The following is a 54,868-nucleotide window of genomic DNA, read 5'->3' as shown; positions in this document are numbered from 1 at the left end:
TGGCCGCATTTTTCTGAGCCACGGCACGCCCACGAGTGACACGACTTACTGGCTCGAAACTGTGACTGCTACTGGCGATGTCGTGCTGAGGCCGAAAAAGCAGATTGAAGCGGAAGCCGAAGGCATTGCCGCATCACTGATCCTCTGCGGTCATACGCATACGCCGCGCGTTGTGCGGTTGAGCGATGGTCGCCAGATCGTCAATCCCGGCAGCGTTGGCTGTCCCGGCTATGATGACGATCAGCCCGTGCCACATATTGTGCAGACCGGAACGCCGAATGCGTCTTATGCCGTAATCGATGATGATGCAGGGAATTGGCGTGTTACATTCCGCAGTATCCCATATGACCCATCTCGAATGGTTTTGCTTGCTGAGAAGGCAGGCAGGGAAGAGTGGGCAAATGTTATTCGCACTGGATGGCTTCGCGCCGAATAAGCGCGTGAATTTCCGACTTCTTGCCATTTGGCAAAATTATGCTATCTTTCCGCCATAAGGAAGGTATGCCATGGAGCTTCAGCCAATCAGCATAACGCCTGCGGGCAATCTGTCGAAGGTAATCACCGACGAAGAAGCGGGCGCATTGGCGCGCACCACGGTCAATTTGTTCAAGGCGTGGAAACTGTCAGATACGGAAGCCAGTACGCTTTTGGGTGATATGTCCCCGCGCACATGGGCGCGCTGGAAAGAAGGGAGCATAGGTCGCATCGACCGTGACTTGCGGATGCGTATGGCGCATCTTATGGGCATTCACCAAGGCCTGCGCTACATGTTCCGCGATGCTACGCGTGGCTACACCTGGATCAGAAAGCCTAATGCCGCATTCGGCGGTTTGTCGGCGCTCGATCTCATGTTGCGTGGTGAAATTTCAGATCTTGCTGCACTGCGAGAATGGCTCAATGCGGAGCGCGGCGCATGGTAAGCGGACTGGCTCAAAAGCAACATGTTCACTGGCCACAGACTTTCCGCATCATCCGCTCCATTCATCCGCCAATCGACCTGTTTGAAGATATCGCTGATCCGCGCGATTGGGAGGCCCTTGCTTCGGTCGAGGAAAAGACAAACCCGCGCATTCGATTTGAAATAGGCGATCTTGGCAAGGTGCCTGCTGATCGGCGCGTTGCCGGGCAGGGTGCAACCTATGTGATGGCGCCTTTCGTACATTGCTCGACAACCCGTCCGGGGCGTTTCAGCGATGGCAGCTACGGTATTTATTATGCCGCTGATCGTGAAGATGTGGCGGTGGCGGAAACCATCCATCACCATGAAAAATTCATGCGGGCAACCAATGAAGAACCCGGCTGGACTTCCGATTTTCGGGTGCTGATTGGCAGCGTCGAACGGGAACTGGACGATGTGAGGAAAGTACCGGGCGTGCTTGATCCGGTTGACTATGGGGCTTCACATACTGAGGGAAAAGATCTGCGCGCAGCGGGAAGTAACGGACTTCTCTGGCCAAGTGTGCGGATGCGCGGTGGCTCTTGTATCGGGATTTTCTGGCCGAATGTTATAACGATTCCGGTTCAGGGTCGGCATTACAGCTATCACTGGAATGGAACCCGCGTCGATTTCGTTCGCCAATACGACACGGGTCTAGTGCTTGCGGTAAGCTGATCTTATGGCGCTTCCTGGATATCAGTTACGAACCGGGTGTTGTCGGCTTCATCATAAAGAATGATGACCTTCATGCCTTTGTTAATAGCGGAATAATCAAACTCTCCCGGCAACTTATAGGTCTTGCCGTCATCCAGTGTAATTGTTTCCTTATCCTGATTGATGCCGGTGATCTTGCCTTCGACATCATCCGCCATGGCAACGGTCGAAAAGAGCGAGGCAATAATGAAGAGCAGTCCCACAATATACTGCATGGGTGTCATCCTCCTTTTGAGTGCCCGACCGTCAACTGACTGATTCGACACGAATTGCATTTTGCGCAATTGCTTCCCTCAAAGTTTGTATGAGCCGACAGTATGGGCTGAAACTAAAGGGCGCAACTTGATTGTGGGCGCATTTTAGCCGACGGAATGTGTCAAAAAGAATGCGGTATGTGGATGATCCGATGGAAATTTTGCGAACGGTATGTGGCTAATCCCAGCTATAATTTGACCGTTGCTCAAAAGGCCAATAAAACCGGCCCATATCTTGCCGGCAAAGGCGCTCCGTAATCAGGCTTAGCTCATGTCTCATAACAGTTTCGGTCATCTGTTTCGCGTAACCACCTGGGGCGAAAGCCATGGGATTGCGCTAGGTTGTGTCGTGGATGGTTGCCCTCCCGGCATCACCTTTACCGAAGCCGAAATTCAGTCCTATCTCGATAAGCGCAAGCCGGGTCAGTCGAAATATACGACCCAGCGTCGCGAGCCGGATCAGGTTCGTGTGCTTTCCGGTGTGCTTCTGGGCGACGATGGTGTCACCATGACCACCACTGGCACGCCGATTTCGATGATGATCGAAAACACCGATCAGCGCTCCAAGGATTATGGTGATATTGCAAAGCAGTATCGTCCTGGCCATGCCGATTATGCTTACGACGTCAAATACGGCATTCGCGATTATCGCGGCGGTGGTCGTTCCTCGGCACGCGAAACCGCAGCCCGCGTTGCGGCTGGCGCAATTGCTCGTAAGGTTGTTCCGGGTTTGCAGGTGCGTGGTGCGCTCGTCTCGATGGGCGTGCACGACATTGATCGTTCGCGCTGGGACTGGAACGAAGTCGATAACAATCCATTCTTCACGCCGGATGCTGGTTCTGTGGAGGTTTTCGCCGACTATCTGGATGGCATCCGTAAAAATGGCTCTTCCATCGGCGCGATTATTGAAATCGTCGCAGATGGCGTGCCTGCCGGTATTGGTGCGCCGATCTATGGTAAGCTTGATCAGGATATTGCCAGCCTGCTGATGTCGATCAACGCCGTGAAAGGCGTCGAAATTGGCAACGGCTTTGAGGCTGCACGCCTGACAGGCGAAGAAAACGCCGACGAAATGCGTATCGGCAATGACGGTCAGCCGATGTTCCTGTCAAATCAGGCGGGCGGCGTGCTTGGTGGTATTGCAACCGGTGCGCCCGTGGTGGCACGCTTTGCAGTGAAGCCGACGTCATCGATCCTGACGCCGCGGAAGTCCATTGATAAGGACGGCAAGGAAGTGGATGTGATGACCAAAGGACGCCACGATCCTTGCGTGGGCATTCGCGCTGTGCCGATTGGCGAAGCGATGGTCGCTTGCGCAATTGCCGATCACTATCTGCGCCATCGTGGACAGACGGGACGTATCTAAAAAATAGAAAGTTCAGTTTCAGGAACTGAGGGCCGGTTTTCAACTGAAGCTGTGGTACAACCATTGAGGCTGAAATGAGCTATAATCAGAAACAGGTCGTTGATGCGCTGCGCGCTTTTGAGCGTGGCGAAATTGTTGTGGTCATGGATGATGATGGGCGCGAGAACGAAGGCGATCTGATCGTTGCAGCCGTTCACTGCACGCCGGAAAAGATGGCCTTCATCGTTCGTTACACGTCGGGCATCGTCTGCACGCCAATGACGCGTGATGAAGCCAAGCGTCTTAATCTGGCGCCGATGGTAGCGGAAAATGAGTCCGCTCACACAACGGCTTTCACGGTCACTGTTGATTATCGCCACGGCACCACCACTGGCATTTCGGCTGAAGACCGCACGCTCACTGTACGCAATCTCGCAAACCCGAATGCCGGTGCTTCGGATTTTGTGCGTCCTGGCCATATTTTTCCGCTGATCGCCCGCGAAGGCGGTGTGTTGATGCGCTCCGGCCATACGGAAGCAGCTGTTGACCTCTGCAAGCTCGCAAATCTCCCGCCAATTGGCGTGATCTGCGAATTGATCAATGATGATGGCACAGTCATGCGTGGCCCTGATGTGACGGCATTTGCTGAAAAGCACACGCTGCATCGCGTTACGGTAGCTGATCTCATCGCCTATCGTCAGCGCAAGGAAACGCTGGTCAAGCGCATCAGCGACGCGCCAGTGAAAACCTGTGCAGGCCCAGCCCATGCCTATACCTACGAATTGCCTTGGGAACCGATGCAGCATGTCGCTGTTGTCTTTGGCGATATTCGTGATGGCGAAGAAGTGCCTGTCCGTCTGCACCGCGAAGACGTGATCAATGATGTTTTCGGCAGCAGTGGCAACAATCTCGACGCGATTATGAAGCGTATGGGCAAGGAAGGTCGTGGCGTTCTGGTTTATCTGCGCGAAGGTTCTGTCGGGGTTCGTGCAGATCACCGCGATGCGCGTGCGCGTGAAGCGCTGCTTGGCGAACACGAAGCCCATGCGGAAGCTGTTGCTCGCGAAGAAGAATGGCGCCAGATCGGTCTAGGTGCGCAGATTCTCAAGGATCTCGGGATTACGTCAATTGTGTTGCTGGCTTCGCGTGAGCGCCATTATGTTGGTCTTGAAGGTTTCGGCATCAATATCGCCCGCACCGAAATCATCTGACACAGTGTTGTCGGCTAAAGATGCTACAGGATCGCAATGACAACACGGCTTTACTGGCATCCTACCTATCTTGAACATATCGTGCCGCCCGGACATCCCGAGCGGCCCGACCGCATTCGTGCGCTGATGAGCGAGCTGGAAGGACCGGATTTCTACCGTCTCGACCGTGTGGAAGCGCGGATGGCATCAGAAGATGCCATCCTGCTCGTGCATCCTGAAAGCTATGTCGACGAAATCCGTAAGCAAATTCCCGATGGCATAGACGATGAGGAAGCGCCGCAACCGATCAACAAGCTTGGCGTCGATACCTATGTGAGCCCGAAAAGCTGGGAAGCAGCATTGCTAGCCATTGGTGGCGCAAATGCTGCTGTCGATGATGTGTTTTCCGGGAAAGCTGATAACGTCTTTGTCGCTTCACGCCCGCCCGGTCATCATGCCGAGCTGTCAACGGCAATGGGCTTCTGCCTGTTTAACAATGTTGCTATCGCAGCGCGTCATGCGCAGCGCAATCATGGTGCGGAGCGTATCGCAATCGTCGATTGGGATGTGCATCACGGCAACGGCACGCAGGATATCTTCAAAGATGATCCGAGCGTTCTTTACTGTTCGACGCACCAGTTTCCGCTTTTTCCGGGCACAGGCCGGAAAGATGAGGTGGGTGTCGGTAACATCGTCAATGCTCCGCTTTCGCCCAATACCGGCAGCCGGGAATTTCGCGAGGCATTTAATAGTCGTGTATTGCCTGCTTTGGACAACTTCCGGCCAGATTTGATCCTTATTTCGGCTGGCTTCGACGCGCATTTCCGCGATCCTCTTGCCGAGATCAATCTCGATGAATCGGATTTCGATTGGGCGACGGGCAAGCTCATGGAACGTGCTGAACGGTTCTGCAATCACCGACTGGTGAGTGTGCTTGAAGGTGGATATGATCTTGAGGGCTTGTCGCAGTCCGCGTCTTCTCATATTACGCGGCTGTTGAAAGGATAAACCATGGTAACCGAACCGTCCAACACCGACATTGCAGTTATGAGCTTTGAGGATGCCTTGAAGCAGCTTGAGAAGATCGTCGATGATCTGGAGCGGGGCGATGTGCCGCTGGAAGAATCCATCCGCATCTATGAGCGTGGCGAAGCGCTGAAGAAGCATTGCGATACGCTGCTCAAATCTGCAGAAGACAAGGTCGAGAAAATTCGCATTGGCCGTGACGGTCAGCCAGCGGGTACAGAACCGCTCGACGCTGAATAAATCTCAGACTTAAAACATCGCCTTGAGCTGGGCGGCGTAGGGCGCAAGCACGCCGCTCAGGAGATAGGGCCCTAGTCCCCAGACAAGTGTCCAACCTGCAGCGCCAATCACATTGGCAGCCAAAAAATGCATAGGGTTCATTTTCATGGAACCTGCGACAATGCCGTTTAATTGTCTAAGCAGGACGACAAAGCGCGCTGTCGCGACCACATAGATACCCTTGCTCTCAAACATTTTCTCGAATTTATCGAGACGCTCCGGCGTCAGTTTCACGTAGTGCCCGTATCGCAGAATGAGCGCGCGCCCGCCAAAGCGTCCAATCGCATAGCCGGTGCAATCACCTAAAACCGCACCAACAAACACCGCCAGAATGACCATCTCGATATTGAGTGTGCCATGCAGCGCTAAGAGCGAACTTGCAATCAATGCGCTTTCACCGGGAAGCGGTGCGCCAAAAGACTCGAAATAGACGATGACGAAAAGGGCCAGCGCGCCATAGGCGGCGATATAAGGCTCAATAAAGCTCATTCGGAAACCACGCTAAACATAAAAAGGCTCCGGCGCGAACCGGAGCCTAAGCACTATAGTTGGTTTTGTTAGCCGATGGAACGCTTGCCGGTGATCTTGTGGTAAGCCCACAAGACGATAATGGAACCGATAATTGCAATGATCAGGCTCATTGGATCAAATGCGCCTGTGACGCCTCGACCGAAAAGAGCGGAAGAAAGAACGCCGCCAACGATTGCTCCGACAATGCCCAAAGCAATGTCGAAAAACACTCCCTGACCGCTTTTATTGACGATTTTGCTGCCGATGAAGCCGGCAATCAAGCCTAATATAATCCAGCTTATTACAGACATCTAATATCTCCGATTGCGAAAATAAGGTTTTGCATCAGACAGTTAGAAAATTTTCACAATAGTTTCGATTTGGCAAGGTATAATGCTTGTCAAAGGCGGAAACTTATTTCACCTTAACTTATCGCGTGTGAGAAAACCACAGCGACCAACAGGGAGTATCGTGTGATGGGAAGTTATGACGACAATTCCAACAATTCGCCGATCCCCGGCGGCAGCCTTGCCAAGCCGGTTCTGATCGCGCTCGGTGCGCTTCTGGTCGGCAAGATGCTGAAAGGGCATAGTGAGGAGCCTGAACAGCCAGCTTCCATTCCAGACCAGTCTGCTCCTCAGCAGGCGGATAACGGTGGCGGTCTGCTTGGCGGTATTCTGGGTGGCCTCGGTGGTTTGCTGGGTGGTGCGCTCGCAAGTGGCGGTGCAGCTTCCGCACCGACTGCTCCCGGTCCACTTGGCGGCGGCTTAGGCGGTCTTCTCGATCAGCTCAAACAGGCAGGTCTTGGCGATAAGGTGGATTCCTGGGTTGGGCAGGGCAGCAATCATCAGATTGAACCGGGTCAGCTCGGAGACGCACTCGGCCAGAAGACGTTGAGTGAAATCGCTGCTCATGCAGGGATTGATCAGCAGGAATTGCTTAATCAGCTATCGCAGGTTCTTCCGGGGCTGGTGGATAAGCTCACGACCAACGGACAGGTGCCAGACACAAACGAATTGTCGCGCCTGTTGCACAATCGCTAATACGGTCTTATTTTTCTACATCACGCACCGGCAAACGGCTTGCCGGTGCGCTTTTATTTGGTGGCAGTCCGATGAGTTTTTTCCCTTGTCCTGATCCGGTTCTTGGCGACAAGACTTCCGTAGATGCAATCGAAACTCTGGTCATTCCGCGTACGAGCGATATTGGAGGGCTGGAAGTGCGTCGAGCTTTGCCGACCGTACGCAGGCGTCTGGTTGGGCCTTTCATTTTCTTTGATCGCATGGGACCTGCAGTTTTAAAGGATGGCGATGCGCTTGATGTCCGCCCGCATCCGCATATCGGCCTATCTACCGTGACCTATCTTTTCGATGGTCATATCCGCCATCGTGACAGCCTCGGCACGGAAATGGTGATCAAGCCGGGCGATGTGAACCTCATGACGGCAGGTCGTGGCATTGTCCATTCCGAGCGTTCGCCTGAAGAAGAACGCAATGGTCCGCTGTCGATTTCCGGCGTGCAGACATGGCTTGCGCTGCCGGAACAATTTGAAGAAGCCGATCCGCATTTTTATCATACCAATTCGCCCGATCTGCCACTGATGGAAGATCGCGAGTTTAACGGGCGTTTGATTATCGGCTCGCTGCATGGCGTTTCATCGCCGGTGATCCAGCACGCAGAGACACTTTATGCCGATATTGAAGTGTTGCCTGGAGGGCGCTTTCATATCCCGCCGACTACGGAAGAGCGTGCTATCTATACGCTGCGCGGCAATGTCGGCATTGGCGGCGATGTGTTTCCAGCGGACCGCCTGCTGGCTTTCCGTCCGGGTGATGATATCGTGGTGCAGGCTGGCCCTGACGGCGCGCACTTTATGCTATTTGGTGGAGCCGCACTTGGTTCCAAGCGATATGTCTGGTGGAATTTCGTTTCGTCTTCCAAAGAGCGTATTGAACAGGCCAAAGAGGAATGGCGCACTGGACGCTTTGATATTGTGCCGGGCGATGAAGAAGAATTCATACCTTTGCCGGAATGATGGAGCATGTCCAGTAAAAGTGCGAAGCGGTTTTGCGTTGGATAATGCGACAAAACAAAAAGCCGCCGCATAGGACAACATGTCTCGCTGGGCACAATGTGATCTTTGGTCCGCTTGATCTGCGTATAATGCTGCTATACCGACAAACCAAAATCTTACCAGAAACAGGTTGTTTCAATGTCCCGACCCATTACCCCGCTGCTCGACAAGGTGCCAACGCCTGATGCCTTGCGCGAATTGCCGGAACAGGATTTGCCAAAGCTTGCGGAAGAACTGCGCGCCGAACTGGTCGATGCGGTCTCCACCACTGGTGGACATCTGGGGGCGGGGCTTGGCGTGGTGGAACTGACCATTGCGCTGCATCACGTCTTTAACACGCCGCATGATCGCATCATCTGGGATGTCGGCCATCAGGCCTATCCGCATAAAATCCTGACCGGACGCCGCGACCGCATCCGCACGCTGCGTCAGGAAAACGGTCTGTCTGGTTTCACCAAGCGCGCTGAAAGCGAATACGATCCATTCGGTGCCGCGCATTCCTCGACCTCCATTTCGGCAGGTCTTGGCATGGCTGTTGCCGCGGATCTTTCTGGCGAAAAGCGCAATGTGATTGCGGTCATCGGCGATGGCTCCATGTCGGCTGGCATGGCCTATGAAGCGATGAATAATGCCGGTGCACTTGATGCGCGCCTCATCGTCATTCTCAATGACAATGACATGTCGATTGCCCCGCCGACAGGTGCCATGAGCGCCTATCTGGCGCGTCTGGTTTCTGGCAAGACCTATCGCAGTGTGCGTGAGGCCGCAAAGCAGGTTGCCAAGAAACTGCCGAAGTTTTTGCAGGACAAGGCGCGCAAGTCGGAAGAGTTTACGCGTGCGTTCTTCACCGGCGGCACGATGTTTGAAGAGCTTGGCTTTTACTATGTCGGGCCAATTGATGGTCACAACCTCGACCATATGCTGCCGATCCTGAAAAACGTGCGTGACACGCAGGACGGCCCCGTGTTGATCCATATGGTAACGCAAAAGGGCAAGGGCTACGCGCCTGCCGAAGCTGCTGCCGACAAATATCATGGCGTGAACAAATTCGACGTCATCACTGGCAAGCAGTCGAAGCCACCGGCAAATGCGCCAAGCTATACCAAGATTTTCGGCACAAGCCTTATTGAAGAAGCGCGTCACGACGACAAGATCGTCGCTGTTACGGCAGCCATGCCGACCGGAACCGGCCTTGATCTCTTTGGCGAAGTCTTCCCGAAACGCGTCTTTGACGTGGGCATTGCCGAGCAACATGCGGTGACATTTGCTGCGGGCTTGGCATCTGAGGGCTATAAGCCATTCTGTGCGATTTATTCGACCTTCCTTCAGCGCGGCTATGATCAGGTCGTGCATGATGTGTCGATCCAGAACCTGCCCGTGCGTTTCCCCATCGACCGTGCTGGTCTGGTGGGTGCCGATGGCCCAACCCATGCAGGTTCGTTTGACACTGGCTTCCTTGCGGCGCTTCCGGGCTTTGTGGTGATGGCGGCGTCTGACGAAGCCGAACTGCGCCATATGGTGCGCACGGCGGCGGAATATGATGAAGGCCCGATTTCTTTCCGCTATCCGCGTGGCGATGGTGTCGGCGTGGAACTGCCGGAACGTGGCTCTGTGCTCGAAATCGGCAAAGGCCGCATCGTGCGCGAAGGCACCAAGGTGGCGCTTTTGTCATTTGGCACGCGCTTGCAGGAATGCTTGGGCGCCGCTGATGAACTGGCCGCTGCTGGCCTTTCTACCACGGTTGCCGATGCACGTTTTGCCAAGCCGCTTGATCATGATCTCATCCGCCGTTTGGCGCGTGAGCATGAAGTGCTCGTCACGATTGAAGAAGGCGCTGCGGGCGGCTTTGCTGCCCATGTGCTGCAATTCCTGGCGACCGATGGTCTGCTGGACCGTGGCCTCAAGGTGCGCGTACTGACCCTGCCAGATACCTATCAGGATCACGCCAAGCCGGAAGTCATGTATGCCAATGCCGGTCTTGACCGCGCTGGCATCGTGCATACGGTCTTTGCAGCATTGGGCCGCGAAGAAATCGCGACACCTTTCCGCGCCTGATTGATGAGCGAAGCATCATTGGATAATCGCCCGCGTCTTGACCAGTTGCTGGTTGACCGCGGGTTGTTCGCCACGCGCTCGCGTGCGCGTGACGCCATTCAGCGCGGCACGGTGAAGGTTGACGGCAAGCCCGTCACCAAGCCGGGGCAAAATGTTCTGCGCTCAGCAGAACTGAGCGTCGATGATCCCGCAAGCGCCTATGTCTCGCGCGGCGCACTGAAACTGCTCGCGGCACTCGATCATTTCCATCTCGATGTGAAGGGCGTGACCGCGCTGGATATTGGCGCATCGACCGGCGGCTTTACACAAGTGCTTCTGGAGCGCGGCAGCAATCATGTCATCGCCATTGATGTTGGGCATGATCAGTTGCACGAAAGCCTCCGCAATGACCCGCGTGTGACCAACAAGGAGGGCGTCAATGCCCGTGCGCTGGATTTCAGCCACCTTGATGGCCGCGATATTGGCTGCGTTGTTTCGGATGTGAGCTTCATTTCGTTGAAACTCGCTTTGCCACCGGCATTGGCCTTGGCGCAAAAAGATGCTATCTGCGCGCTTCTCGTAAAGCCGCAGTTTGAAGCCGGGCGCGAAGCCATCGGCAAAGGTGGCATTTTGCGTGACCCGAAAGACGGCGAACGCATTGCGGAAGAATTGAAATCATGGCTTGAGACGCAGCCCGGTTGGCGCGCGCTCGGCCTTTGCCCGTCACCCATCCAGGGCGGTGACGGCAATCGTGAATATCTCTTGGCAGGAAAGAAAGATCTATGACGACGCCAGCAACTGGGCAAGTAACAATCCGCTCGATGGGTGCGGGCGGCGATGGCGTCGCCAATCTTCCCGATGGTCAGCTCTTTGTGCCTTTCACACTGCCCGGCGAAGTGGCCAATGTGGCGCGCGATAAGAACCGCGCGACAGTGATGGCACTGCTTGAAGCCTCCGCTGAGCGTAAGGACCCAGCCTGCCAGCATTTTGAAGATTGCGGTGGCTGTGCGCTTCAGCATTGGCAGGATGAACCTTACCGCGCATGGAAGCGCGAGCTGGTGGTTTCAGCCTTAAAGGGCAGGGGCCTTGAGGTTGAAGTCGATGAGCTGGTCGCTTGCCAGCCACAGTCGCGCCGCCGCGCAACCTTTGCCGCGCGCAAGACGGAAAAGGGCGTGCTGCTCGGCTTTAATCGCCATCAGAGCCACGAGATCATCGATATTGTCGAATGCGCCGTCACGGTGCCGGAAATCATCTCGCGGCTTGATGATCTGCGCGAAGTGGGCGCGCTGATTGCGCCCGGTTCCAAGCCGTTCAAACTAGCGGCAACCGTAACCGCATCGGGCCTTGATCTGGCAGCAAGCGGCTGCGGTACGCTGAGCGACGAGCAGCGCCGCGCACTGACCGCGCTTATGATGAAAAAGAATTTTGCGCGCCTGTCGCATGAAGGCGAAATCATCGTCGAACCAAAGAAGCCTGTCATTCATTTTGGCAAAGTGCCGGTTCCTGTTCCGCCGGGTTGCTTCTTGCAGGCAACGGTCGATGCAGAAGAAGCGATGGTATCGCTCGTACAGGCGCATCTTGGCAAGGCCAAGCGCGTTGCAGACCTGTTCTGTGGCGTGGGCACATTCGCGCTGCGCATTGCAGAAAAGAGCGCGGTCCACGCGATCGAAAACGATGCAGCAGCTTTGGCGGCGCTTGATCGCGGTATCCGCCATGTGCAGGGCTTGAAGCCTGTCTCAGTCGAACGCCGCGACCTCTTCCGCCGTCCGCTGATGCCAAAAGAACTGCTGCCTTACAATGCGGTGGTTTTTGATCCGCCGCGCGCGGGTGCAGAAGAACAGGCGCTGGAACTGGCTAAATCCAAGGTGGAGAAGGTTGTCGCGATCTCGTGCAACCCGGTGACGCTGGCGCGTGACCTCGCCATTCTGGTGAAGGGCGGCTACCGCATCACCCGCGTCACGCCGATTGACCAGTTCCTCTGGTCGCCACACGTCGAAGCCGTGGCGACGTTGGTGAAGAAGTAGTCGTCTTATGTAGGGTCTTGCTTTTGGGATTTTAGTAGATCATTGCCGTAACTCTCAAGGCACCAGTCACAGAATTCCTTCGCCAGAGGGAATTGTAGACGGCTTTTTAAGCTTCTCACCCAATGTGAGTATTCATCTTTGGGCAAGCAGCTTGCGCCGTATATGAACGATGGTTGTGCCCATGATTGAATTTCGTTGACACGCGACTTCTTTGATCGGAAGTAATTTACGTCTTTTATTCTCCACCTAAGGAGATGAATTTGGCGAATATCCAATGTTCCAGTTAAGCCGTCCAGTCTTCTGATGTCTGCAGGAGTGTACTGAACTATATCTCGGACACCGAGTTCTAAAAACCACGCGCGTCCACAGTCGAGTGGCCTCATGCTTTCTGATAGTATTAGCTGAACAAGTTCTCCAGATATATTTTCAAAACCAGCTATTCCATTCAGGGTAAAATGTTCCAACAGTAGACAGATATCTTTTGCAAAAGGAAGTAGTATATTTAAATTATCTCGAACATACTTGGCTATTGATTCATTGGCCGTTAATCGCATTGCGTGCAGAACGATTCTAATTGCTCCCATATCCCAATATTGTTCAGAAATGAGTGTCTCTAATTCTTTCACGAGATCTTTAGTTACTAAAAGATCTAATGCTTCTTCATCTAATTCGTCATTTGCATAAGCTGCCCAAAAAAGACGCTCTATCGCCCATTCCGACTTTTCTGTCGCTTCTGACTCTGGAGGAGATAAATTATCTAAGAAATTCTTCCAAGGAACAACGTTAGTTTTTTGGTTATTTAATGAAAGCCCTTCATTTTCGGTGAGGTGCTTGGCTAAGAAAGCAAGTGCAGCATAATGACTTTGATTTTCTCTAGTTAGTATGACCATATCATCAACATATCGAGAATGCCAATAACCTTCTGAAATTAACGCCATATCCATGTCATGTAGTGCTGCCTCCGCAAGTAGACGTGTTGCATCCATGCCGACGGGTATTCCAAAGGATTGTCCGCCTCGCCAAATACTTAGGAATTTTTCTATTTTTTTTACCGTAGCCGTCTTTCCAGAGAGGCTAACTAGGATGTTCTCTAATCTATGCCGATATATGCGCATGTAAAAATCAGAAATGTCCGTTCTGATGGCGTAATCAAAATCCTCAAGTAATAATAGGTTCGAGAAATTTGCTTGCCATTCTCGGAAGTTGCGATCTGGAATAAATAGAGGGCCGTCGGTTGCTGGATTTTTACGATAGGAAAAAGCGTGGCCATCCTCAACGGGTGTTCGGGCTTTTTCTACTTCGTCAAATATGCTGCACACTAAAGCAGTAAAAATAATGGTATCACTCGGGTAGGGTTGATGAGCTACACGAAAGCCATACCTAGTCTTCGGAATAAGAGATTCTATGAGGCTCAGCGGAGAATGATTACTAACATCTATATTTGCTAGCGCATCAATAATGCTTTCTCTTTTATTTTTATAAAACTTTAGTTCAAAAGGAAATGGAAATATATCTGTGTCGCCATTTTGGGTAATATGATCTAACGCAAAACCAATGGTATGTTTGTCTATTTTCAATTTATGGCCCCCAATATAAGAAAATCATTCTTTGAGAACCTTTATGGGCGGTTATTATAATTTCAATGTTTGATTATGAGTTTGTCTGAAAAATTGCATCATAAGCTCATGTTTTGAATATTTTGATGGTTATGAACGGTTCTTGCAGGAAGATACTAATCAAATCTATCCCAAAGCCCAATCAACCGCCGCTTCCGCATGCAGCCGTGTCGTGTCAAACACTGGCACGGGGCTGTCGTTTTGGCCAATCAGCAGCATGATTTCGGTGCAGCCGAGGATGATCGCTTCCGCGCCGCGCTCGACCAGACGCTGGATCACCGCGCGGTATTTTTCGCGTGAGGCATCGCGCACTTCGCCTACAACCAGTTCCTGATAGATGATGTCATGCACGGTTTTGCGGTCGGCATCGTCGGGCGTCAAAACTTCAAGCCCATGCCTGGAGGCGAGGCGGCCTTTGTAGAAATCCTGCTCCATCGTGAAAGCGGTGCCGAGAAGGCCTACTTTGGAGAGGCCTTGGGCTTTTATCTTTTCTGCAGTCGGGTCTGCAATGTGCACAAGCGGGATCGACGTGGCGCGTTCAATGTCAGCGGCCATTTTATGCATGGTGTTGGTGCAGATGAGGATGAAATCTGCGCCGCCTTTTTCAAGGTTTTGCGCGGCTTCAATCATCAGCTTTGTCAGTTCGTCCCATTTGCCCTGATGCTGGAGATGCTCGATTTCAGCAAAATCCATCGACCACATCAGGCTTTTGGCCGAATGCGTGCCACCAAGCCTTGCACGGATTTCCTGATTGATGATGCGATAATATTCCTGCGAGCTTTCCCAGCTCATCCCGCCAATCAATCCAATCGTTTTCATCAAGCCCTCCCGGATATAATGAAGGGCGGATCGCTCCGCCCTTGTTCTTCAATCACGCGTAATAGTTCAGTGCGGTGATTACATCTTTTCGATGATTTTTGGATCGCCTTCATGCACGCGGCCATTGGCAGCGAGAATCGCAGGCACGATATCTTTGGCCTGATCGATCACCAGCGGCTTCACCTGATGCGCTGTGTGCAGGAAGCCCTCATTTGTCATGTGCTCAAGCAATGTGAGCATTGGCTGCCAGAAATTGTTGATATTGGCGAAGACCATCGGTTTGCGATGCTTGCCAAGCTGCGCCCATGTCATCATTTCCACGATTTCTTCAACCGTGCCAATACCGCCGGGAAGGGTGACGAAAGCGTCAGACTTCTGGAACATCAGATGCTTGCGCTCGTGCATGTCGCCGACGATGATGAGTTCGGTCAGCTCCTGCGCCTTTTCAAGGCTTGCTTCCTTGTCGAGCAGGAATGTCGGGATGATGCCGGTGACTTCGCCACCAGCTTCCATCACACCCTGCGCAACCGCGCCCATGATGCCGCGCGTGCCGCCGCCATAAACAAGGCGAATGCCGTGTTCTGCAAGGGAACGACCGAGCGTCAAACCTGCTTCACGATAGATTGGATTTAAGCCCGTTGAAGAGCCGCAATAAACACAAATGGATCGAATCTCAGACATGATTTCTTGTGCGCCTTTGGCGTTTGAGCGTCAAGCTTTGGCTAGACTTTTCAAGCCAGACCTATAACTCTGGAAAGGTAAAATTTTGACAGGGAGTTCGATGGCATGAAGAAATGGATTTTGTTGGCAGGTCTTTCGCTGGCTGCATCGAATGCATCGGCAGGTGAGATCACGATCCAGCTCCCTGACGATATTGATGTGACTGTAAATTCAGTGCTCTACAAATGCGGTGATCAGAATGTTTCTGCAACCTATTACAATGCGGGTGATAACTCGCTTGTTGAGCTTGAAATGGAAGATAACTCGGTTATCGCAGCCAACGTCCTTTCCGGTTCCGGTGCTAAATATGCGGGCGGGATTTACGTCTGGTGGACCAAAGGTGAAACTGCGGATTTGTATAATCTGATGGATGATCCGGAACAAGAAAAGCCGATCAGCTGCAAGGAAGAGTAATTTCACAGCAATAATCATTCGGATAGCGCTCGCAATTCGGCTCAACTTCTTGTGAGGTGCAGAAAAAAGCGATAAACCCGGAGGTTAATTTATCTCTTGTGGGTTTCGGGCCGAATGCAAAACTATAGATATGGGGTTATCGGTGTTCTTCTCGTCCTCGTTCTTGGCGGGGGCGCGTATTATTGGAATTCTCTGAAAGAGCAGGCTGTTACGTCGGATTCGGACGTTGCTGCAAAGGCTCCTGAAACCGGCAGTTTGCCAAAGTCTGCTGAGACGCAAACGCCCGCTGCAACACAAGAGTCAGAAAAACCAGCCGATGCTCAGCCGCAGCAATCGACTGAACAGCCTGCGCCAGAGGCAGCAAAAGAAGCGCCGAAAGAAGCGAAAGTTCCGGTCTTCGATATTCTGCGCGTAGAAACAGATGGTTCTGTCGTAATTGCCGGTCAGGCTGCTGCGAATGCCGCCATCGAAATCATTTCCGGTTCCAAGGTGCTGGGGACGGCTAAGGCCGGTGAAAACGGCGACTTCGCTATCGTTCTCGATCAGCCGCTCGAACCGGGCGATCACCAGTTGGTGCTGCGTGCTGGCGGTGAGGGCGGCAATGTTGCAACCTCTGCGCAAACTGCGATTGTTTCCGTTCCCGATAATAGCAACGGTCAAGTATTGGCACTCGTTGAAGAGCCGGGCCAGGCCAGTCGCCTGATCACCAAGCCAGAAGCCCCAGCTCAGCAAACGACCGCTGCAACCGCGCCGGATGCAGCTCCTACCGAAACCGCGCCGCAGGCTAAGCCTGATCCCGATGCGCCGATTGCCATCGAGGCTGTCGAGATTGAAGGGGACAGGGTCTTTGTTGCAGGTAAGGCCAATGGTCCGAAGGATGGAAACAGCGTTGTTGTGAACGCCAATGATATCATGCTTGGTGCCAGCCCGATTTCGCCGGAAGGTCGTTTTCTGGTGCAGAGCCAGAAGCCCCTCGCAGTGGGCGACTACATTATTCGTGCTGATCTTCTCGATAGCTCTTCTCGTGTGATTGCCACAGCGCGCGTGCCTTTCCGCCGCGAAGCTGGCGAGAATGTTTCGGCTGTTGCATCGGGAACTGGCGATCAGAACTCCAGTGCGGGAGAAGCAGCCAGCGCCACACCTTTGCAGAAGGTGGAAGGCTCTGTGATCATCCGCAAGGGTGATAATCTCTGGACGATTTCGAAGCGAACATATGGTCAGGGTACACGATACACGACGATCTATCTCGCGAACCGCGATCAGATTCGTAATCCTGACCTGATCTTGCCGGGGCAGGTCTTTGTAATGCCACAACAGCCGCTCGGTGATGACGAAGTGCAGCGCCGACTGCAGGATTCCGCAAACTGATATAAATCGGCAATATCTGTTTTGTGAACGCAGTGTCCTTTAGAAAGGATGCTGCGTTATCTTGCCTTTTTGAGTATAATCGTATATCGTCGATTTACGATGAATATTTCACTCGAGACAATGCCCGATGTTTTTCCGGGCGTAGACGACGACCTTGCGGCGCGTATTTATGCAGCGCTCGGTCATCCCGTTCGCATTCACATTCTCCGGCAGCTGATTCTTGAAGATGCCTGCTGCTGCAAGGATATTGTCGGCCGTCTCGACCTCGCTCAGTCCACGGTATCGCAGCATCTCAAGGTTCTCGTACAGGCCGGCCTTATCGACTATCGGCCCGACCGCCAGACTTCACGCTACAGCGTCAACTGGCAGCAATTGTCCATCATTCGTTCGCATCTCGCAGCCTTTCGAAATGGCTGCTGCGAAAAAACTGTCTGATTTGAAAGAAACATCATGAGTTCCCCCAAAACTGTTTCTGCCGATTCCGGCGAAACGTTCAAAACATTGCGAAATCTCTGGCCCTATATGTGGCCATCTGAACGCCCTGATCTGCGCATGCGCGTGGTTTGGGCGACGTTCTATCTGGTGATTTCCAAGATCGTTCTGATCCTTGTTCCCTATTTCTTCAAATGGGTGACGAATGCACTGAATGGACAGCTTTCAGCGCCCGATTACATTCCGCTGATCCTTACCGGCGCGGTCATGCTGGTGCTCGCCTATAATGCGGCCAAGATTATTCAAGCGGGACTCAATCAGCTTCGCGATGCGCTGTTTGCCAGTGTCGGCCAATATGCGGTGCGTCAGCTTGCCTATAAAACCTTCGTGCATATGCACCAGCTTTCGCTCCGCTTCCATCTGGAGCGACGCACGGGTGGTCTCTCACGCGTGATCGAGCGCGGCACCAAGGGCATTGAAACGATCGTTCGTTTCACGATCCTCAACACGTTGCCGACCATTCTTGAGTTTGCGCTGACGGCGGTGATTTTCGCCTTCGCCTATGGCTTTTCCTACTTGCTGGTAGTTGCTGCAACCGTATGGGCCTATACGTGGTTCACGATCAAGGCGAGTGACTGGCGCATCAATATTCGTCGTGAGATGAATGATTCCGACACAGATGCCAACACCAAGGCCATCGACTCGCTACTCAACTTCGAGACGGTCAAATATTTCGGCAATGAGACGATGGAAGCCAAGCGCTTCGATGCGTCGATGGCGCGCTATGAAGATGCCGCGACAAAAACCTGGACTTCGCTCGGCTGGCTGAACTTTGGTCAGGCTGTGATTTTCGGTGTTGGTATGGCCATTGTCATGGTGATGTCGGCGCGCGAAGTGCAGGCGGGTACGCAGTCGCTTGGTGATTTCGTATTCATCAACGCGATGTTGATGCAGCTTTCCATTCCGCTCAACTTCATCGGTTTCATCTATCGTGAAATCCGTCAGGGCCTGACTGATATTGAGCAGATGTTCGACCTCCTCGATGTACAGCAGGAAGTGCAGGACAAGCCAAGCGCTGAACCGCTTGATGTGGACAAAGGCGCAATCCGCTTCAACGATGTGCATTTCGCCTATGACGCCAACCGTCCGATCCTCAAAGGTGTCAGCTTTGAAGTGCCGGCGGGTAAGACGGTGGCGATTGTCGGTCCGTCAGGTGCAGGTAAATCCACGATCTCGCGTCTTCTGTTCCGCTTCTATGACGTTCAGTCCGGTTCGGTGACGATTGATGGGCAGGATGTGCGCGATGTAACGCAGGAGAGCCTGCGCAAAGTCATCGGCATGGTCCCGCAGGATACTGTGCTGTTCAACGACACGATAGCCTATAACATTCGTTATGGTCGCACCGATGCGAGCGATCAGGAAGTGGAAAAGGCAGCCGAAATGGCGCAGATTTCCGGCTTTATCAAACATCTGCCGGAAGGCTATCAGGCGATGGTTGGCGAACGCGGCTTGAAGCTTTCAGGCGGTGAAAAGCAGCGTGTGGCAATTGCTCGTACGATCCTGAAAGCGCCGCCAATTCTTATTCTGGATGAGGCTACATCGGCACTCGATACTGCGACCGAGCAAGAAATTCAGTCGGCGCTCGATATCGTCAGCCGTGGCCGCACAACACTGGTGATCGCGCACCGTTTGTCGACGGTTATTGGTGCGGACGAAATCATCGTGCTCAAGGAAGGGCTGATTGCCGAACGTGGTACGCATAGGGCGCTTCTGAAGCAGGATGGTCTTTATGCTTCGATGTGGAACCGTCAGCGTGAGGCTGATGAGGCAGAAGAACGCCTGCGTCAGGTCCGCGAAAGTGACGACATGGGCGTTGTCACGCGTGGTGCGCCTGCTGCGGAGTAAATAATTGCTTGTTAAACCAAACACCTGTGACCTTTGCTCATAGGTGTTTGGTCAGGCCTGAGCGTAGATGAATTTCTCAAAGCTTGATGCTCAGCATTTTAATGCTTTGGATTAGTATATGATCACGAACCCTGACAGTCGTGAATAAATTGCGAAATACGTTTCGATTTTAAACGGGATGAGGTAAAACCGGGCCAAGCGTCGCATCGTGCCGTTGATCAGGGGAGATTTTCGGCAAAGCGGTGCGCATATAATTCACTAGAACGCATGGTGTGTCGGCGAGACATGCCGCGTTCCAGAAGGAAAAACGATGAGCCTGTCTGATACCATTCGTAACACTTTCGTGCCGATCCATCGTGAAGGTTATCCGTTTATCGCGGGCTTCTTCGTGGTTTCGCTCATTCTGGGCTGGCTGTGGAACCCGCTGTTCTGGATTGGTCTCGTTCTGACCATCTGGTGCATTTATTTCTACCGCGATCCTGAGCGTGTGACGCCAATCGCCGACGATCTTGTGATCAGCCCGGCTGACGGCAAGGTTTCTTTTGTTGGCCCGGCAGTGCCGCCAGCGGAGCTGGATCTCGGCGCAGAGCCGCTGATGCGCGTGTCGGTGTTCATGAACGTGTTTTCCGTTCACATCAATCGTGCGCCAGTGCGTGGTCGTATCGAGAAGATCTTCCATCGCCCGGGCAAGTTCCTCAATGCAGAACTTGATAAGGCCAGCACCGAAAACGAGCGCAATTCCGTTCTCATCGACAGTGCAAACGGCAAGGTCGGCGTTGTACAAATCGCAGGTCTGGTTGCCCGCCGTATTGTCTGCTGGTCACGCGAAAGCGACAATCTCTCGGTCGGTGAGCGCTTCGGCTTGATCCGTTTCGGCTCACGCGTTGATGTTTATCTGCCAGCCGGTGCATCGGTTCGCGTTGCTGTCGGCCAAACCGCTGTGGCTGGCGAAACGGTTCTTGCGGAATTCGGTAGCGAACGCTTTGAACCTGTGGTGCGGATCGCCTGAGCCGATGGAAACACCATTCCCACCCTTCGAGCCTAATGGCCGCGTGGATTCATCCCGCGGCCCAAGACTGTCGCAGATTCCTCTGCGCATCGTAATTCCGAATGTCATCACGGTTCTTGCCATCTGTGCAGGCCTGACTGGCATTCGTCTGGCATTTGAGCACCGCTTTGAACTCGCGGTAACGATGGTGCTGATCGCGGCGTTTCTAGACGGTATTGATGGGCGCGTCGCTCGCATGATGAAAGGCTCGTCGAAATTCGGTGAGCAGATGGATTCGCTGGCTGATATTGTCAATTTTGGCGTCGCGCCTGCATTGGTGCTTTATGTTTTCGTACTTGATCAGGCGCGTTCCTTCGGCTGGATTGCGGCGCTGCTCTACGCCATTGCCTGCTGCCTGCGTCTTGCCCGTTTCAACGTGATGCTGGAAGACCCGAACCGCCCTGCATGGCAGAGCAATTACTTCATCGGTGTGCCTGCACCAGCAGGTGCCATGTTGGTTCTGTTGCCCGTCTATCTGGGCTTCCTTGGGCTGACACCCAGCAAGGGGCTGGCTTTCGGTGTTGCGATCTACACAGTTGCCATTGCTTTTCTGTTGGTCAGCCGCTTGCCGGTTTATAGCGGCAAGTCCGCCGGTAGCCTCGTGCGCCGCGACATCGTCATGCCGCTGATCCTCATGGTGGTGATTTATGTGGCATTTCTGATGAGCTTCACATGGCACACGCTGACACTGACAGCGCTAGCCTATGTTGCCTTTCTGCCGCTTAGTCTGCTGGCATGGAACCGTCGTGAAGCAGCCGATAAGAAGGCCGCTCATGAAAACGAGCCGTCAGAAGAAGTCTGACGGTACGTTTTGGAGAATAAAATTTACGCGCTCCTGAACCGTTGATTTCGGCAGGAGCGCGATTTCATATCCAAACTGCTGATATGTCTGCTCCATCGCATCAAATGTGCGTTTCGCCTCATCGAAGTCCTGTTTGCGCTCGGCGTCCTGATCAAAAATTTCTGCCCATGGTGGAGCGAGAAACACCGTTCTGTTATATCGAATCGTGGACGCTGCTTGCCGAATGTGTTCAGGCACCGGCAATCCACAAAGCGTGAGATAGCCGATAACATCAGGCACACCGCGATCAAAGAACACCGGTCCTTCGTTGTTGCCGGCAAGATCGTAAGAGCGCATCTCCCATGAAAGCATCAGTTCCGCAAACAAGGCGCGATCTGCCCATGGCAGTGCTTTCCCGCCGATTTCTACCTGATGCTGAATAATGGCGCGACCTGCTTCGACACTGCGTGCGAAGCCCTGTTTCTCCAGAGCATCGATGAGTGTGCTTTTGCCTGATCCGGGTCCGCCACTGATAATGATAAAGCGCTGATAGTCGTGAGACATTGGTCCTCCAGTAAAATGGGAATGTACGCGTGCATAAGCGCGCGAAGGTACAGTCTTGTCTGGGGGGAAGGTCCGTTTTAAAAATGGGCCAGAAAGGTCGGCAGGAGCGGAATATTTAGAGCGCATCCCGAAAAGTGCGAAGCGGTTTTCGGAAAAAGATGCGCGTAGAAATAAATAGATAGAGCATTTCCAATAACTCAATCAAAACAGTAAATGCTCTAGAAAGGATAAGTCCGGCCTTGGCATCGTGCAAGGCCGGATCTGCAAAAATCAGGACGGCATATGATAGTCGAGGAAGCGATCCTGACGCACATCGTAAAGCTTGCCGGTAACATCAAGGTTCGGATCGGCTAGTTTGACGATCTTCTCGGCGACTGACTGTGGTGTTGGCAAAGTTTCCGGATCTTCTCCCGGCATTGCCTGCGCACGCATGGCGGTGCGGGTTGCGCCTGGATTAACTGAGTTGACCTTGAGCTTCATCTGCTTGGCTTCTTCCGCCCAGCAACGCGCCATCACTTCGACTGCGGCCTTGGAGGCGGCATAAGGGCCCCAGAATGCGCGGCAGGAGTGAGCAACACCTGATGAGAGCAGGATTGCACGTCCAGCATCAGATGCACGCAGCAGCGGGTCTGTGGTGCGGATGAGGCGCCATACGCTGGTCACGTTGACATTCATAACCTTGTCAAATGTCTTGGCTTCGACATGGCCGATGGGGGAAATCGTGCCAAGGACGCCAGCATTTGCAACCAGAATATCGAGTTTACCCCAGCGCTCATGAATGGAGCCGCCGAGACGATCAATCGCTTCCATATCGGTAATATCGAGCGGAACGAGCGTGCTGGTGCCACCGATCTTACGAATTTCGTCGTCAAGTTCTTCCAAACCACCAACAGTACGTGCAACGGCGATCACATGAGCGCCGCGCTTTGCAAGCTCAAGCGAAAGAAAATATCCAATACCGCGTGATGCACCTGTTACCAAGGCAATACGGCCCGTAAGGTCGCCCTTAAGGTCAGTTGTCATTCTACCCCCAATTTCGTGCTGGAACATGAAACAGGCGGCCTTTTGGGCCGCCTGCGTGAAGACTATCGATCAGCCGTTAGAAGCGAGAAGCGACAACGTGTGAACGTTGCTTTCGCCTTCCTGATCGACAAGACGGGTTGGATATTCACCCGTGAAGTAGTGATCGGTGAAGGCGGGCGCCTTCGGATCACGAGGTTGTCCACCAACGGCCTGGTAAAGTCCATCGATTGACAGAAATTCCAGCGAATCTGCACCGATATAGCGGCACATCGCTTCGAGACTGTCATACTGGTTCGCCAGCAGCTTATCACCGTCCGGTGTGTCGATGCCGTAGAAGTCTGGATGGAAGATCATCGGGCTTGCAACGCGAATATGCACTTCCTTGGCGCCTGCATCGCGGATCATCTGAACGATCTTGACCGAAGTGGTTCCACGCACGATGGAATCATCCACCAGAACGACGCGCTTGCCTTCGATCATCGCACGATTGGCAGAGTGCTTGAGCTTAACGCCAAGCGCACGGATTTGCTGCGTCGGCTCAATGAAGGTACGACCGACATAGTGATTGCGGATGATACCATACTCAAACGGAATGCCGCTGGCCTGTGCAAAACCAAGGGCTGCAGGTGTGCCGCCATCCGGCACAGGGACAACCACGTCAGCTTCGATTGGCGATTCTTTCGCCAGTTCCATGCCCATGTTCTTGCGCGCAACATAAACGCTGCGACCGCCAACAACCGAGTCAGGACGTGCGAAGTAGACATATTCAAACAAGCAAAGGCGTTCCGGCTGCGGATTTTCGGCCTTGATGCAGTCAGTCGTGATCGAGCCATCTTTCTGGATTTCACAGATGATGACTTCGCCGTTTTCCACGTCGCGAATATATTTCGCGCCGATAATGTCGAGAGCACAGGTTTCCGAGCAGAAGATCGGCTTGCCGTCGAGTTCTCCCATGACGAGGGGACGAATGCCAACCGGGTCGCGCGCCGCAATCAGCTTCGTGCGCGTTAGCGCCAACATGGCATAACCGCCTTCGACCTGACGGATTGCATCGACAAAACGCGCGCTCGAGGAAGCTTGACGCGAACGAGCGATCATATGCAGCACAACTTCGGTGTCCGATGTTGCCTGGAAAATGGCACCGGACGCGATCAGCTGCTTGCGCAGCGTAATGCCATTGGTGAAATTGCCGTTATGCGCAATGGCGATGCCGCCAACTTCCAGCTCTGCGAAAAGTGGCTGCACATTACGCAGGATTGTTTCGCCGGTGGTGGAATAACGCACATGGCCGATGGCGCGATCGCCGGGCAAACGATTGAGCGTCGAAGCATCGGTGAAGTGATCTCCAACCAGCCCCATATGGCGCTCCGAATGGAAGCGGCGGTTGTGGTAGGAAACAATACCGGCGGCTTCCTGTCCGCGATGCTGAAGGGCGTGCAGACCAAGCGCTGTCAGCGCTGCCGCGTCCTCATGGCCGAGAATACCAAATACACCACACTCTTCATGCAACGTATCATCGTCCAGCATAAAGGAAGTTTCGTCATGCGATTGTTGGAACATCGTCCGCAAGGCCTTTCGATTGCGGTTTGTTAAAAGCGGTATTTACAGGAAAAGGCGTCACTTTAAAAGCGGTCCGTTTCACCTGCGTCATTTTCAGCTCTCAATATAAGGATGGATTGAGGCTGAAAACAGATGAAACCGGCAGCGCTAGGCATACCGGTTTCAAAAAAGGTGGTTCAAGATCAGTTTGCAGCCGGTGTATCGTCCGGTACAGGTGCTTCCGTCTGATCGCCTGTCTGGCCACTTGGCTGGCCGGTTGCAGGTGCCTGACCTTCCTGGCCTGGCTTAAACTGCTTGATGGCCGCTTCTGGGTCCGCAGGCAAAAGATCGATCAGCTGCTGGCCAAAGGAATCAAGCATTGGCTTGGATTTTGCGTTGCTCACCCATGCAGGTTGGCCGGTTGGCACCAGCCAGTTGAAGAACAACATCGCGACAACAACGAGAAGAACACCGCGTGCAGCGCCGAACAAGAAGCCGAGCGTCCGATCGAGTGCACCGATGCGACTGTCGATGATGAAATCAGCGATCTTCATGGTGATCAGCGAAACAACGATCAGAACCACGAGGAAAACCGCACCGGCGGCTGCAATCTTCGCGATTGTTTCGTTGTTGATATAGGGCTGGAGGTACGGCAGAACCGGCTTATAGAAAAGATACGCAGCGGCGGCGGCTGCGGCCCATGAGACCAGCGAAAGCACTTCACGCGAAAAACCACGGACCATCGCAAGAACGGCCGAAACCAGCGTTATTCCGAGTAGAATTCCATCAAGTAACGTAATCGGCATTCTGGCCTGTCCTTAATTTATACGCAGCGTGGCTTTTTCGCCTGCGGGGCAGTCAAACTTGGCTGAGCATAACAGCGGAAAGTTGACGAAACCTTCCGCTATTAAATCTCATTAAATTCAATGATCTGCAACCTTATGGTCGCAGATGAAACTTACTTCTTACCCGGTCCCGATGCAGCGATACGCGCAACAAGATCGGGTAGCGCCGTAGTTTCTACGAGGCCGAAGTTGCGGTCTTTCCAGAGTTCGCTGCTTCCGCCCGGCACTACTGATTGCCGGAAACCGAGCTTTTCGGCTTCCTTCAGTCTCTGTACTGCATGCGAAACCGCACGAACAGCACCAGAAAGGCTGATTTCGCCGAAATAAACGCTATCTGCGGGCAGGGCAATACCTGCAATGGATGAAACAAGCGCCGCAGCCACGGCAATATCCGCCGCTGGCTCACTGATGCGATAGCCACCCGCCACATTGAGATAGACATCATGCTGGCCAAAACGCACGCCGCAATGTGATTCGAGAACCGCCAAAATCATCGCGAGACGGCTTCCATCCCAGCCCACAACCGCACGGCGCGGTGTACCGAGCGAAGAGGGGGACACGAGTGCCTGTATCTCGACCAGAACCGGGCGCGTGCCTTCCATGCCTGCAAAAACAGCAGCTCCAGGCGACTTTTCGTTGCGCTCACCAAGGAACAGTTCAGAGGGATTGGAGACTTCGCGCAAGCCGCCATCCGACATCTCAAAAACGCCGATTTCATCGGTCGGGCCGAAACGGTTCTTGACCGTGCGTAGAATGCGGTACTGGTGTCCGCCTTCACCTTCAAAATAGAGAACGCCATCGACCATGTGTTCAACCACGCGCGGGCCGGCGATCTGCCCTTCTTTGGTGACGTGGCCAACGAGGACAACCGCAGCACCTGTCTGCTTCGCATAGCGGATCATTGCTTGAGCAGAGGAACGCACCTGCGTCACTGTACCGGGTGCGGAATCTGCCATGTCTGTCCAGAGCGTCTGGATTGAGTCAATTATAACGAGATCAGGTCGCTTGCCATCAGAAACGGTGGCAAGAATGTCTTCGACATTGGTTTCTGCAGCCAGTTCTACCGAAGAAGACGCAACGCCTAAACGTTGCGCACGCAGTCTTATCTGCGCGACGGCTTCTTCGCCGGATACATAGACGATTCGGTGCCCGCGATTGGCGAGAGCTGCCGCCGCTTGTGTCAACAGCGTTGACTTGCCGATGCCGGGATCGCCACCAATCAGGATAGCCGAGCCACGGACGAAGCCACCGCCAGTTACGCGATCAAGTTCGCTGATACCGGAAATGATGCGCGGCGCATCTTCGATTTCGCCAGACAAAGATGTGAGGGCAACGGCGCGGCCTTTGCGCTTTGAAAGCATGGAGCCAGGGCCGGAGCCAATGCCACTATTGGTGCCTTCTTCGACGAGTGTATTCCACTCGCCGCAGCCGTCGCACTTGCCAGCCCAGCGCGTATGAACCGCGCCGCAATTCTGGCAGATGAACTGAATGCGTGCTTTGGCCATCAAGCACGCTCTCTAAGATTAGAAAAACTATTCATATTGCTCCGGGATACAAGCAATTCCAGGAAAAGTGCTTAGCGGTTTTCCGTTCGGAATTGCGACCAAAAGGAACATTCGATTTATTCATACTGCTCCGGGATATAAGATCCCTCGGCCAAATCTGCAAATCGCGTGAACTCGGCCTGGAAGGCGAGTTTGACCGTACCCGTTGGTCCGTGACGCTGCTTGGCAACAATAACGTCAGCAGTACCTTTTACTTTTTCAAAGTGCTGTTTCCACTCTTCATACTTAGGGTCGAACTCATCGCGAGGCTCGAGGTTCTTAACGTAATATTCCTCACGGAACACGAAAAGTACCACGTCGGCGTCCTGCTCGATCGAACCCGATTCACGAAGATCGGAGAGCTGGGGGCGCTTGTCGTCACGGCTTTCCACCTGACGTGAAAGCTGTGATAGCGCGATGATGGGAACATTGAGTTCCTTACCAAGCGCTTTGAGACCCGTGGTAATTTCGGTGATTTCCTGCACGCGGTTCTGTGCGGAAGCTTTTGAGGAACCAGTCATCAGCTGAACGTAGTCGATGACCAGAACGTCGAGACCGCGCTGGCGCTTCAGGCGACGCGCACGCGCTGCCAGCTGCGCAATTGAGATACCACCGGTCTGATCGATATAAAGCGGGATCTTCTGCATATGCTGTGAGCAGGCGACCAGCTTTTCAAAATCCGATTCAGTAATATCACCGCGACGAATCTTCGAGGAAGACACTTCCGTTTGCTCAGAAATGATACGGGTCGCGAGCTGCTCTGCCGACATTTCGAGTGAGAAGAAGCCAACAACACCGCCATTGATTGCCTTCATCGTGCCGTCGGCCTGCTGCTCGGCTTCATAGGCATTGGCGATGTTGAAAGCGATGTTCGTAGCAAGCGAGGTCTTACCCATACCCGGACGACCTGCAAGAATGATCAAGTCGGAAGGCTGCAAACCACCCATTTTGCCATCAAGCGTATGAATGCCCGTGGACACACCAGAAAGGTGGCCGTCGCGCATGAAAGCGGCGTTCGCCATATCAACGGCGGTGGTAACGGCATCCTTGAACGCCTGAAAACCACCATCATAACGGCCCGTTTCTGCAAGTTCGAACAGACGGCGCTCGGCGTCTTCGATCTGTTCCTGCGGCGCATTATCAACCGGCGCGTCATAAGCGACGTTGACCATATCTTCGCCAATGCCAATCAAAGCGCGTCGCGTTGCAAGATCATAGATCGCACGGCCATAATCTTCGGCATTGATGATGGTCACGGCTTCGGTGGCGAGACGCGCGACATACTGGAATACAGTCAAATCACCGATCTTGCCCTCATTGGGCAAGAAAGTTTTCATGGTGACAGGATTAGCCATCTTGCCGACGCGGATAAGATCCGTGGAGATCTCGTAGATACGGCGATGCAAGGGCTCGAAGAAATGGGTCGGTTTCAGAAAGTCTGAAACGCGATAAAAGGCGTCGTTGTTGATGAGGATAGCGCCCAAAAGCGCCTGCTCTGCTTCAATGTTGTGGGGTGCTTCCCGATAAAGCGTCTCTTTTTGATCGCGCGCATCGTCAAGTTTGCGTACCGCCGCTTCCGCCATGATTCTCTAGTCCTGTCCCTGATCTCTCCAGCTAGCTCTGATGTGAAGCTAAACGCAACGCAGCCTCAAGGTGATTCCTGCTGGAAGTTACAAGCTATACCATGATTCACAGGCATCCACAGTTCACGGTTCAATCTTTTGCACCGGGACTTGACGTCTGTTGTGATGCAGAATGGCTGCTGCTACGAAACCCGAAACAAGCTCAGAGGGATTCTTTTATGCATTCTCGTTTCATACCGGCGTGGCTGGCGGCCATCGCTTCGTTGTCATTTCTGTCTTTTCCTGCGGCAGCTGCTGAACCGATCAAGGTTAAGGTCTTCATCGCTGCAATGTTCGAGATCGGCGAGAACAGCGGCGATCGCGCAGGTGAATTTCAAAACTGGTATGAGCGCTATTGGAAAGATGCCAAGCCTATCGAAGTGAAAGGCGCATTGAAGCCCGTCTATTGTAACGATGATGGTGTTTGCGGCGCAGTGCTTGGCATGGGCAAGGTGAACTCATCTGCCAGTATGCAGGCTATTCTTCTCGACCCGGCTTTTGACTTCTCGAAAAGCTATTACGTCCTGTCGGGTGTTGCCGGTACGCCACCTTCACGCGGTACGATTGGCGATGTGAGCTGGGCGACATGGCTTGTTGATTATGACCTTGGGCACCGCTGGGCCCCGGAAGAAGGCAAGGCAGGCGAGCCGGTCTTCATGCCGCGCAAAGGTTATGAAGACTATCGCGTCTTCAAGCTCAACCCTGATCTTGTCGCTGCCGCCATGCGTCTCGGCAAAGACGTGAAGCTTGAGGATTCGAAGGAAGCGCAGGCCTATCGGATGCGTTATCCGGACAAAGCTGCACAATCAGCACCGTCTTTGAAGGAAGGCACTCATATGACGGGTGATACTTTCTTTCATGGTCCGGGATTGTCGAAAGAAGCGCAATACATTGCAAAGCTTTACGGCGCTGACGACTATTTGATCACCGAAATGGAAGCTGCTTCGATCACCCTCGTCATCAAGCGCCAGTTCGGCACGGATCGTATTCTCAGCCTACGTGGGGCCGTGAACTTCGATCAGGGCAATCCAAACGAAACGACGTTGCAGCACCTTGATCCGGCGCCGGGCGAAACCGCCGGCGGGTTTGCCGAAACAGTCAAGAATATCTACCTCGTCGGCGCCCCGGTCGTCGATGAAATCACGACCCATTGGGATAAATGGGAAGCTGGTGTTCCTAAAGCTGAATAAGCATAAAGGGCTGTGTGAATGTTCACACAGCCCTTTTCTTTGTATGTCAGCACTATTGAGCTTTGGCCCTTTTTTTGGGTGCTTGTGTCTCGCTGTTGGCACCTTTTGGCGCGCTGTCGAGCCGCTTGAGTCGCTTTTCCTCAGCCTCAATGTAATTGCGTGTTAGCGGCACGGCTTCCTGCTTATGTGCAATCTGAATATGGAACACCATCATGTTCTGCCAACGGAATGCGCTCTCAGAAGCTGCGAGGTAAAATTCCCACATTCGGCAGAAACGTTCGTCGTAAAGAGCTTTGGCTTCCTCGCGTCGAGCCATAAACGCAAGACGCCATTCTTTAAGCGTTTCGGCATAATGAAGCCGCAAGATTTCAATGTCAGTGACATAAAGCCCTGCTTTCTCGATATGCGGCAACACCTCGGAGAGGGCAGGGATATAACCACCCGGGAAAATATACTTGCGGATGAATGGGTTGGTTGCGCCAGGGCCATCGGCGCGGCCAATAGCGTGAAGCAGGAAGACGCCGTCTTTTTTCAGCAAGCGCGCCGCATGTTGAAAATATTCAGCGAAATGTCCGACGCCGACATGCTCGAACATTCCTACTGAGACAAGCCGGTCGAACTGGTCATCGATATTGCGATAATCTGTCAGCTGAAACTTGGCGCGGTCCGCAAGATCTTCTTCGGCTGCGCGTTTGTTGGCGATAGCGTGCTGTTCTTCTGAAAGCGTGACACCGGTCACATTGGCTTTGAGATAACGGGCGAGATAAAGCCCCATGCCGCCCCAACCGCAGCCAATATCCAGAATTTTGTCGCCTTCATTGACGAGAAGTTTCGCTGCGATATGGCGCTTCTTCGCGAGTTGTGCCTCAGCGAGCGTCGTATTGGGTGTTTCAAAGTAAGCGCAGGAATATTGCTTGTCCGGATCAAGGAACAGATCGTAAAGCGCGCCTGAAAGGTCGTAATGGCTTTTCACATTGCTTGATGAGCGAGCCAGATTGTTCATCTGCTGGAAACGCCGAAACAGCACGCGGAATTTGCCAGCTGCCTTCATCCAAGGCTCGGTGGCGGCTATTGGTCCCGTGTTTTCGAAAACCACTTTCAACAATGTGTAAATATCGCCGTGGAGAAAATCAATTTCGCCATCCATGAAGCATTCGGCAAGCTTCAATTCAGGGTCGAGCGCTACGGCGCGTTCAGCATGTCGAGTATTAAAACGGATATGAACCGGCTCGCCGGTCTTGTCTCCATACTGATTGGCAGTCCCATCAGAATCGGTAACCGTGAGGTCCCCAGTTTTGATCATATGCGAAAGAACAGTACGCAGCATTCCATACATCGGCCCCATCTCCTTGTTGAGATTAGAGCAGGTGCAAACATCCATGCGATTGCATGGCAGGCGGCCCGTTGCCTTTATAAAAGCCGCGCTGTCATCAGATTTTCAGGCAATTCCCATTTGGTCAGTCAGTCTTTGGCCGGCCTCTGGCTTTTCGCCTGAGCAAACGCGGACGTTTCCGTCAGCACCCTCTCCAATCCAATACTAAAATGAAGAATAGGCACTTTTGCCGATCTGAAAAGAGAAAATGCCCGACGGAGACCGCCGGGCATGATCATATAAAGTTTACCACCATGGGAATGCCAGCCAAAGAGGCTGGCATTTCTCGGATGATAGACGGCTAAATTAAGCCTGGTCTTCTGCTTCTTCGTCTTCGTCGAAGATTTCTTCAGCAAGCGGAGCTTCTTCGATGCCGTAGATAGCTTCGATAGAGGTGAGGTCTTCACCCTTTGCCTGACGTTCAGCTTCTTCGGTCGAACGTGCGATGTTGACAGTAACGCTGACCTGAACTTCTGGATGCAGCGAAATCGAAACTTCGTGCAGGCCAATTGCCTTGATTGGCTGGTTCAGTTCAACCTGGTTGCGGTGCAGGTTGAAGCCGTTTGCAGTGATGATGTCAGCGATGTCGCGGGTCGAAACCGAACCGTAGAGCTGACCGGTTTCACCAGCCGAACGAACAACGATGAATGATTCGCCGTTGAGCTTTGCAGCAACTGCTTCAGCTTCGTTCTTGCGCTCAAGGTTCTGAGCTTCGAGCTGTGCGCGCTGGCCTTCAAACTTCTTCTTGTTGGCTTCGTTGGCACGAAGAGCCTTGCCCTGCGGCAGAAGGAAATTACGGGCAAAGCCGTCCTTGACCTTAACAGTGTCGCCCATCTGACCGAGGCGAGCGATGCGTTCCAGAAGAATAACGTCCATTTGAGTTTCCTTTCGAGTGTTTCAATATGTTTATTGGTTGTTGGCATCTGGCATTTTTGAGATCGGCGCACCGCGCGATGTATCGAAAAGACCAAAAACCATGAAGACAAAAAGCAAGAATGCGAAGAGGATAATCGCCACATAGACGAGCCACAGCACCACTGGGCGCCAGGCTTTTCCACGCGTGCGCATGTGGAATGTTGCAAGACCTGCAATCATGAAGCCGAAGCTCAATGCTCCAACAACTACCGTTGCAATCAGGCCAGCTCCACCCGGCAGAAACGCTACTGCGAGCGCTACCGCAAAAACGAGCAATGCTGGACGCGGCATACGCATGGTCGCGGGCCAGTCATCACGCGGACGGCGTAAACGGCCAGAAAGAGCTGTAAGGCGCAGAGCCAGATAGAGATTACCGACCAGAATGGCAAGGCAGGTTGCAGGCTGAACCGCAGGCAATGCTACCATCAGAAGAGCCGTAACGCTCTGGCGCATTTCATCGCTAGGTGTGAACTGTGGATCAGCCTCAGCCAGACGATCGATCAGCGTATTAGCCAGCTCGCGAGCCATATCCGGCCCGAAACCCAGAATGAAACCAATTATGATGAAGCTGACAGCAACCATCAGCGCGAGACGGAAAACAATGTCCGAAAGCGGATACCAGACCATGACGTCTTTAGGCCCGCCGAGTTCGGAAGCCGGACGTGCGAGGCCCGAAAGATACGCGCCTGTTGCAGCGGGCACATAGCTTGTTAGTGCCATCAGCACTGCTGCCATGGGGGCTGCAAACACGCCGATCGCAATGGTGGCGGCTGCAGCGGCAACAAGCCCTGCGCTCGAACCCCAACCAAGGGCGGCAACAAAAATTGGTAACGGCGTCAGGAAATACAGAACCACCGCCATGCCCGATTGAGCAATGACGCCAGACGACATCAATGCCGAGGCAAGCCCCGCCAATATGCCGACTCCAATGATGGTTCCGTTAAACTTCATAAACTCGCTGTCCTGCTCCGGCTATTCCGGTTCTGCAGTTAGAGACGGCACAAGGGCTTCGCCTCAACTTGGGTTTTAATTACACTCCGTTGCGCCCATCGCAGTGGAGGAAAATGGGAGGCGAAGTGTCGCCTCCCAAAAAGTCTTACTTCACAACGTATGGAAGCAGGCCGAGGAAACGAGCGCGCTTGATCGCCTTGGCGAGTTCACGCTGCTTCTTCTGGCTGACAGCCGTAATACGCGAAGGAACGATTTTGCCGCGTTCCGAAATGTAACGCTGCAGAAGCTTGATGTCCTTGTAGTCGATCTTCGGTGCGTTTGCGCCGGAGAAAGGGCACGTCTTACGACGACGATGGAAAGGACGACGGGTCGGGATCTGATTGATATCAACCATGATTATGCTCCTTCACCAGCTTCGTTGTCGCGTGGGCGACGTGGGCCGCGATCACCGCGATCGCCACGGTCGAAACCGCCTTCACGTGGACGACGTGGGCCGCGGTCATCACCATCGCGTTCACGACGATCGTCGCGGCGCGAAAGCATAGCCGACTGACCTTCTTCGTGTTCTTCAACGCGAACGGTCATGAAACGAAGAACGTCTTCGTTGATGCGCATCTGGCGTTCCATTTCAGCAACGGCTGCTGCCGGAGCTTCAATGTTTACGAGCGTGTAATACGCCTTGCGATTCTTCTTGATGCGGTAGGTGAGGGGACGAAGACCCCAGTTTTCAACCTTACCGACCTTGCCGCCATTAGCTTCGAGGACACCCTTGTACTGTTCGACGAGAGCGTCGACCTGCTGCTGGGAGATGTCCTGGCGGGCAAGAAGCACATGTTCATAAAGAGCCATTGGCTTTGCCTTTCTTCTGTTGCATCACGCTGGCACTAACGGCTAAGCCTCTGCGACTTCTCTTAGAACCGGAAAACCGGGAAGAAAGGACGCTTGGGTAAAGACAATCGAGAGCGGAGACACGGGAGGCAGAAGCACTTACGACTTCCACATGCATTCTCACTTTTAACGGTGAGGAAGACATGCTCCTCCGTTCAGCCCCCAGCTAATGCCAGCAACGAACGGGCGCCTATTACGTGTTTTTCCCCTGCTTTGCAAGCGTTGCGACTGGCAAAAATCCACAAATACTTGACTTTTCAACCCATGCTGGGGCACATCGCGTGAAATTGTTATATAAAAAGAGGCATTCATGGCGGTAGCATTTACCTTTCCCGGACAGGGCAGCCAGGCAGTTGGCATGGGCAAAGCCTTGGCGGAACAGTTCGCTGAAGCACGCGCTGTTTTCGAGGAAGTAGACGCAGCACTGGGCGAAAAGCTCTCCGCGACCATGTTTGAAGGTCCGGAAGATGTTCTGACGCTGACGGCCAATGCACAACCAGCTCTTATGGCTGTTTCGATTGCCACGCTGCGCGTCATGGAAGCGCGCGGCTTTTCGCTGAAGGACAAAGTCGCCTACGTTGCGGGCCATTCGCTTGGCGAATATTCGGCGCTGTGCGCAGCGGGCACTTTCTCGCTTGCAGATACTGCCCGCCTTTTGCGCATTCGCGGTAACGCCATGCAGAAGGCTGTTCCGGTCGGTGAAGGCGCAATGGCTGCCATTATCGGCCTCGAGCACAGCGATGTTGAAGCCATCTGTGCAGAAGCAAAGGCCTCCGGCTCGGTTCAGATAGCAAATGACAATGGAGGCGGTCAGCTCGTCATTTCTGGTTCAAAAGCGGCTGTTGAACTGGCGGCTTCGCTTGCTTCCGAAAAAGGTGCCAAGCGTGCGATCATGTTGCCCGTCTCCGCACCGTTCCATTCGACGCTGATGGCTCCTGCTGCGGAAGCTATGCGTGAAGCGCTGGCTCAGGTTGAGAAGCACAATCCGGTTGTGCCGCTGATTGCCAATGTGCGTGCGGCGCCTGTCACGGATGCCAATGAGATCGCTGATCTGCTGGTCGAGCAAGTCACGGGGCAGGTGCGTTGGCGGGAAACTGTTGAATGGTTTGCAGCCAATGGCGTAACCACGCTTTATGAAGTAGGTTCAGGCAAGGTTCTGACCGGTCTTGCGCGTCGCATCTCTAAAGATGTGATTGGCGTAACTGTTGGTTCGGCCGAAGAAATCGATGCAGCTCTTGCTGCGCTTAATGCATAAGAGGATCTGGAATGTTTGATCTGACTGGCCGCAAGGCTCTCGTAACCGGTGCGACCGGCGGTCTGGGCGAAGCGATTGCTCGCGCTCTTCATGCGCAGGGCGCAATCGTCGGCCTTCATGGTACGCGTGAAGAAAAGCTGAAAGAGCTCGCTGCTGAACTCGGTGATCGTACGTTCATTTTCCCGGCAAACCTGTCTGACCGCGAAGCCGTCAAGGCTCTTGGCCAGAAGGCGGAAGAAGAAATGGGCGGTATTGATATTCTCGTCAATAATGCCGGCATTACCCGTGATGGCCTGTTCGTACGCATGAGCGACGAAGATTGGGATGCGGTTCTCAATGTCAACCTGACCTCGGTGTTCAACCTGACGCGTGAGCTGACCCATCCGATGATGCGCCGCCGCAATGGCCGTATTATCAATATTACGTCGATTGTTGGCGTAACCGGTAATCCAGGTCAGGCAAACTATTGCGCGTCCAAAGCGGGCCTAATCGGCTTCTCAAAGTCGCTGGCCCAGGAAATTGCAAGCCGTAACGTTACAGTTAACTGTATTGCTCCGGGCTTCATCGAATCGGCGATGACCGACAAGCTGAACGAGAAGCAGAAGGAAGCAATCATGGGCAGCATCCCGATGAAGCGTATGGGCGCTGGTGGTGATATTGCTGCTGCGGTTGTTTACCTGGCAAGCGATGAAGCCGCATATGTGACTGGCCAGACACTGCACATCAATGGCGGTATGGCTATGATCTAAAAGCCCTTTACAGGCTTTGAGGTCACTATTTTACGGTATATAAAGGCTTAAAGTCGGACTGTGAAAACTAAAATGCGCTTTGCCTTGCTCAAGAAGCATGGTAATGCGCCCGACGAGAGTTTCGGCATTTCGGTTGCGAGATGTCGTTATCCTGTTCCGCAAGGAATATCCACAGGGTGACTGTCAGGCGAGTAAACTCGAAACTTGGCAGGCATCTTATAACTTGATTACAATCATGCATGCCGCTAACCAAGGCAGAGCAAACTAACAACAGGTCGAGGTTCCGACATGAGCGATACCGCAGAGCGCGTCAAGAAAATCGTTGTTGAGCATCTGGGTGTAGATGCCGACAAGGTCACCGAAGGCGCAAGCTTCATTGATGATCTTGGTGCAGACAGCCTCGACACCGTCGAGCTGGTCATGGCTTTCGAAGAAGAATTCGGCGTTGAAATTCCTGACGACGCTGCAGAAACGATCCTCACGGTCGGCGACGCTGTGAAGTTCATCGATAAGGCATCCGCCTAATCTGAGCTTTTGGGGCTGGGATTCTTGCAATCCCGGCCCTACTTGTCTTCTGCTTGGAGACACGAACGAACATAACCGGTTCTGGCCAAACACAGGCCACATGCGAAAAGCAATCCGGTAGCAAGATTGAGCATCGACCGTATGAGGCGCTATTCGCCTGCGGGATGTCTCCAACGAAGTTTATCAAATCTAAGGGGTGGATATGAGGCGTGTCGTCATCACCGGTCTTGGTCTGGTGTCTCCGCTTGCAAGCGGTGTCGAAGAGACCTGGAAGCGTCTTGTTGCCGGTGAAAGCGGTGCTCGCCGCATCACGGAATTTGAAGTTGACGATCTGGCCTGCCAGATTGCCTGCCGTATTCCGATCGGCGATGGCTCCAACGGCACATTCAACCCCGATCTCCATATGGAGCCCAAGGAACAGCGCAAAGTTGATCCGTTCATCGTCTATGCTGTTGGCGCAGCCGATCAGGCTCTGGACGATGCCAACTGGCATCCTGAAAGCGATGAAGATCAGGTACGCACTGGCGTTCTGATCGGCTCCGGTATCGGTGGCATCGAAGGCATCGTCGAAGCGGGCTACACGCTGCGTGATAAGGGTCCGCGTCGTATTTCGCCATTCTTCATTCCCGGCCGTTTGATCAATCTGGCTTCCGGCCATGTTTCGATCAAACATGGACTTCGCGGCCCGAACCACTCCGTGGTAACTGCCTGCGCAACCGGAACGCACGCCATTGGCGATGCTGCCCGTTTGATTGCCTTTGGCGATGCCGACGTCATGGTTGCCGGTGGTACGGAATCGCCGGTCAGCCGCATTTCGCTGGCAGGCTTCGCTGCTTGTAAGGCTCTGTCCACCAAGCGCAATGACGATCCAACCGCAGCTTCCCGTCCTTATGACAATGATCGCGACGGTTTCGTCATGGGTGAGGGTGCAGGCGTTGTGGTTCTTGAAGAGCTGGAACACGCTCTTGCGCGTGGCGCAAAGATCTACGCTGAAGTCATCGGCTACGGTTTGTCAGGTGATGCTTTCCATATCACCGCTCCGACTGAAAGCGGTGAAGGCGCAGAGCGCTGCATGGTTGCAGCTTTGAAGCGCGCTGAAATCACTCCGGACCAGATCGATTACATCAATGCGCATGGCACTTCGACCATGGCTGATACCATTGAGTTGGGTGCAGTCGAACGTGTTGTTGGCGATGCGGCCTCGAAGGTCTCCATGTCTTCGACAAAGTCGTCAATCGGGCATTTACTCGGCGCGGCTGGTGCAGCGGAAGCAATCTTCTCAACGCTTGCTATTCGCGACAATATCGCTCCGCCAACGCTTAATCTGGACAATCCAGCGGTTGAAACCAAGATCGATCTCGTTCCGCACAAAGCGCGCGAACGCAAAATCGATATCGCGTTGTCGAACTCTTTCGGTTTCGGCGGCACCAATGCTTCGTTGATTCTGCGTCGCTATTCCTGAGTGGTAGCCTAAGCAAAAGTCGATCTATTTAAAAACGCGGGGATTTCTCCGCGTTTTTGCCAAAATATAACCCGATGCGATGTTTAAACCTGCTTTTTGTGGTTAGTGTGCTTCACAAATATTTGGTTGATTTGTATGCCGTCTCGCGCGGGTCTCAGGACGAGGTGATGGAGTGAGTTCAGAAGAAAAGCCCGGAGCCAACCCTGCAGAGCAGCAGCCGCAAGGTGCTGTGGTGTCCGAACAGGCCGCAGCTAAGCCTTTCGTGCCGAAATCTGCTTCAGAGGCTCTGCGCCCTGAACCGGGTACGCCACCGCCGCGCAAGCGTTCGCGCCATGCACGAAGCCAGATCGTCGTCTTCATGAATTTCATGCTGTCACTGATCGTGCTGGTTTTGCTCGGTGCATCGGCCCTGTTTTACTTCGGCAAGCTACAATTTGACTCTCAAGGGCCTCTGACTGCTGAAACCACATTCCTTGTGAAGCGTGGCGCTGGCGTTTCAGAAGTTTCGAACAGCCTCGAAGGCCGTGAAATCGTCAGCGACGCACGTATCTTCCGCTACGGTATGCGTGCTTACGGCCATGAGAATGATCTCAAGGCTGGCGAATATGCGATCCCTGCTGGCTCGACCATGCGCGACGTGATGAATATTCTCATCAGTGGCAAGTCGATCATGTACCCGCTGACAATTCCGGAAGGCCTGACTGTCAAACAGGTGTTCGACCGTATCTCTGCCGATCCAATTTTGGTTGGCGATATGCCAAAGAACATGCCTCCCGAAGGTGGTCTATTCACCGACACGCTCAACTTCACACGCGGCTCGACACGCGAAGAAATCATTAATCGTATGATCGCTTCACAGCAGAAGTTGATTGACGATACTTGGGCGAAACGTCGCGCTGATCTGCCGGTCAAGGACAAGAATGAGTTCGTGACGCTTGCTTCTATCGTTGAGAAAGAAACAGGTATCGCATCGGAACGTCCGCATGTGGCTTCGGTTTTTGTGAACCGTCTCAACAAGGGTATGCGTATTCAGTCCGATCCGACTATCATTTACGGCCTCTTCGGTGGTGCTGGTAAGCCTTCTGATCGCCCGATCTTCAAATCAGATATCGAGAAGCCAACGCCATACAACACTTATGTAATCAATGGTCTTCCGCCGACACCAATTGCCAATCCGGGTCGCGCAGCACTTGAGGCTGTGGCCAATCCGCTTGATACTGAAGACCTTTATTTTGTGGCTGATGGTACTGGCGGGCATGTTTTTGCCAAGACCTTGGCCGAACACAATGCCAATGTGCGCAAATGGCGCGCGGTTGAGCAAGAAAAGAACCAGCTACAGCAGCAAAACACCGCCCAGTAATGGGCGGTTTTACTTCGCATGCTAGTTGTTGGTAAAGAAAGGTGCACATGGCGCTCCAGAGTATGACAGGGTTTGCGCGCCACGCGATACAGTATGGTGCAGCGGATAACGAAGCACGGATCGTGTGGGAAGTACGCTCGGTCAACGGCAAGGGCCTGGACCTGCGTTTGCGCTTGCCGCAAGGTCTGGAAGGTGCTGAGCACCCGGTTCGGTCACTTTTGGCGCGTTATTTTTCGCGCGGAAATTTTCAGGCAAGTCTGACAGTCGAACGTGCAGAAGCCCAGGCGGGTTTCACCATCAATCAAGCAATGCTTGATGAAGTTCTGAAACTTGGTGCGGAGCTGCAGGCCCGACACGGTCTTCAGCCAGCAAGCGTTGATGGCATTCTCTCGCTGCGTGGCATTATCGATCAGGCGCAAGTCAGCGAAGACGACAATTCACGCGCAGGGCTTGAAACAGCGGTAGTTGTGGCTTTTGAAGGCGCATTGAAATCCATTGCCGAAGCGCGCGCTCACGAAGGCCAATCGCTTTTCACGATCCTTTCCGGCCATGTCGATACGATTGAGCGTCTGACACTTGAAGCGCGGAACGATCCGTCGCGCAGTGTCGATGCTATCCGCACAAAGCTGGCCGGACAGGTCGCTCTACTCATGGAAACCGGACGCGATCTTGATGAAACGCGGCTTTATCAGGAAGCGGCCTTCCTTGCGACCAAGGCGGACATTCAGGAAGAGCTGGACCGGCTGGAAACCCATGTCGCTTCTGCCCGCAAGCTGCTTTCCGATGGCGGTCCGGCAGGGCGTAAGCTTGACTTTCTTTCACAGGAATTTAATCGCGAAGCCAATACGCTGTGTTCGAAGTCGAATGCAGCGTCGATCACCGCAATCGGCCTTGAGCTGAAAGCAGTCGTCGATCAGTTTCGCGAACAGGTACAGAATCTGGAGTAACGGAAAATGGCCATCTCTTCGGTCGAAAATGGCATTGCACGCAGAGGCTTGATGGTGGTGATTTCGTCACCGTCGGGTGCCGGAAAATCCACAATCGCGCGACAGCTGCTCGGCGATCCGGATATGAAGCTCTCGCTATCGATCTCCGTTACCACGCGTGAGCGCCGCCCAAGCGAAATCGATGGCGTGCATTACCACTTCATCACCAAGCGTGAATTTGAGCGGCTGCGTGACAATGACGAGCTGATCGAATGGGCGGAAGTGCATGGCAACTTCTACGGCACGTTGCGCCAGACCGCTGAGGAAGCGCTGGCAGACGGTCAGGACATGCTGTTCGACATTGATTGGCAGGGTGCTGAACAGCTCCAAGCCAAGATGCCTGCCGATGTGGTGTCGATCTTCATTCTGCCGCCTACCATGCGTGAGCTGCAGAACCGCCTCAACCGCCGTGCGGAAGACACGGCTGATGTGATCGAAACCCGCTTGCAGAACGCACGATTCGAAATCCAGAAATGGGTAAAATACGACTATATAGTCATCAATGAAGACCTTCAGCGCTCCTATGCGGGCATCAAAGGCATCATCGTTGCCGAGCGTTTGCGCCGTGATCGGCGTCCGGGACTTTTCGAATTTGTCGAAGGTCTTCTGGAGGAAAATCCGGGAATCTAAACAGCCATCAAAGCGCGGGGAGGGCGTGACGTGAGACCAGTTGTTGTCGTCACTGGAGGCAGCAGAGGTATTGGTGCTGCGACTGCAACGCTCTTCGCGCGCGAAGGCTATAATGTCTGCATCAGCTATGTAAGCGATGTTGATGCCGCTCTTGGCACTGTAAAAGCCTGCGAAGGCTTCGGTGCCAAAGCAATAGCTGTGCGCAGCGACGTTGCAAACCGGCAAAACGTGATCGATCTTTTCGCAACCTGTGATCGGGAGCTGGGCGCGCCCAGCTGTCTTGTCAACAATGCGGGCATCATCGGGCAAAACACCCGCATCCAGGGGCTTGAGGAAGAAGCACTCGAACAAACATTCAGGACGAATGTCTTCGGGTTACTCTATTGCACACAGGAAGCCGCACGCCGGATGTCGACTGCGAACGGTGGCTCTGGCGGCACAATCATCAATATTTCATCAGTGGCGGCCGTTTTGGGAAGCCCGGGCGAATATGTCCATTATGCTGCATCGAAAGGTGCGGTTGAAACCATTTCGATCGGCGCTGGCAAAGAGCTGGCACCGGAAGGTATTCGGGTGAATGCCATTCGTGTCGGCACGACCAACACGTCTATTCATGCACTAAGCGGCAATCCTGATCGACCTGCAAAAATTGCAGCCATGACGCCGATGGGGCGTATCGCCGAGCCGGAAGACATTGCACAAACAGCGCTCTGGCTCGCTTCCGATAAATCAGGATTTGTAACCGGAACTGTCATTACAGTTGCGGGTGGTCTAAGCGCTTAATTTAGTTGATAATATTATATCACGCCGTCGGTTTGATTTCCGATTGCGACGATAATGATAGGGCATTCGAAATGAACTGCCGAAAAATTTTAGAAAGTTGTGATTGCCGTGTCTTTTGTAAGTCCGCCCACCAAGCACTGGTCTGTTGTTGAGCTATTGCATGAAACGGTCAAGAACCCGAATATTCATGTACGAGGAAAACACAGCTATTACAGCAATGCCTGGACAGGTTCATTTGAAGATAGCGTTGTTCGGTACTTGTATGGTGATGAATACAGCCTCAAGGCTTGGGAATCTCAATGGCCGGTGGATCAGCTTCACATAGGTGATTATGTTTGTATCGGCGCGGAAGCAGTCATATTGATGGGTGGCAACCATACGCATCGTACGGACTGGTTCAGTCTCTATCCATTTCCGGATGTTATTCTCGATGCCTATAAGGGAAAGGGCGACACCGTTATTGCGGATGGTGCCTGGATTGGAATGCGTGCTATGTTGATGCCGGGCATCACTGTCGGAGAAGGGGCAATCATCGCCTCTGGTGCTATCGTGACGAAGGATGTTGCACCTTACACGATTGTCGCCGGTAATCCTGCTACGGTGGTTCGCTCGCGGTTTCCAGCACCGGTCGTTGAAACCCTGTTGGGTCTGGGAATATACAACTGGGATCAGAAAAAGTTCGATGCAATGAAAGCCTATCTCTGCGCAAGCCAGATTGAAGTGCTTGTCAGCGCTTCGGCAAAATACGATGCCTTGGTCAAAATAACGGAATGAGCTTGGCGCTCATTCCAGCCTGATCTGAATGCGATCCGTATCAGCAACCAATTGCCGAAATGCTTCCAGAAAAGGCTTGCCGCCGATCGTTTTTAGCTCGCTCAGGGCTTCCACATTTCTGAATACGAGTTCGCATTCGCCTGGCCAGCCGGGACCACCCCATTGCACACCATCCCAGAATGAATCGAGCGTATAGCCAAAGGATTTTGGATCAAGCGCGGGCACGGTGTCGAGATAGCGCTGCCAGAGCTCGTTAGGGGACTTTATGCCGGTGCAGTCGATTTCATAGACCGGCAGCATCAGTCGACCAGTATGAGGATCGCGTCCACTACGGCCAGTGTGAAGAGCAGCGCGATCATGGTTGCAGCTGCAATTACCATCATGCGCTTTTGTCGGGAGCGCTTTTCAGGCTGCTTCCCACTCCAGTCATATGGCGTCTCAGGCATTATCTCCTCCGGCATGATTTATCTCTTCAACCAGTCTCCATGGGTCCTGATCTTTATAAGCGTGCACATGACTGCGCCCATCTGCAAGATAAACAATACCCTGAGCGCCATAAAATTTACCGTCGGGATATCGCATTACGATTATCACTTCATATCCGCGTGCATCTTTGTAAACGCCACCTGTCCGGATTTTGAGTGTCATGCGCGGTCCTCTCGGGTCGCTTTCAGCAATAAGGGCTGTGGAGAAAATGTTATAGCTGCTGGAGTGCGATCCGATTGCCTTCACTATCCATAATTTCAGCTACAAAGCTATTTTCGCCGAAAGCTGTCTTTGGAAACAGCACTTCGCTGCCGAATTTCGCGGCCTTTGCAATTACCTTATCGATGTCAGCAACGCTGAGATAGACAATCGCACCATTGATAGTTGGCACATAGACGTCGCCTTCTGCCAGCGCGCCACTAGCACCATCCTTACCTTCTTCGAAAGGAAAGTAAGCCATGCGATTGCCGTGGATTTTTGCCACCTCGCCAAATGCGATGTCGAAGACTTCAGAATAAAACGCGACGGCACGTTCAAGCTTTGTAACCGGAATTTCGATGTGGGCGATGATATTCATCAAGAAGCTCCGAAAGAAGAAATGGCTGTTTCGCTGGCTTTCCTGATCGAATTGAGGATGCGGCTGCGGATTATGCCGCTGACTGGACGGATCAGATACCAATAGGGCGTGAAGCGAAGATGACTTTTACGATCAGGGCAAAAGACACGCGTTTCGGTGACTAGGCGCGTTTTGCCGCCCTGTTCGGTCACTGTGAATGTCAGTGCAAGCTTTGCAACGCCCGGTGTGCAGAAAGCGAGATAGTCTTCCGCGCTATCCATTTTTACGAGGCCGAAATCAGTCTTCCAGAATTGCCCTACCAGCCCATAAACCAGTGCTTCACTGGGCCTATGCTCAAGCAGCGTAAACTCATGCAAGCCGAAAGGCGGCGCAACACTATTTTCGCGCCCACGCAGTCGCGCAAGTGCCCGCATGGGCACTTCACGCAATGCAATCATGCTGCGGAAGAACATGTCCGTTTCTGGCCTGTAGCTCATTGCCGCCTGAAACACTGCCTCAGGCGAGGCATTAACATCGCAGCCATGGACTTCGCTGAAACCATAGTCAGGCAGATACTTATCGATCACTTGCATGAGCAGGGATTATACCGCTGTACCGCCGACAGTCACCTGATCCATGCGCAGATGCGGCTGGCCAACGCCGACCGGAACCCACTGTCCGCCCTTACCACAATTGCCCGACCCGGTATCGAGTTTCATATCATTGCCGATCATCGAAATGCGCTGCATGGCATCCGGGCCATTGCCGATCAGCATCGCGCCCTTGATAGGCGCACCGATCTTGCCGTCTTCGATCATGTAAGCTTCCGTGCAACCGAACACGAATTTGCCAGACGTGATATCAACCTGACCGCCACCAAAGGAAACGGCATAAATTCCCTTCTTCATGGAAGCGATTATCTCTTCCGGCGTTTTGTCACCAGAAAGCATATAGGTGTTGGTCATGCGTGGCATGGGCGCGTGTGCATAAGATTCGCGGCGGCCATTGCCAGTGGCTTCCATGCCCATCAGGCGGGCATTCTGCCGGTCCTGCATGTAATTTACGAGCTTGCCATCTTCGATCAACACAGTGCGATTGGTCGGTGTGCCTTCATCATCGATGGTCAGTGAACCGCGGCGTTCAGAGATCGTACCGTCATCGACGACGGTTACACCTTTCGAAGCCACCTGCTGTCCTAGAAGACCGGCAAAGGCGGAAGTCTTCTTACGGTTGAAGTCGCCTTCAAGGCCGTGGCCAACCGCTTCATGCAGCATCACACCCGGCCAGCCATTGCCCAGCACGATGTCGTAGGTGCCAGCGGGAGCGGGGATCGCTTCGAGATTGACGAGCGCCTGACGCAATGCTTCATCGGCAACGCTCTGCCAGCTTTCCGTAGTGATGAAGTCGCCAAAACCTTTGCGTCCACCAAGTGTGTGCGAACCGGATTCCTGACGGTCGCCATTGCCTGCTACCACCGAAACGCTCAAACGCACCATCGGGCGAATATCGCGCACGAAATGCCCATCCGCACGGAGAATTTCCACTTGCTGCCATGATCCGGCAATGGAAACAGAAACCTGCCGCACCTTGGGGTCTTTCGCGCGCAGATATGCATCGATCTTCTGCAGAAGCTGCACCTTCGCATCGAAAGTTGGCGACCCGATTGGGTTCTCGTCAGTATAAAGATGGCGATTGGTTCCCGCGGGTGCCCCTGCATATGTGCCGCTATGACCCGTCAGTGTGGCCGAAACCGCGTCGGACGCGCGTTTGAGAGCCGCAAGGGAAAGATCGCCCGCGTGGGCATAGCCGATTGCTTCGCCAGCAACAGCGCGCAAGCCAAATCCCTGATCCTGATTGAACGAGCCGGTCTTCAGGCGTCCGTTGTCGAAAACGAGTGCTTCCGCCTCGCGATATTCCATAAAGAGTTCGCCGTCGTCGCTACCTTTCAGGCTTTGCGAGACAAGGCGCTCAATATCGTCACGAGTTACGTCGAAGCTATCGATCAGGCTCTTCATAAAAATAATCCTGCGGCATGTGTTTGCCACAGGATGTAAGCGCTAAATAGGTTGAGAACAACCTTGAGATTACGGCAAGGCGTCGAAGCCTTCACCAAATCCCTTCAAATCTACGGGAATTCCAACGCCTTCTTCCGGTGTCTGGAAGACGATGAAGGTTGCAGACTTGCCATTGCGGAATGTGTTGAGCAGCTCGTCTTCAAGGATGACCTCTGCATAGCAGCCGTCTTCAAAGCAGCGCACGAAATAGGCGCGGCCGATATCCTTTCCATCAACATTCAGGCCAAGGCCGTTTGGCAGCAATACGCCGAGCGGGGCCAGAACGCGCAGGATACGAGCCTTGTTGTCGGCAGTTTTGAGAACAACGACCGAAAGACCGAGTTCGGGACGTTTGGCTGCAACCACGTTCTGAATGAGCGCACACTGCTCGGTTTTGGCACCGGCTGGCGTATCACACAGAATCGCCCATGGGCCATGCTGTGATTTGAGCGTGCCACTCTGCTGCGGCGTCGCGGAAGATTGCGGCTGCGCAGGTGTTTGTGCCGTTGGTGCTGGAAGTTGCGCAGGCGTTTCCTGCGCGACTGACGGCATTGTGGCAGCCGCGAAGACCAGAGCTACACTCGTTGCGAGGGTAGCAAAGCGTTGGAAAATCGAGCGGCGGGCGGATGTGCGGAAAATCATGAAATCTCCAGATCGAATCACCGGGACGTTACCCTCCGAAACAGGCGGTGAAAAGCTATTGTCGCTTCCGAGCCATCATCGCAAAGGTGATACCGGCATTGCATCTGAGATGCGTCCCCGGCAGTTGCATCCATTATCACGCGGCACGTTAGAGGAAACCTCTTGCTAAATCATGGCTTCATTATGGGTTTATCAGGTTTTTCCCAAGTTTTCGAAGGGTTATGACGCTTTATTGAATGATCGGCATGCGGGCCTCTGACGCAGGCTTGCGCGCAAAAATGCCGCACAGGAACATATTCGCCTTCCTTGCGGTGTGCGTTAAGGTGTGGTTTGAACGCTGACGGGGGATACGGCCGTCTAAACGTCCGGCGTCCAGCCTGAAAGGGCGAAAAGGGAGAGAGTTCTGGTGGATAAATTTGTTGCCACAACGAGGGGTGCCGTCGTTGGTGCTTTCGCATTGCTGTGGACGAGCGGTGCCGCTTTGGCGGATCAGCCGCGTCCATGGGAGATAAGATTTCAAGAAGCTGCGACCGGTATTGCCGAGCAGATTCATTGGTTTGAGCGTTATACGCTCTGGTTCATCATTCCAATCACATTGCTGGTTCTGGCGTTGATCGTCTGGTGTGTGATCAGGTTCCGCGCAAGCGCAAACCCAGAACCATCCAAGACCAGTCATAATACGGCTATCGAGGTTATCTGGACCGTGGGTCCGGTCATTATTCTGCTTTTCCTTGCGGTGCCGTCGTTCCAGCTTCTGACTGCTCAATATTCGCCTCAGGATCCAACGCTGACGGTCAAAGCAACCGGTTATCAGTGGTACTGGGGCTATGAATATCAGACCGAAACGCCGGTAAGCTTTGATTCGCTTATCTTGAAGGATGCTGATCGCGCTGCTGCAGGCAAAGAAGATCATGCTCGTTATCCGCGCCTTCTGGCAGTCGATAACGAAGTGGTCGTGCCGATTGGCGAAACGGTCCGTCTTCTGGTAACAGCTGCCGATGTGATCCATTCATGGACCATTCCGGCCTTTGGTGTGAAAATGGACGCCGTACCTGGCCGTATCAACGAAGCCTGGTTCAAAGCCGACAAGGAAGGCCTCTATTATGGCCAGTGTTCCGAGCTCTGCGGCAAGGACCATGCCTTCATGCCAATCGCCGTTCGTGTCGTCTCAAAAGAGCAGTACAACACATGGCTGACGGCAGCCGCCTCGGATGTTCCGGGTGCAAACAAGGCGCTTCAGGCTGAGCTTGAAGGCGATGCAAACGATAAAGTGGCTGCGGCGGGTCTTTAAAGACTTCGATACGCAAGACTGTTGAAAAACGGGAGCGAATTCCATGGCTGGCACAGCAGCTCACGAGCATGGAGCCCATGACGACCACAAGCCTAAAGGCTGGGTGCGCTGGGTTTACTCGACCAATCATAAAGACATCGGTACTCTGTACCTGATCTTCGCAATCATTTCCGGCATCATCGGCGGCGCATTGTCTATTGCAATGCGTGCCGAGCTTCAGGAGCCGGGCATCCAGATTTTCCATGGTCTGGCACAGATGGTTTATGGTGTTGAGGGCGACGCAGCTCTCGATGCTGGTAAGCATATGTTCAACGTGTTCACCTCTGCGCACGCTCTGGTCATGATCTTCTTCATGGTTATGCCTGCGCTGATCGGTGGTTTCGCCAACTGGATGATCCCGCTGATGATCGGTGCGCCTGATATGGCGTTCCCGCGTATGAACAATATTTCGTTCTGGCTTCTTCCGCCGGCGCTCACACTGCTGCTGATCTCGCTGTTCATGCCTTCGGCACCCGGCGGCTGGGGTCCTGGCGGCGGCTGGACGCTGTATCCGCCGCTTTCGACGAGCGGTCAGCCTGGCCCGGCAATCGATTTCGCCATTCTGGCGCTCCATATTTCCGGTGCGTCGTCGATCCTTGGTGCGATCAACTTCATCACGACGATCCTGAACATGCGCGCTCCGGGCATGACGCTGCACAAGATGCCGCTGTTCGCCTGGGCTGTGCTGGTAACTGCTTTCTTGCTGTTGCTTTCGCTTCCTGTTCTCGCAGGTGGCATCACCATGCTGCTGACTGATCGTAATTTCGGTACGACCTTCTTCACGCCGGATGGCGGTGGTGATCCGATCCTTTACCAGCACCTGTTCTGGTTCTTCGGTCATCCAGAAGTGTACATTCTGATCCTGCCGGGCTTCGGTATCGTCAGCCACATCATTTCGACCTTCTCGCGCAAGCCAGTCTTCGGTTATCTCGGCATGGCTTACGCTATGGTCGCGATTGGTGTTGTCGGCTTCGTCGTCTGGGCTCACCATATGTACACGGTCGGTCTGTCGCTCGACACGCAGCGCTACTTCGTTTTTGCAACGATGGTTATCGCGGTTCCGACGGGCATCAAGATCTTCTCTTGGATCGCGACCATGTGGGGCGGTTCGCTGACTTTCCGCGCGCCGATGCTCTGGGCGATTGGCTTCATCTTCCTGTTCACGGTTGGTGGTGTAACGGGCGTTCAGCTCGCCAATGCCGGTCTCGATCGTGCGCTGCATGACACCTATTACGTTGTGGCTCACTTCCATTACGTTCTGTCGCTGGGTGCTGTGTTTGCGATTTTCGCGGGCTGGTACTACTGGTTCCCGAAGATGAGCGGCTATATGTACGACGAATTCACCGCAAAGCTGCACTTCTGGGTCACCTTCGTCGGCGTCAATCTCGTCTTCTTCCCGCAGCACTTCCTCGGTCTTGCCGGTATGCCACGTCGTTACATCGACTATCCGGATGCCTATGCAGGCTGGAACATGGTGTCGTCTTACGGCTCGTACATTTCCGGCTTCGCTGTGCTGATCTTCCTCTACAATGTCTTTGAGGCATTTGCGAAGAAGCGTGAAGCTGGTGCGAACCCATGGGGTGAAGGCGCCACGACGCTGGAATGGCAGCTTTCATCGCCTCCGCCGTTCCACCAGTGGGAACAGCTGCCGCGTATAAAGTAAATGTGCAAGGGGCGAGCCCTGAAAGGGGTTCGCCCTCGCGCAAAACTGTGATATGTGCGGGCGGCATTCAGTTCCGTCCGTCACCGATTGACGTTCAAGACGACGCTTCTGACTAGGAGTGAATGCATCTCCGGGAGGTAAAAGTCGTATTGAATAGCTGATGTGTGCTCTGGGCCGAGCACAGCATTGGCCCGGTGAATTCGAGGTTGTAGAAGTTAATGTCTCTGGTGGAAAAAAACACGGTTTCCGATGACGCATTCGCTCTTTCCGAGGCGACTGCGCGGGATTATCTCGTCCTGCTGAAGCCGCGTGTGATGTCACTTGTGGTGTTCACCGGGCTTGTGGGCTTGGTGCTTGCGCCTGGACATATGAACCCTGTGCTGGCTGCAATCAGCATTCTCTGCATTGCGGTGGGTGCTGGCGCGTCCGGGGCTCTCAATATGTGGTACGATGCCGATATTGATGCCGTGATGAAGCGCACCCGCAATCGTCCAATTCCAGCAGGTATCATTGCACCGAACCAGGTTCTGGCCTTTGGCCTCACGCTTTCGGTATTTTCTGTCATTACGCTTGGCCTGATGGTCAATTGGCTGGCTGCAGCTCTTCTTGCTTTCACCATCTTCTTCTACGCCGTGATCTACACGATGTGGCTCAAACGCTCGACGCCGCAGAACATCGTTATCGGTGGCGCCGCCGGTGCTTTCCCGCCAATGATCGGCTGGGCTGCTGCAACTGGCGAGATCACATGGGACAGCGTTGTGCTGTTCATGATCATCTTTCTTTGGACGCCACCACATTTCTGGGCTTTGTCGCTGTTTTCGACCAATGACTATGAAGCCGCACGAGTCCCCATGATGCCGAATGTGAGGGGCGAACTATCGACCCGTCGTCAGGCGATGTTCTATGCCGTAATCATGGCGCCTGTAGGTGTGCTGCCTTACGTGCTTGGTTTTGCTGGCATCACTTATGGCGTGATTTCTACACTGCTCGGTCTGGCATTCGTCTATTATGCATGGCGCATGTGGATGGCCGAAAGCCATGCTCAGATGCTGCTTGCCGCGCGCAAACTGTTCCGTTTTTCGCTGATGTACCTTTCGGGCGTCTTTGCGGTTCTGCTGGTGGAAGCACTGGCGATCAGGCTGCTGACAGCCTTTGGAGTGATTTGATGGGTAATTCTGTACAGAAGCCAAATAACGAGGAACTAGAACTGGTTGTACCAACTGAGCAGCAGAGAAAAGCTCAGCGCAACCGTTCCTGGGGCCTCGCAATTGCTTTGGCTCTGTTCGTTGTCCTCGTTTATGTGGGCACAATGGCAAAGCTGGGAGCGAATGTTCTGGTTCGTCCACTCTAATTTTAGGGTGGACTGATAAGAGTTCTATCTGGGAGGAGAGAATGGCAGATCAGCAGAAAATTGATGAGAAGCAGAAGCGGCTCAATCGTTCAAACCGTACGGTTGCGATTGCGTGTCTGTCCTTCTTTGTCTGCATGATTGGCGCGGCTTATGCTTCAGTGCCGCTCTATCGTATTTTCTGCCAGGTAACGGGTTACGGCGGCACCACGCAGCGCGTTGAGCAATATTCCGATACCATTCTGGACAAGACCATGAAGGTGCGTTTCGACGCCAACACCGCAAATGGTTTGCCTTGGGAATTCAAGCCGGTTGAGCGCGAAGTGACCGTGCGTATCGGCGAAACCACCATGATAAAATATGAAGCGCGTAATCTGTTTGATGAGCCGACCTATGGTCGCGCGAGCTTCAATGTGGCTCCGGGCCGTGCAGGCGCTTATTTCAACAAGGTTGAATGCTTCTGCTTTACCGATACGACTTTGCAGCCGGGTGAAGACATGGAAATGCCGGTTGTTTTCTTCGTTGACCCGGAGATCGTCAATGATCCGGATTTGAAAGACGTAAAGACGATTACACTTTCCTACACGTTCTTCCCGATTGACAAGCCGAAGCCTGTTGCAAATGCAAAAGCGACACCAGCGGGTAATAGCGGAAGCTGAGTTCGAAAATTGTGCGGCACACAATGCCGCAAAGACAAAAGAGCCAAGCGGCTCTATGTTGCGATACTAAGGGATTTGTCTGAGATTCTTAGGGGAGCTTAGACAGGAAGGCACAGAGAGGAGCCTTGGGGAGAGACATGGCTGACGTTCACGAGAAAAATCACGACTATCACATCATCGCGCCCAGCCCATGGCCGTTCCTGAGTTCGGTTGGCGCGTTCGTGCTTGCCGTCGGCGGCATTTCATGGATGCGTTATATCAATAACGGCCAGCTTCCGTTCTTCGGTATCAATCTGGTGACGCCATGGATTTTCTTCATCGGCTTGGCGATCGTTTTGTATTGCATGTATGCTTGGTGGGCAGACACGATCAAGGAAGGCCATGAAGGCCATCATACCCGCGTCGTGGCACTGCATCTGCGCTACGGCATGATCATGTTCATTGCCTCGGAAGTCATGTTCTTTGCTGCATGGTTCTGGGCATTTTTCGATGCAAGCCTGTTCCCGAACGAAGTGCATCAGGTGATGCGCGCTGAATTTACAGGCGGTCAGTGGCCTCCAAAGGGCATTGAAGTTCTCGATCCGCTGCACCTGCCGCTTTACAACACTGTCATCCTGCTCCTTTCGGGTACGACATTGACATGGGCGCACCATGCTCTGCTCCACAAGGATCGCAAGGGCATGATCACAGGTCTTGCGCTGACGGTTGCTTTGGGCGTGCTGTTCTCGTTCGTTCAGGCCTACGAATACATTCATGCACCGTTCGAGTTCAAAGACTCGATTTATGGCGCGACCTTCTTCATGGCAACGGGTTTCCATGGCTTCCACGTCATCGTGGGAACGATCTTCCTGCTGGTGATCCTGTTTCGCGCGATGGGTGGTGATTTCACCCCGGAACGCCATTTTGGCTTTGAAGCAGCCGCTTGGTACTGGCATTTCGTGGACGTTGTCTGGCTGTTCCTGTTCTTCACGATCTACGTGTGGGGCGGTTGGGGCGCACCAATGCACGGCGGCTGATCAGCTGTTTGATAAGATGAAGGGGCGGCCTTGGAAACATGGCCGCCTTTTCTTTTCGCAAGTGTTAGGGAGCGTGTGATGTCGGACCATGATTTATATCCAGCAGTCGATCCGGTGAAGAGCGGGCTGACGGGGCATTGCCCGCGCTGCGGCGAAGGTAAACTGTTCGATGGCTTCTTAACTGTCGCGCCGCGCTGCAGGGTCTGTGGTCTGGACTATTCGTTTGCCGATTCTGGCGATGGGCCTGCCGCCTTCGTCATTCTCATCATCGGTTTTATCGTCGTTGGCCTCGCCTTGTGGATGGAGGTCAATTATTCACCGCCTCTATGGGTGCATTTCATTCTGTGGGTGCCTCTGGCGATTATCCTTAGTCTTCTTGCCATGCGCAGCATCAAGGGTATTCTCATCAATCTGCAATTTCGCAACAAGGCGTCACAAGGACGTCTGGATGATGACAATGAATGACCAATCAAAGCGGCAGCGCCTGCCATGGGGATTGCTGATCGCCTCGCTTATCGCGCTGATAATTCTCCTTGGACTCGGTACGTGGCAGGTCGAACGGTTGCAGTGGAAAGAAGTGCTGATTGCGTCCACGCAGGAACGCATTCATGAGCCGCCTTTGCCGCTTGCAGAGATGGAAAAAATCTATCGCGAAAAAGGGTCGGTTGAATATCTGCCGGTGACGGTTTCCGGCACATTCATGCATCAGGGTGAGCGCCATTTTCTGGCGACCTATGATGGCAAGCCGGGTTTCAATGTCTATACGCCGCTGATGCTTGAGGATGGCCGCTTCGTGCTGGTCAATCGCGGCTTCGTCCCTTACGAAAAGAAAGACCCGCAAACCCGCCTTGATGGACAACTGGATGGCCCTGTGACGATTACGGGGCTTGCACGCGATCCGCTCAGCGCAAAGCCGGGCTACTTCCTTCCGGACAATGATGTCGCAAAAAATATCTTCTATTGGAAAGATTGGTCGGCCATGGCTGAAAGCGCGGATATTCCGTCGCTTGATGATGCTGTGCCGTTCTTTATTGATGCCGATAACAAGCCAAACTTTGGCGGTTTGCCTGTTGGCGGCGTGACGATTATTGATTTCCCCAACAACCATTTGCAATATGCGGTTACATGGTATGGCCTCGCTTTGGCGCTGATAGGGGTTGTCGGAAGCTGGCTCTGGCGGTATCGAAAGGCTACAAAGACTTGACAAGGGCCTCGTTAGAGCCCAACTCCGGCCTTATATGCCGATCCTACATGCCCGACCCTATATGATTGTGAGCACTTCAAGCCACGCCGAACCCTGCGAGCACGCTTCATGACCGATACACGCCCCCCTCTGGAAATCCGCCTCTGCGGCCCGCGCGGCTTTTGCGCAGGTGTTGATCGGGCAATCCAGATCGTGGTGCTGGCTCTGAAGAAATATGGCGCGCCTGTCTATGTGCGTCACGAGATCGTGCATAATCGCTATGTTGTTGAAGGTCTGCAGTCCCGCGGTGCGATTTTTGTCGAAGAACTTGATGAAATTCCGGCTGAACATCGTGATCAGCCGGTGGTATTCTCCGCCCATGGCGTACCGAAATCAGTGCCAGCGGATGCGGAATCCAAGAACCTCTTCTATCTTGATGCAACTTGCCCACTGGTTTCCAAGGTGCATAAGCAGGCCATGCGTCATCAGCGCCTTGGCCGTCACGTCATCCTGATCGGTCATTCCGGCCATCCGGAAGTCATCGGCACTATGGGGCAGCTGCCCGAAGGCGCTGTGACGCTCATCGAAACGGTTGAGGATGCGCGGGCGATTGAATTCGCTGATCCAGATAATCTCGGATTCGTAACCCAGACGACACTGTCGGTAGACGACACAGCTGGTATCATCGTTGAGTTGCAGCAGCGTTTCCCGAACCTAACGGCACCTGCCGCAGAATCGATCTGCTATGCCACCACGAACCGTCAGGATGCGGTGCGCGCAGCGGCTCCTGGATGCGATCTGTTTCTTATCGTGGGTGCTCCGAACTCTTCCAATTCCAAGCGTCTTGTCGAAGTTGCTGAAAAGGCGGGCGCGGGCATGTCGATGCTTGTGCAGCGCGCAAGCGATATCGAATGGGACAAGGTCGGTGACATTTCGGTCGTTGGGCTTTCGGCTGGTGCTTCAGCACCTGAGATCATCGTTGATGAAATCATCGATGCTTTCAAAGCCCGTTTTGATGTGAAGATCGAACTGGCAGAAACGACAGTTGAAACCGAAAACTTCCTTGTGAATCGCGAGATACGCGATGTGGAATTGACGGTGCGTGATATGGCATTTGTCAACGGCGAAAACCGGGTCGTCGGTATTCCAAAATTAGAGCGCATCCCGAAAACTGGCTAACGGTTTTCGGGTAAGACGCGCGTGGTGAATATGGGGAAATAAGCGGCATGGCCGTCTATACAGATATCAACGAAATCGAACTTGGCGCTTTTCTCGAGCAATACGACATCGGTGCTCTGACTTCCTATAAGGGCATTGCGGAAGGTGTCGAGAATACCAATTATCTGCTCCACACCACGACAGGCTCTTTCATTCTCACGCTTTATGAGAAGCGCGTGAACCGCGATGATTTGCCGTTTTTCCTCAATCTGATGCTGCATCTTTCCAAGCGTGGCCTGGAATGCC

62 protein-coding genes (2 of these 62 running past the window's edge) are annotated in these 54,868 nt (G+C 53.5%); 38 read left to right on the top strand and 24 right to left on the bottom strand.

The genetic code is table 11. From position 1 onward, the window contains the following. From QSJ70_RS20940 to QSJ70_RS20930, 3 genes are all read left to right on the top strand, one after another. On the top strand, positions 1-436 hold the 3' portion of the coding sequence (locus tag QSJ70_RS20940) for a metallophosphoesterase family protein (protein ID WP_285539278.1). 323 nt of this gene lie to the left of the window's left edge; the window shows 436 of its 759 coding nt (coding positions 324-759); the start codon falls outside the window, past its left edge; it ends in the stop codon at positions 434-436. Positions 437-506: 70 nt separating this feature from the next. After that, complete coding sequence (locus QSJ70_RS20935) at positions 507-920, top strand: MbcA/ParS/Xre antitoxin family protein (RefSeq protein ID WP_285539277.1); 414 nt, start codon at positions 507-509, stop codon at positions 918-920. After that, on the top strand, positions 914-1,612 hold the full coding sequence (locus QSJ70_RS20930; protein WP_285539276.1) for an RES family NAD+ phosphorylase: 699 nt from the start codon (positions 914-916) through the stop codon (positions 1,610-1,612). Before QSJ70_RS20935 ends, QSJ70_RS20930 begins: the two co-directional genes overlap by 7 nt. A 2-nt stretch (positions 1,613-1,614) precedes the next feature. On the opposite strand, the gene QSJ70_RS20925 is transcribed toward QSJ70_RS20930, so the two are convergent. Further along, on the bottom strand, positions 1,615-1,866 hold the full coding sequence (locus QSJ70_RS20925; protein ID WP_079211564.1) for a DUF1344 domain-containing protein: 252 nt from the start codon (positions 1,864-1,866) through the stop codon (positions 1,615-1,617). Positions 1,867-2,176: 310 nt separating this feature from the next. Between QSJ70_RS20925 and aroC the strand changes: the two genes are divergently transcribed. From aroC to QSJ70_RS20905, 4 genes are all read left to right on the top strand, one after another. Continuing rightward, positions 2,177-3,271 carry a chorismate synthase gene (aroC, locus tag QSJ70_RS20920; protein WP_007873754.1) on the top strand — a complete coding sequence of 365 codons (1,095 nt, stop codon included), beginning with the start codon at positions 2,177-2,179 and terminating at the stop codon, positions 3,269-3,271. A 74-nt stretch (positions 3,272-3,345) separates the two neighbouring features. Further along, entirely contained in the window at positions 3,346-4,461 is a 1,116-nt protein-coding gene (gene ribB / locus QSJ70_RS20915; protein WP_007873757.1) for a 3,4-dihydroxy-2-butanone-4-phosphate synthase, read from the top strand. Positions 4,462-4,497: 36 nt separating this feature from the next. Beyond that, positions 4,498-5,448 (top strand): histone deacetylase family protein, encoded by a 951-nt coding sequence (locus tag QSJ70_RS20910; protein WP_007873759.1) that lies wholly within the window; start codon positions 4,498-4,500, stop codon positions 5,446-5,448. Positions 5,449-5,451: 3 nt separating this feature from the next. Then, positions 5,452-5,706 (top strand): exodeoxyribonuclease VII small subunit, encoded by a 255-nt coding sequence (locus tag QSJ70_RS20905; protein ID WP_007873761.1) that lies wholly within the window; start codon positions 5,452-5,454, stop codon positions 5,704-5,706. A 9-nt stretch (positions 5,707-5,715) separates the two neighbouring features. Here QSJ70_RS20905 and QSJ70_RS20900 read toward each other — a convergent pair whose 3' ends face one another. Then, positions 5,716-6,234 (bottom strand): DedA family protein, encoded by a 519-nt coding sequence (locus QSJ70_RS20900; protein WP_064320253.1) that lies wholly within the window; start codon positions 6,232-6,234, stop codon positions 5,716-5,718. A 68-nt stretch (positions 6,235-6,302) separates the two neighbouring features. Continuing rightward, positions 6,303-6,566, bottom strand: a complete 264-nt coding sequence (locus tag QSJ70_RS20895; RefSeq protein ID WP_007873766.1) for a GlsB/YeaQ/YmgE family stress response membrane protein — start codon at positions 6,564-6,566, stop codon at positions 6,303-6,305. Positions 6,567-6,731: 165 nt separating this feature from the next. Here QSJ70_RS20895 and QSJ70_RS20890 point away from each other — a divergent pair, with 165 nt between their 5' ends. The 5 genes from QSJ70_RS20890 (at position 6,732) to QSJ70_RS20870 (ending at position 12,387) form a co-directional block, all read left to right on the top strand. Then, on the top strand, positions 6,732-7,298 hold the full coding sequence (locus QSJ70_RS20890; RefSeq protein WP_064320254.1) for a YidB family protein: 567 nt from the start codon (positions 6,732-6,734) through the stop codon (positions 7,296-7,298). A gap of 71 nt (positions 7,299-7,369) precedes the next feature. Beyond that, positions 7,370-8,290, top strand: coding sequence for a pirin family protein (locus QSJ70_RS20885; protein ID WP_285539271.1), 921 nt, complete (start codon positions 7,370-7,372; stop codon positions 8,288-8,290). A 177-nt stretch (positions 8,291-8,467) separates the two neighbouring features. Continuing rightward, positions 8,468-10,384: a 1-deoxy-D-xylulose-5-phosphate synthase gene (gene dxs / locus QSJ70_RS20880; protein ID WP_285539269.1), complete on the top strand. Its 1,917-nt coding sequence runs from the start codon at positions 8,468-8,470 to the stop codon at positions 10,382-10,384. A 3-nt stretch (positions 10,385-10,387) separates the two neighbouring features. After that, positions 10,388-11,149, top strand: a complete 762-nt coding sequence (locus QSJ70_RS20875; protein WP_285539267.1) for a TlyA family RNA methyltransferase — start codon at positions 10,388-10,390, stop codon at positions 11,147-11,149. Continuing rightward, positions 11,146-12,387 carry a class I SAM-dependent RNA methyltransferase gene (locus QSJ70_RS20870; RefSeq protein WP_285539265.1) on the top strand — a complete coding sequence of 414 codons (1,242 nt, stop codon included), beginning with the start codon at positions 11,146-11,148 and terminating at the stop codon, positions 12,385-12,387. The genes QSJ70_RS20875 and QSJ70_RS20870 overlap by 4 nt, the downstream gene beginning before the upstream one ends. Positions 12,388-12,392: 5 nt before the next feature. Here QSJ70_RS20870 and QSJ70_RS20865 read toward each other — a convergent pair whose 3' ends face one another. From QSJ70_RS20865 to QSJ70_RS20855, 3 genes are all read right to left on the bottom strand, one after another. Further along, a complete protein-coding gene (locus tag QSJ70_RS20865; protein WP_285539263.1) occupies positions 12,393-13,964 on the bottom strand; it encodes an RNA-directed DNA polymerase in 1,572 nt (523 codons plus the stop codon). 165 nt (positions 13,965-14,129) lie between these two features. Further along, the gene (locus tag QSJ70_RS20860; protein WP_285539262.1) at positions 14,130-14,822 is read right to left on the bottom strand and encodes an aspartate/glutamate racemase family protein; all 693 of its coding nucleotides are present in this window, start codon (positions 14,820-14,822) and stop codon (positions 14,130-14,132) included. A gap of 78 nt (positions 14,823-14,900) precedes the next feature. Next, a complete protein-coding gene (locus QSJ70_RS20855; protein ID WP_200635419.1) occupies positions 14,901-15,503 on the bottom strand; it encodes an LOG family protein in 603 nt (200 codons plus the stop codon). A 105-nt stretch (positions 15,504-15,608) separates the two neighbouring features. On the opposite strand from QSJ70_RS20855, the gene QSJ70_RS20850 reads away from it, so the two are divergent. The 6 genes from QSJ70_RS20850 (at position 15,609) to pssA (ending at position 21,511) form a co-directional block, all read left to right on the top strand. Next, entirely contained in the window at positions 15,609-15,956 is a 348-nt protein-coding gene (locus QSJ70_RS20850) for an MliC family protein (RefSeq protein ID WP_285539257.1), read from the top strand. Positions 15,957-16,070: 114 nt separating this feature from the next. Next, on the top strand, positions 16,071-17,324 hold the full coding sequence (locus QSJ70_RS20845; protein ID WP_285539255.1) for an Ig-like domain-containing protein: 1,254 nt from the start codon (positions 16,071-16,073) through the stop codon (positions 17,322-17,324). A gap of 99 nt (positions 17,325-17,423) precedes the next feature. Next, positions 17,424-17,759, top strand: a complete 336-nt coding sequence (locus tag QSJ70_RS20840; RefSeq protein ID WP_285539253.1) for an ArsR/SmtB family transcription factor — start codon at positions 17,424-17,426, stop codon at positions 17,757-17,759. A 15-nt stretch (positions 17,760-17,774) separates the two neighbouring features. After that, complete coding sequence (locus QSJ70_RS20835) at positions 17,775-19,661, top strand: ABCB family ABC transporter ATP-binding protein/permease (protein WP_105518242.1); 1,887 nt, start codon at positions 17,775-17,777, stop codon at positions 19,659-19,661. Between the two features lie 310 nt (positions 19,662-19,971). Then, positions 19,972-20,670 (top strand): phosphatidylserine decarboxylase, encoded by a 699-nt coding sequence (locus QSJ70_RS20830; RefSeq protein WP_285539251.1) that lies wholly within the window; start codon positions 19,972-19,974, stop codon positions 20,668-20,670. 4 nt (positions 20,671-20,674) lie between these two features. Beyond that, the gene (gene pssA, locus QSJ70_RS20825) at positions 20,675-21,511 is read left to right on the top strand and encodes a CDP-diacylglycerol--serine O-phosphatidyltransferase (protein ID WP_285539248.1); all 837 of its coding nucleotides are present in this window, start codon (positions 20,675-20,677) and stop codon (positions 21,509-21,511) included. On the opposite strand, the gene QSJ70_RS20820 is transcribed toward pssA, so the two are convergent. The 6 genes from QSJ70_RS20820 to QSJ70_RS20795 form a co-directional block, all read right to left on the bottom strand. Continuing rightward, the gene (locus QSJ70_RS20820; protein ID WP_285539246.1) at positions 21,497-22,054 is read right to left on the bottom strand and encodes an AAA family ATPase; all 558 of its coding nucleotides are present in this window, start codon (positions 22,052-22,054) and stop codon (positions 21,497-21,499) included. The genes pssA and QSJ70_RS20820 overlap by 15 nt on opposite strands. A 270-nt stretch (positions 22,055-22,324) precedes the next feature. Then, a complete protein-coding gene (locus tag QSJ70_RS20815) occupies positions 22,325-23,077 on the bottom strand; it encodes an SDR family NAD(P)-dependent oxidoreductase (protein WP_112813337.1) in 753 nt (250 codons plus the stop codon). A 69-nt stretch (positions 23,078-23,146) separates the two neighbouring features. Beyond that, complete coding sequence (purF, locus tag QSJ70_RS20810; protein ID WP_079211579.1) at positions 23,147-24,637, bottom strand: amidophosphoribosyltransferase; 1,491 nt, start codon at positions 24,635-24,637, stop codon at positions 23,147-23,149. A gap of 182 nt (positions 24,638-24,819) precedes the next feature. Beyond that, a complete protein-coding gene (locus QSJ70_RS20805; RefSeq protein ID WP_007873801.1) occupies positions 24,820-25,422 on the bottom strand; it encodes a CvpA family protein in 603 nt (200 codons plus the stop codon). Between the two features lie 152 nt (positions 25,423-25,574). Further along, positions 25,575-26,966 carry a DNA repair protein RadA gene (gene radA, locus QSJ70_RS20800; protein WP_007873802.1) on the bottom strand — a complete coding sequence of 464 codons (1,392 nt, stop codon included), beginning with the start codon at positions 26,964-26,966 and terminating at the stop codon, positions 25,575-25,577. Between the two features lie 116 nt (positions 26,967-27,082). After that, positions 27,083-28,588, bottom strand: a complete 1,506-nt coding sequence (locus QSJ70_RS20795) for a replicative DNA helicase (protein ID WP_007873804.1) — start codon at positions 28,586-28,588, stop codon at positions 27,083-27,085. 218 nt (positions 28,589-28,806) lie between these two features. On the opposite strand from QSJ70_RS20795, the gene QSJ70_RS20790 reads away from it, so the two are divergent. Further along, positions 28,807-29,817: a purine-nucleoside phosphorylase gene (locus QSJ70_RS20790; protein WP_285539239.1), complete on the top strand. Its 1,011-nt coding sequence runs from the start codon at positions 28,807-28,809 to the stop codon at positions 29,815-29,817. 52 nt (positions 29,818-29,869) lie between these two features. On the opposite strand, the gene QSJ70_RS20785 is transcribed toward QSJ70_RS20790, so the two are convergent. The 5 genes from QSJ70_RS20785 to rpsF all read right to left on the bottom strand — a co-directional run bounded on the left by QSJ70_RS20785 (position 29,870) and on the right by rpsF (position 33,904). Then, positions 29,870-31,153 (bottom strand): cyclopropane fatty acid synthase, encoded by a 1,284-nt coding sequence (locus QSJ70_RS20785; protein WP_231193816.1) that lies wholly within the window; start codon positions 31,151-31,153, stop codon positions 29,870-29,872. Positions 31,154-31,495: 342 nt separating this feature from the next. Next, positions 31,496-32,065: a 50S ribosomal protein L9 gene (gene rplI / locus QSJ70_RS20780; RefSeq protein ID WP_064320273.1), complete on the bottom strand. Its 570-nt coding sequence runs from the start codon at positions 32,063-32,065 to the stop codon at positions 31,496-31,498. Between the two features lie 30 nt (positions 32,066-32,095). Then, positions 32,096-33,055 carry a DUF2232 domain-containing protein gene (locus tag QSJ70_RS20775; protein ID WP_007873814.1) on the bottom strand — a complete coding sequence of 320 codons (960 nt, stop codon included), beginning with the start codon at positions 33,053-33,055 and terminating at the stop codon, positions 32,096-32,098. Positions 33,056-33,200: 145 nt separating this feature from the next. Further along, positions 33,201-33,449, bottom strand: coding sequence for a 30S ribosomal protein S18 (gene rpsR / locus QSJ70_RS20770; RefSeq protein ID WP_006466219.1), 249 nt, complete (start codon positions 33,447-33,449; stop codon positions 33,201-33,203). 2 nt (positions 33,450-33,451) lie between these two features. Beyond that, positions 33,452-33,904 carry a 30S ribosomal protein S6 gene (rpsF, locus tag QSJ70_RS20765; protein ID WP_007873819.1) on the bottom strand — a complete coding sequence of 151 codons (453 nt, stop codon included), beginning with the start codon at positions 33,902-33,904 and terminating at the stop codon, positions 33,452-33,454. A 349-nt stretch (positions 33,905-34,253) separates the two neighbouring features. On the opposite strand from rpsF, the gene fabD reads away from it, so the two are divergent. The 9 genes from fabD to QSJ70_RS20720 all read left to right on the top strand — a co-directional run bounded on the left by fabD (position 34,254) and on the right by QSJ70_RS20720 (position 42,467). Then, positions 34,254-35,198, top strand: a complete 945-nt coding sequence (fabD, locus tag QSJ70_RS20760) for an ACP S-malonyltransferase (protein ID WP_285539228.1) — start codon at positions 34,254-34,256, stop codon at positions 35,196-35,198. Between the two features lie 11 nt (positions 35,199-35,209). Then, positions 35,210-35,947 (top strand): 3-oxoacyl-[acyl-carrier-protein] reductase, encoded by a 738-nt coding sequence (gene fabG / locus QSJ70_RS20755; RefSeq protein ID WP_007873823.1) that lies wholly within the window; start codon positions 35,210-35,212, stop codon positions 35,945-35,947. 288 nt (positions 35,948-36,235) lie between these two features. Then, positions 36,236-36,472, top strand: a complete 237-nt coding sequence (locus QSJ70_RS20750; RefSeq protein ID WP_002963616.1) for an acyl carrier protein — start codon at positions 36,236-36,238, stop codon at positions 36,470-36,472. A 202-nt stretch (positions 36,473-36,674) separates the two neighbouring features. After that, a complete protein-coding gene (fabF, locus tag QSJ70_RS20745; protein WP_064320276.1) occupies positions 36,675-37,934 on the top strand; it encodes a beta-ketoacyl-ACP synthase II in 1,260 nt (419 codons plus the stop codon). 172 nt (positions 37,935-38,106) lie between these two features. Then, positions 38,107-39,294, top strand: coding sequence for an endolytic transglycosylase MltG (mltG, locus tag QSJ70_RS20740; protein WP_007873999.1), 1,188 nt, complete (start codon positions 38,107-38,109; stop codon positions 39,292-39,294). A 47-nt stretch (positions 39,295-39,341) separates the two neighbouring features. Next, on the top strand, positions 39,342-40,241 hold the full coding sequence (locus QSJ70_RS20735; RefSeq protein ID WP_215776076.1) for a YicC/YloC family endoribonuclease: 900 nt from the start codon (positions 39,342-39,344) through the stop codon (positions 40,239-40,241). Positions 40,242-40,247: 6 nt separating this feature from the next. Next, complete coding sequence (gmk, locus tag QSJ70_RS20730) at positions 40,248-40,910, top strand: guanylate kinase (protein WP_113487201.1); 663 nt, start codon at positions 40,248-40,250, stop codon at positions 40,908-40,910. A gap of 30 nt (positions 40,911-40,940) precedes the next feature. Continuing rightward, positions 40,941-41,693, top strand: coding sequence for an SDR family oxidoreductase (locus tag QSJ70_RS20725; protein WP_285539221.1), 753 nt, complete (start codon positions 40,941-40,943; stop codon positions 41,691-41,693). Positions 41,694-41,801: 108 nt separating this feature from the next. Next, on the top strand, positions 41,802-42,467 hold the full coding sequence (locus tag QSJ70_RS20720; RefSeq protein WP_285539219.1) for a CatB-related O-acetyltransferase: 666 nt from the start codon (positions 41,802-41,804) through the stop codon (positions 42,465-42,467). 9 nt (positions 42,468-42,476) lie between these two features. Here the strand turns inward: QSJ70_RS20720 and QSJ70_RS20715 are convergent, their stop codons facing one another. The 7 genes from QSJ70_RS20715 to QSJ70_RS20685 all read right to left on the bottom strand — a co-directional run bounded on the left by QSJ70_RS20715 (position 42,477) and on the right by QSJ70_RS20685 (position 46,205). Further along, complete coding sequence (locus QSJ70_RS20715; RefSeq protein WP_285539217.1) at positions 42,477-42,767, bottom strand: barstar family protein; 291 nt, start codon at positions 42,765-42,767, stop codon at positions 42,477-42,479. Continuing rightward, positions 42,767-42,913: a hypothetical protein gene (locus QSJ70_RS20710; RefSeq protein ID WP_153223297.1), complete on the bottom strand. Its 147-nt coding sequence runs from the start codon at positions 42,911-42,913 to the stop codon at positions 42,767-42,769. Before QSJ70_RS20710 ends, QSJ70_RS20715 begins: the two co-directional genes overlap by 1 nt. Next, the gene (locus QSJ70_RS20705) at positions 42,906-43,115 is read right to left on the bottom strand and encodes a hypothetical protein (RefSeq protein WP_079211588.1); all 210 of its coding nucleotides are present in this window, start codon (positions 43,113-43,115) and stop codon (positions 42,906-42,908) included. Before QSJ70_RS20705 ends, QSJ70_RS20710 begins: the two co-directional genes overlap by 8 nt. A gap of 49 nt (positions 43,116-43,164) precedes the next feature. After that, complete coding sequence (locus QSJ70_RS20700; protein WP_112807006.1) at positions 43,165-43,530, bottom strand: VOC family protein; 366 nt, start codon at positions 43,528-43,530, stop codon at positions 43,165-43,167. Beyond that, positions 43,530-44,102 carry a hypothetical protein gene (locus QSJ70_RS20695; protein WP_113159866.1) on the bottom strand — a complete coding sequence of 191 codons (573 nt, stop codon included), beginning with the start codon at positions 44,100-44,102 and terminating at the stop codon, positions 43,530-43,532. Before QSJ70_RS20695 ends, QSJ70_RS20700 begins: the two co-directional genes overlap by 1 nt. 9 nt (positions 44,103-44,111) lie before the next feature. After that, positions 44,112-45,524 carry a metalloprotease TldD gene (gene tldD / locus QSJ70_RS20690; protein ID WP_285539209.1) on the bottom strand — a complete coding sequence of 471 codons (1,413 nt, stop codon included), beginning with the start codon at positions 45,522-45,524 and terminating at the stop codon, positions 44,112-44,114. Between the two features lie 69 nt (positions 45,525-45,593). Then, complete coding sequence (locus QSJ70_RS20685) at positions 45,594-46,205, bottom strand: invasion associated locus B family protein (RefSeq protein ID WP_064320283.1); 612 nt, start codon at positions 46,203-46,205, stop codon at positions 45,594-45,596. A gap of 406 nt (positions 46,206-46,611) precedes the next feature. Between QSJ70_RS20685 and coxB the strand changes: the two genes are divergently transcribed. The 10 genes from coxB to QSJ70_RS20635 form a co-directional block, all read left to right on the top strand. Next, the gene (gene coxB, locus QSJ70_RS20680; protein WP_007874018.1) at positions 46,612-47,496 is read left to right on the top strand and encodes a cytochrome c oxidase subunit II; all 885 of its coding nucleotides are present in this window, start codon (positions 46,612-46,614) and stop codon (positions 47,494-47,496) included. Between the two features lie 43 nt (positions 47,497-47,539). After that, positions 47,540-49,198 carry a cytochrome c oxidase subunit I gene (ctaD, locus tag QSJ70_RS20675; RefSeq protein ID WP_007874019.1) on the top strand — a complete coding sequence of 553 codons (1,659 nt, stop codon included), beginning with the start codon at positions 47,540-47,542 and terminating at the stop codon, positions 49,196-49,198. Between the two features lie 218 nt (positions 49,199-49,416). Next, positions 49,417-50,364 (top strand): heme o synthase, encoded by a 948-nt coding sequence (cyoE, locus tag QSJ70_RS20670; protein ID WP_007874020.1) that lies wholly within the window; start codon positions 49,417-49,419, stop codon positions 50,362-50,364. After that, the gene (locus QSJ70_RS20665; RefSeq protein ID WP_007874021.1) at positions 50,364-50,549 is read left to right on the top strand and encodes a cytochrome c oxidase system small membrane protein; all 186 of its coding nucleotides are present in this window, start codon (positions 50,364-50,366) and stop codon (positions 50,547-50,549) included. Before cyoE ends, QSJ70_RS20665 begins: the two co-directional genes overlap by 1 nt. Before the next feature lie 41 nt (positions 50,550-50,590). Then, positions 50,591-51,205: a cytochrome c oxidase assembly protein gene (locus tag QSJ70_RS20660; protein ID WP_064320285.1), complete on the top strand. Its 615-nt coding sequence runs from the start codon at positions 50,591-50,593 to the stop codon at positions 51,203-51,205. Positions 51,206-51,342: 137 nt separating this feature from the next. After that, entirely contained in the window at positions 51,343-52,221 is an 879-nt protein-coding gene (locus QSJ70_RS20655) for a cytochrome c oxidase subunit 3 (protein WP_007874023.1), read from the top strand. Positions 52,222-52,299: 78 nt separating this feature from the next. After that, positions 52,300-52,686, top strand: coding sequence for a DUF983 domain-containing protein (locus tag QSJ70_RS20650; protein ID WP_285539205.1), 387 nt, complete (start codon positions 52,300-52,302; stop codon positions 52,684-52,686). Beyond that, a complete protein-coding gene (locus tag QSJ70_RS20645) occupies positions 52,679-53,425 on the top strand; it encodes an SURF1 family protein (protein ID WP_285539203.1) in 747 nt (248 codons plus the stop codon). The genes QSJ70_RS20650 and QSJ70_RS20645 overlap by 8 nt, the downstream gene beginning before the upstream one ends. Before the next feature lie 108 nt (positions 53,426-53,533). Continuing rightward, positions 53,534-54,583, top strand: coding sequence for a 4-hydroxy-3-methylbut-2-enyl diphosphate reductase (ispH, locus tag QSJ70_RS20640; RefSeq protein WP_007874027.1), 1,050 nt, complete (start codon positions 53,534-53,536; stop codon positions 54,581-54,583). 47 nt (positions 54,584-54,630) lie between these two features. Then, positions 54,631-54,868, top strand: the 5' end (the start) of a protein-coding gene (locus QSJ70_RS20635) for a homoserine kinase (RefSeq protein WP_285539198.1). 743 nt of this gene lie beyond the right edge of the window; the window shows 238 of its 981 coding nt (coding positions 1-238); it begins with the start codon at positions 54,631-54,633; its stop codon lies beyond the right edge, outside the window.

Origin of the sequence: Brucella sp. NBRC 12950 (assembly GCF_030268145.1) — a bacterium.
Classification (GTDB): domain Bacteria; phylum Pseudomonadota; class Alphaproteobacteria; order Rhizobiales; family Rhizobiaceae; genus Brucella.
This window is presented reverse-complemented; position numbering and strand designations above follow the sequence as displayed.

Excerpts from the sequence above, each read along its gene's own strand:
- cyoE (WP_007874020.1), top strand. The coding sequence starts at position 49,417 with ATGTCTCTGGTGGAAAAAAACACGGTTTCCGATGACGCATTCGCTCTT.
- QSJ70_RS20775 (WP_007873814.1), bottom strand. The coding sequence starts at position 33,055 with ATGAAGTTTAACGGAACCATCATTGGAGTCGGCATATTGGCGGGGCTT.
- fabF (WP_064320276.1), top strand. The coding sequence starts at position 36,675 with ATGAGGCGTGTCGTCATCACCGGTCTTGGTCTGGTGTCTCCGCTTGCA.
- fabD (WP_285539228.1), top strand. The coding sequence starts at position 34,254 with ATGGCGGTAGCATTTACCTTTCCCGGACAGGGCAGCCAGGCAGTTGGC.
- QSJ70_RS20700 (WP_112807006.1), bottom strand. The coding sequence starts at position 43,530 with ATGAATATCATCGCCCACATCGAAATTCCGGTTACAAAGCTTGAACGT.
- QSJ70_RS20820 (WP_285539246.1), bottom strand. The coding sequence starts at position 22,054 with ATGTCTCACGACTATCAGCGCTTTATCATTATCAGTGGCGGACCCGGA.
- QSJ70_RS20910 (WP_007873759.1), top strand. The coding sequence starts at position 4,498 with ATGACAACACGGCTTTACTGGCATCCTACCTATCTTGAACATATCGTG.
- ribB (WP_007873757.1), top strand. The coding sequence starts at position 3,346 with ATGAGCTATAATCAGAAACAGGTCGTTGATGCGCTGCGCGCTTTTGAG.
- QSJ70_RS20705 (WP_079211588.1), bottom strand. The coding sequence starts at position 43,115 with ATGACACTCAAAATCCGGACAGGTGGCGTTTACAAAGATGCACGCGGA.
- QSJ70_RS20685 (WP_064320283.1), bottom strand. The coding sequence starts at position 46,205 with ATGATTTTCCGCACATCCGCCCGCCGCTCGATTTTCCAACGCTTTGCT.
- QSJ70_RS20855 (WP_200635419.1), bottom strand. The coding sequence starts at position 15,503 with ATGTCTGAGATTCGATCCATTTGTGTTTATTGCGGCTCTTCAACGGGC.
- rpsF (WP_007873819.1), bottom strand. The coding sequence starts at position 33,904 with ATGGCTCTTTATGAACATGTGCTTCTTGCCCGCCAGGACATCTCCCAG.
- QSJ70_RS20925 (WP_079211564.1), bottom strand. The coding sequence starts at position 1,866 with ATGCAGTATATTGTGGGACTGCTCTTCATTATTGCCTCGCTCTTTTCG.
- QSJ70_RS20830 (WP_285539251.1), top strand. The coding sequence starts at position 19,972 with ATGAGCCTGTCTGATACCATTCGTAACACTTTCGTGCCGATCCATCGT.
- QSJ70_RS20930 (WP_285539276.1), top strand. The coding sequence starts at position 914 with ATGGTAAGCGGACTGGCTCAAAAGCAACATGTTCACTGGCCACAGACT.
- ctaD (WP_007874019.1), top strand. The coding sequence starts at position 47,540 with ATGGCTGGCACAGCAGCTCACGAGCATGGAGCCCATGACGACCACAAG.
- QSJ70_RS20665 (WP_007874021.1), top strand. The coding sequence starts at position 50,364 with ATGGGTAATTCTGTACAGAAGCCAAATAACGAGGAACTAGAACTGGTT.
- tldD (WP_285539209.1), bottom strand. The coding sequence starts at position 45,524 with ATGAAGAGCCTGATCGATAGCTTCGACGTAACTCGTGACGATATTGAG.
- purF (WP_079211579.1), bottom strand. The coding sequence starts at position 24,637 with ATGTTCCAACAATCGCATGACGAAACTTCCTTTATGCTGGACGATGAT.
- QSJ70_RS20790 (WP_285539239.1), top strand. The coding sequence starts at position 28,807 with ATGCATTCTCGTTTCATACCGGCGTGGCTGGCGGCCATCGCTTCGTTG.
- QSJ70_RS20795 (WP_007873804.1), bottom strand. The coding sequence starts at position 28,588 with ATGGCGGAAGCGGCGGTACGCAAACTTGACGATGCGCGCGATCAAAAA.
- QSJ70_RS20905 (WP_007873761.1), top strand. The coding sequence starts at position 5,452 with ATGGTAACCGAACCGTCCAACACCGACATTGCAGTTATGAGCTTTGAG.
- QSJ70_RS20695 (WP_113159866.1), bottom strand. The coding sequence starts at position 44,102 with ATGCAAGTGATCGATAAGTATCTGCCTGACTATGGTTTCAGCGAAGTC.
- QSJ70_RS20935 (WP_285539277.1), top strand. The coding sequence starts at position 507 with ATGGAGCTTCAGCCAATCAGCATAACGCCTGCGGGCAATCTGTCGAAG.
- pssA (WP_285539248.1), top strand. The coding sequence starts at position 20,675 with ATGGAAACACCATTCCCACCCTTCGAGCCTAATGGCCGCGTGGATTCA.
- dxs (WP_285539269.1), top strand. The coding sequence starts at position 8,468 with ATGTCCCGACCCATTACCCCGCTGCTCGACAAGGTGCCAACGCCTGAT.
- QSJ70_RS20860 (WP_285539262.1), bottom strand. The coding sequence starts at position 14,822 with ATGAAAACGATTGGATTGATTGGCGGGATGAGCTGGGAAAGCTCGCAG.
- rpsR (WP_006466219.1), bottom strand. The coding sequence starts at position 33,449 with ATGGTTGATATCAATCAGATCCCGACCCGTCGTCCTTTCCATCGTCGT.
- QSJ70_RS20655 (WP_007874023.1), top strand. The coding sequence starts at position 51,343 with ATGGCTGACGTTCACGAGAAAAATCACGACTATCACATCATCGCGCCC.
- ispH (WP_007874027.1), top strand. The coding sequence starts at position 53,534 with ATGACCGATACACGCCCCCCTCTGGAAATCCGCCTCTGCGGCCCGCGC.
- QSJ70_RS20805 (WP_007873801.1), bottom strand. The coding sequence starts at position 25,422 with ATGCCGATTACGTTACTTGATGGAATTCTACTCGGAATAACGCTGGTT.
- QSJ70_RS20870 (WP_285539265.1), top strand. The coding sequence starts at position 11,146 with ATGACGACGCCAGCAACTGGGCAAGTAACAATCCGCTCGATGGGTGCG.
- gmk (WP_113487201.1), top strand. The coding sequence starts at position 40,248 with ATGGCCATCTCTTCGGTCGAAAATGGCATTGCACGCAGAGGCTTGATG.
- QSJ70_RS20645 (WP_285539203.1), top strand. The coding sequence starts at position 52,679 with ATGAATGACCAATCAAAGCGGCAGCGCCTGCCATGGGGATTGCTGATC.
- QSJ70_RS20815 (WP_112813337.1), bottom strand. The coding sequence starts at position 23,077 with ATGACAACTGACCTTAAGGGCGACCTTACGGGCCGTATTGCCTTGGTA.
- rplI (WP_064320273.1), bottom strand. The coding sequence starts at position 32,065 with ATGGACGTTATTCTTCTGGAACGCATCGCTCGCCTCGGTCAGATGGGC.
- radA (WP_007873802.1), bottom strand. The coding sequence starts at position 26,966 with ATGGCCAAAGCACGCATTCAGTTCATCTGCCAGAATTGCGGCGCGGTT.
- QSJ70_RS20840 (WP_285539253.1), top strand. The coding sequence starts at position 17,424 with ATGAATATTTCACTCGAGACAATGCCCGATGTTTTTCCGGGCGTAGAC.
- QSJ70_RS20835 (WP_105518242.1), top strand. The coding sequence starts at position 17,775 with ATGAGTTCCCCCAAAACTGTTTCTGCCGATTCCGGCGAAACGTTCAAA.
- QSJ70_RS20715 (WP_285539217.1), bottom strand. The coding sequence starts at position 42,767 with ATGCTGCCGGTCTATGAAATCGACTGCACCGGCATAAAGTCCCCTAAC.
- QSJ70_RS20890 (WP_064320254.1), top strand. The coding sequence starts at position 6,732 with ATGGGAAGTTATGACGACAATTCCAACAATTCGCCGATCCCCGGCGGC.
- QSJ70_RS20850 (WP_285539257.1), top strand. The coding sequence starts at position 15,609 with ATGAAGAAATGGATTTTGTTGGCAGGTCTTTCGCTGGCTGCATCGAAT.
- aroC (WP_007873754.1), top strand. The coding sequence starts at position 2,177 with ATGTCTCATAACAGTTTCGGTCATCTGTTTCGCGTAACCACCTGGGGC.
- QSJ70_RS20750 (WP_002963616.1), top strand. The coding sequence starts at position 36,236 with ATGAGCGATACCGCAGAGCGCGTCAAGAAAATCGTTGTTGAGCATCTG.
- QSJ70_RS20895 (WP_007873766.1), bottom strand. The coding sequence starts at position 6,566 with ATGTCTGTAATAAGCTGGATTATATTAGGCTTGATTGCCGGCTTCATC.
- fabG (WP_007873823.1), top strand. The coding sequence starts at position 35,210 with ATGTTTGATCTGACTGGCCGCAAGGCTCTCGTAACCGGTGCGACCGGC.
- QSJ70_RS20875 (WP_285539267.1), top strand. The coding sequence starts at position 10,388 with ATGAGCGAAGCATCATTGGATAATCGCCCGCGTCTTGACCAGTTGCTG.
- QSJ70_RS20900 (WP_064320253.1), bottom strand. The coding sequence starts at position 6,234 with ATGAGCTTTATTGAGCCTTATATCGCCGCCTATGGCGCGCTGGCCCTT.
- QSJ70_RS20735 (WP_215776076.1), top strand. The coding sequence starts at position 39,342 with ATGGCGCTCCAGAGTATGACAGGGTTTGCGCGCCACGCGATACAGTAT.
- QSJ70_RS20845 (WP_285539255.1), top strand. The coding sequence starts at position 16,071 with ATGCAAAACTATAGATATGGGGTTATCGGTGTTCTTCTCGTCCTCGTT.
- QSJ70_RS20660 (WP_064320285.1), top strand. The coding sequence starts at position 50,591 with ATGGCAGATCAGCAGAAAATTGATGAGAAGCAGAAGCGGCTCAATCGT.
- QSJ70_RS20650 (WP_285539205.1), top strand. The coding sequence starts at position 52,300 with ATGTCGGACCATGATTTATATCCAGCAGTCGATCCGGTGAAGAGCGGG.
- QSJ70_RS20885 (WP_285539271.1), top strand. The coding sequence starts at position 7,370 with ATGAGTTTTTTCCCTTGTCCTGATCCGGTTCTTGGCGACAAGACTTCC.
- QSJ70_RS20785 (WP_231193816.1), bottom strand. The coding sequence starts at position 31,153 with ATGTATGGAATGCTGCGTACTGTTCTTTCGCATATGATCAAAACTGGG.
- QSJ70_RS20710 (WP_153223297.1), bottom strand. The coding sequence starts at position 42,913 with ATGCCTGAGACGCCATATGACTGGAGTGGGAAGCAGCCTGAAAAGCGC.